Below are 57,671 nucleotides of genomic sequence, written 5' to 3'. Positions count from 1 at the left end.
CGCGCGCGGGGTGGTTCTCGTCGAGCAGCTTTGGCTCACGGAAGAGGGGCCGAGCGCATCGGCGGACCAAAGAAGGCTCTGGAGCCAGTTCGACGGCAGCGAAACGATTGTCGCAGGACGAGGCGCTGACCTGTTCCGTTTTTCAGGACGACATGGTCGAGGCAAGCTCCGCGAAATTGAAGTCGCCGTCGCAAAAGGCGACGACTTGCGAGATCCGTTGCGGCGGTTGCTGGCCGATCGCGACGATGCGCTCATTCCGCTCGGACAAGACATCGCGTTCGCGGCGTCGCTCGGACGTCGCTACGGCACGACGGGCCGAGTGATCACGGCGCTGCGCGATGGCGTCGAACCCGCCCTGAGCGAAGCCCGCGCGCAAAATCTACTCCGGCCGGACTCGGCGCTCGCAAAGCTGCATGGCGCGCGTTTTCCGATTGCGCAGGGTCCGATGACGCGGGTCAGCGACGTCGCGCCCTTCGCCGATGCGGTTGCACGCGCGGGAGGCCTGCCGTTCCTGGCGCTTGCGGTCATGCGCGGCCCAGAAGTGCGTTCGCTGCTCGCGAAGACCAAAGAGCTGATGGGCGCGCGACCCTGGGGCGTCGGCATCCTGGGCTTCATGCCGCTTGATTTGCGGCAGGAGCAGATGGAGGCCATTCGCGAGGTCAAGCCGCCATTCGCGATCGTCGCCGGGGGCAGGCCAAGCCAGGCCAAGGAACTTGAGGCGCTCGGCGTTTCCACCTATCTGCATGTGCCATCGCCCGGTCTCCTGCAGGGTTTCATCAAGGAGGGCGCGCGCAAATTCATCTTCGAGGGAAGCGAATGCGGCGGCCATACCGGTCCGCGCACCAGCTTCGTGCTCTGGGAGTCGGCCATCGACACGCTGCTTGGCGCGAAGATCGATGATCCCGAGACGATGCAGATCCTCTTCGCCGGCGGCGTTCATGACGGCCTTTCGGCCGCGATCGTGTCGGTGCTGGCGGCGCCGCTCGCCGCGAAGGGAATGAAAGTCGGCGTGCTGATGGGCACCGCCTATCTCTTCACCGAAGAGGCGGTGCGGACCGGCGCCATCGTCAAGGAATTCCAGGATCAAGCAATCGATTGCCGCGAGACCGCCCTGCTGCAATCGGGAGTCGGCTCGTTCACGCGTTGCGCCAACACCAGTTTCTGCACGGAGTTCGACAAGGCCCGAAGCGATCTGATCTTGCAGGGCAAGTCGGAAGAAGAAATTCTCATGGCGCTCGAGCTGCTCAATATCGGGCGGCTGCGCATCGCGTCAAAGGGCATGACGCGCAACGAGAATCCGGCGGCGAAGGAAAACAACGAGAAATACATCAGTCTCGACGCCGACGCTCAGCGCCGTGAAGGCATGTATATGATGGGCGAAGTCGCGCGCTTGCGCGACTCGCGGCTGAGCATGGCGGAACTGCATCAGGCCGTCTCCTCCGGCGCTCAAGCGGCGTTCGCCCGGGCGGACAAACGCTCCAGCCCCGAAAGGCGAGAACCGCGCGAGGAAATCGCCGTGGTCGGCATGGCGTGTCTATTGCCGGGCGCGAAGGATGTGCGCAGCTACTGGCGCAACATCATGCTGGCGGTCGATTCAGTTCGCGAAGTGACCGAGGATCGCTGGCGCGCGTCCGACTTCTACGACCCAAAGCGCGGCGTGAAGGACAAGGTCTATTCGAAGTGGGGCGGCTTCCTCGATGATGTCGTCTTTGAGCCGACGCGCTACGGGATTCCGCCCGCCAGTCTACGCTCGATCGAGCCTGTGCAGCTTCTCGCGCTGCTCGTGTCGAGCATGGCGCTGGAAGACGCCGGCCTGGATCGGCGGCCGTTCTCGCGGGAGCGCACGGCGACGATTTTCGCCTCGGGCGGCATGAATGATCTCGGAACGATCTACATCTTCCGAACGCTGCTCGCGCACTATCTTCCCAAAGCGGAAGGCGTCTCCGACGAGACGCGCAAGCGCATCCTGGACTCGCTTTATCAGGACGAGTTGCCGAAGTGGACGGAAGATTCGTTTCCAGGCTTCCTCGGCAATGTCGTCGCCGGGCGCGTCGCCAATCGGCTCGATCTGCGCGGCGCCAACTTCACCGTCGACGCGGCCTGCGCCTCCTCTCTCGCCGCGCTCGACGTCGGCATCAAGCAATTGCGCAGCGGCGACGCCGACATCGCGCTTGTCGGCGCGGTGGACGGCACCAACGGTCCCGTCAGCTTCATGTCGTTCGCGCAAACGCACGCGCTGTCGCCGCGCGGCCGTTGCCGCCCCTTTGATGACGGCGCTGACGGGATCGCCATCGGCGAAGGCGTCTGCGCCGTAGTGTTGAAGAGGCTCGCCGACGCCGAACGCGACGGCGACAGAATCTACTCGGTCATCAAGGGCATCGGCAGTTCAAGCGACGGCCACAATCGCAGCCTGACGGCGCCGCACCCCGAAGGCCAGGTCCTGGCGCTGGAGCGCGCCTATGCCGACGCGGGCGTCGATCCATCGAGCGTGACGATGATCGAGGCGCACGGCACCGGCACGGCGGTCGGCGACAAATCCGAGATCGGCGCGCTGAACATGGTCTTCGGTCCCGCGTCGGGAACGCCGCAGCGATGCGCCGTCGGCTCGGTGAAGTCGATGATCGGCCACACAAAAGTGGCGGCGGGACTCGCGGCGCTCATCAAGGCGAGCCTCGCGCTCAAGCACCGCGTGCTGCCGCCGACCATCGGCGTCGAAAAACCGGTGTCAGGCGTCGATTTCGCCAAATCGCCTTTCTACATCAACACCGAAATTCGCCCCTGGCTCGGCGCTGGCGACAGCGCGCCGCGCCGTTGCGGCGTCAGCGCCTTCGGGTTTGGCGGCACTAACTTTCATACCGTGCTCGAAGAATATCGCGGCGACTTCCGGGCGTCCGACGCGCAGGATCTGAACCCGCGCGCGGCCGAGATCTTCGCCTTCAGCCGTTCGAGCGTCGAGGCGGTTGAAGACGCGGCGCGGACTCTGCTGCAAGGCGTCGAGCAGACTCAGGAGCTCGATCTCGCACAGCTCGCTTACTCGACGTCCCTTGACGACGCCAGGCTGCGGCCGAAGAACGGCGGTCAGATCGTGCAGCTCGCCATCGTGGCGAACTCGGTCGCCGACCTGAAGGGCAAGCTGGAATTCTTCCTGCGCAGCCATCAAGGGAAGGCGACGCTCAGCGCGCCGAGCGGGATCTACTATCGGAACCTGCAACATCGCGCCGACAGCGGCGCCGTCTGCTTCCTATTCCCGGGCCAGGGATCGCAGCAGATCAACATGCTTCGCGATCTTGTCCTCGCGCGTCCGTCCGCTTACGCCTTGTTCGAAAAAGCCGACGCGATGCTCAAGGGCGCGCTGCCGAAGCCGCTGTCGCAATATGTCTATCCCGTGCCTGTCTTCGGCAAGGAGGAGCGGGAGCGCCAGCAAGCGGCATTGAACGACACGCGCATCGCGCAGCCGGCGCTCGGATTGGCGGGCCTCGCGGCCTATGACGCGCTGTCGGCCTTCGGCGTGAAGCCCAACTTCGTCGCCGGCCACAGCTACGGCGAATATGTCGCGCTCTGCGTCGCCGGGGTTCTGTCGCGCGACGATCTTATCCGTATCTCCGATGCGCGCGGCCGTATCTCCAAGGAGATATCCGTCGCGCAGCCGGCGACGATGGCTGCGGTCAACGCCAACGAGGCATGGACGCTAGAGGCGATCGCGCGTCTCGAACTGGCGGTGAGCGTCGCGAATTTGAACGCGCCTGACCAGACGATCATCGCAGGGCCAATCGCCGCGATCGATGCTGCGGTGAAGGCCCTCAGCGGGGAGGACGTGCGCGTCAAGCGGCTGCCAGTGACGGCGGCGTTCCACTGCAACGCGATGGCGGGCGCGCAAGCGGCGCTCGCCGCGGAGTTCGGCTCGGTGACGTTCCGACCGCCGAAGATCAAAGTGTTCAGCAACACGACGAGCGACCGCTATCCCGAGGAGCCTTCTGAAATCCGCGCGCTGTTGGCGCGCCACATCGTTGAGCCCTTGCGCTTCGTCGATGAGATCGAACGCCTCTACGCGGCCGGGGCAAGAGTCTTCATCGAGGCGGGTCCGGGGCAGGTGCTGAGCGGGCTCGTCGGCCGCATTCTCGGCGACCGGCCGCACACGACGCTGTCAATCGACGCGCCGGAGCGTTCGGGCTGGCTGCAACTCGCGCAGCTGCTCGCGCGGGCGTTTGCGCTCGGCCTTCCGGTCGATCTCGCGCCATGGTTTGCGCGCCGCGGACTTGCGGAAATGGGCCTCGCGCAAGTCTTCGAACAGGCTCGCGCCAAGGCCAATCCAGGGCCAATGGCTTGGCGGGTGAATGGCGGGCGCGCCGAGCCCTGGCGCGCCGAAGCAAAGCCGCCAAAGCGCGCCGCCGGCGGCGCCGCGCAACCGGCGCCTGTGAAAGCGCCCGCGGCGCCCCTCCAAACCAGACCCAATGGGAACGTAGCAGCCCATCCACCATCGGCGCCATTATTCGGCGTCGAACGCGAGAGGAGCAAAGCCTTGTCTACTCACGTACCATCGCCAGCGCTTGGCGCGGTCAGCGCGTTAGGCGCTGAATCGCGGTTCGCCCAAGTGCAGAACAGTTTGGCGCAACTCATCGATCTACAGCGCGAACAGCAGGACGTGTTGCGTCGTTTCTTCGAGTTCCAGGGACAGCTGCTCGGCGCCAACGGCAATGGCGCCGCTGAACGAACCGGGTTTGGCGCAGAGCCGATCCCGTTTCTGCTCGCCGAACAGCCGACGGCGGCTCCGACGACGGCCGGCGTCTTCGTTCCGCCGGCCCCTGTGCTGCCGAAGCTTGCGGTCACGCAGAACGGCAAGGCTCCGCAGCCGGCGCCGCGCCCCGCGAGCGCGCCTCCGGTCGTCGCCACGAAACCGGCGGCGAATGGCGTTGGCGCTGCAAAGACGACGGACCAGAAGGGCCCAAAGCAGCTTGCATCGACCGAGGCATTCAAGGCCGATCTGTTGCAGGCGGTCGTCGAGCGCACGGGCTACACCGAAGACATGCTCGATCTCGACGCGCATATGGAGGCGGATCTCGGCATCGACTCCATCAAGCGGATCGAGATCTTGAGCAAGCTCAAGGACAATCACTCCTTCATGGAGGACCAGGACGAAGAAAAGGTCTTCGAGGAGCTGTCGGGCCTCAAGACGTTAAATGGGATCGTCGATTGGTACGATCAATTGCGGAAGTCTCAGGCCGAGCCGGGAGGCTCCGATCCAAGAAAAAAATCTCAGACTCCGCTGTCGCTCTCCTTGCCTGAGACAGCGGAGTCTGACGCCCCGAAGGCAAGTTCCGCGGATGTGCAGCGTTTTGCGGTCACCCCTGTGGCCGCGCCGCGGGATGCTTCAAGGCAAGTTAAGGATTTTCCCGCAGACCGCCTGATCCTCGTGGTCGGCGGCGCGGGGGAGTTGAGCGTCGCTTTCAGCGACGCTCTGAGGGCTAACGGCCATAAGGTCTGGCGGGTCACGCCCGGCGGCGAAACTCGCCTCGTCGATAGTGAGCGCATCGAAGCCAATTTGTCTTCGCTTGACGCGGTGACCGCACTTCGCGAGATGCTCGCCGACGAGGGCGCCAAGGTAGGCGCGATTTTCAATTTGTCCGGCTTGCAGTCGATCGCCGGCGTCGCGCATGACGCCCGTCTGGACCACGCGCGGCAATTGTTTCTGCTCCTCAAGGCCTTCGAAAAGGATTTGAGGGAAAGCGGCAAGTGCGGCGGCGGCGTCCTTTTCAATCTGACCGATTTCGATGGACAATTTGGTCTTCGCCGGGCGCGCCCGTTCGCCGCGGCTCCCGCCGGCACGCTCGGCGTCGCCAAGTCAGCGGCGCGGGAATGGCCGGAGTTGCGAGTCAAATGCATCGACGCCGATCCCGATATCGACGTGAAGCGGCTGGTCGACGAATCTTTGATGGAATTTTACGACGACGATCCGACGGTGGAAGTGGGTTTCACCCAGAGCGGACGCTTTCAGCTCGAACTCGCGGAGGAGCGCGTTCCGACAGCCGATTTGTCGGGCCTGAGCTTGGAGCACGACGGCGTGCTGCTCGTCACCGGCGGCGCTTACGGGATCACCGCGGACGTCACGCGCGCGATGGCTGAAAAATTCCGCTCCCGGCTCATCCTCGTCGGACGCAGCCCAATGCCTGGCGAAGAGCCCGACGCGACACGAGGACTGAACGATCGCGCCGAGTTGCGGCAGTTCCTCATCGGCGAAGCGCGGGCGCGCGGCGAAAAGATCAAACCCGCGGAAATCGAAAGTGCGATCAAACGTATCCTCAAAGACCGTCAGATCCGCGACAACATCGCGGCGATGCGTTCGGCGGGGGCGCAGGTCGAATACCACGCACTCGACATACGCGACGGCGACGCCTTCGGGCGTCTGATCGATTCAATCTACGATCGCTATGGCCGCATTGACGGCGTGCTGCATGGCGCCGGCGTCATCGACGACAGGATGATGAGAGAGAAGTCGCCCGACTCCTTCGACACGGTGTTCGAGACGAAGGTCGTCCCGGCCATCGTGCTATCGGAAAAATTACGGCCCGAGACTCTCAAATTTCTGGTGTTCTTCTCGTCGATCGCGGGTCGGTTCGGCAACGCCGGCCAGAGCGACTACAGCGCGGCGAACGAGGTCGTCAACAAGCTAGCCGATGGCCTCAGCCACAAATGGCCGCATGTTCACGCCGTCGCAATCAATTGGGGACCGTGGGACGGCGGCATGGTGAACGACGATCTGCGCAAGCTCTACGCCTCCAAGCAGATCTATCCGATCGCCGTCGATCAAGGAATGCGGCGCTGCCTTGAAGAGCTTGAGCGCGGGAACACCGGCGCGCCAGAAATCGTCGTCGCCGCCAGTCTCGAACAGATCGCCCGACAGGGCATGCGGCAGCATCAATAGCGGGCGTTCGCTCAATTCGAGCGAACGACCTTGAGTCGAAAATATTAAGGAGTGGGCGATGTCATTCTGCCTGACCGACTTTGTTCCCGTCCGCATGATCGAGCCTGTGCCGCAGGCTTTAACTCTCGAACTTTCAGCCTATGGATTCGCCAAGTCCTATTGCCGCAGTCACGGAATCACCGATGCGGAGAGCTTTGGAACGATCATTCACGAAACGCGGCAAAAGTTTGAAAAGTTCGCTCTGTCTCCCTCAGTGATCAAGCGGCGCCAATTGGTGTTCTTTCCGCGTCTCAGCGACATCAGCTTCAGCAATGGCGAGTTCACGGTCGCCGAGCCCGAGCATGACTATCTGCAGCTGTTCGACAACTATGAGAACCTGCAGGCGAAGGACATCAAGACGCGCCATTCGAGCTACGCGAAAGTCGCCGACGGCTGCCTCAAGGAGATGTACGGCGACGCCGAAGAGGCGCCGGACGATCTCATCCATGTGACCTGCTCCGGCTATCTGGCGCCCAGTCCCGTGGAGCGGATGGTGGCCGGCAAGGAATGGTTCAACACGACTGTCACGCACAGTTACCACATGGGCTGCTACGGCGCGTTTCCGGCGATCAAGATGGCGCACGGCTTTCTCTCGTCGTCGCAATTCGCCATGACCAAGCCCAAGGATCGCGTCGACATCGTGCACACCGAGGTGCTCTCCGTTCACCGCGGCATCGAAGAGCTCAAGGCCGAGAACATCATCACGATGACGCTGTTTGCCGACGGCTTCATAAAATATTCGATGGTGACGGAAGATTACCTGCGGGAACGAGGGCTTCGCGGCTTGAGGATCCTCGCCTTCAACGAGCATCTGCTGCCGAACTCGGCCGACGACATGACCTGGGTCCCTGGCTCAACGCGCTTCCACATGACGCTCTCCGTCATGGTGCCCGTCGTCATCAAGCAATCGGTTCGCCCATTCGTCGAGCAGTTGCTGCAACGCGTCGGCGTCGATTTCGAGCATGACAAGCACAGGCTGATTTTCGCCATTCATCCTGGCGGCCCGAAGATCGTCGAACATATTCAGGAGGCGCTTGGGCTTCAGCCGGATCAGGTGGCGATCAGCAATTCGGTGTTTACCGAGAACGGCAACATGTCCTCGGCGACAGTCCCCCACATCTTGAAGGAAATTTTGGAGGAGCCCTCGATTCCTGCGGGGGTCCGCATCGTCTCTCTCGCCTTTGGACCGGGTTTGACGATCACCGGCTTGGTGGCAGAAAAGATATGAGCTTCGAGCGCGCTAAGAGAGTCAACGGCGGCGACGCTCCATCCTGGCCAGCGACGGGCGAGGGCGGAGCGCCTCTCATCGCGCGCATGTTCGAAGTTCAGGACGCGAAGGAGCTGGCGCTCGCCGTCGAGCAGCCGGAAGAAGAAGCTCATCCTTCCGAGCGGCCCAGCCCGATGGCAACAGCGGTCGCGGGAAGCTCTGATCAGATCCAAGAGGCGGATACAAGCGAACCGCGCATGCCGTTCATCGGTTCCGTGCTCGATTACGTTCCCGGCGAGCGCATCACGATCGAGCGCAAACTCAACGTTGACGAAGATCTCTACCTCGCCGATCACGCCTTCGTTCATGCGCCTGGCATAAAGCCGACGTCGGCCTGTTTGCCGGTCGTGCCGATGACGATGAGCCTCGAAATCATGGCCGAAGCGGCGGCGTGTCTCGCGCCGGGCTGCGGTCTGCTCGGATTTGAAGACGTACGCTCGGTGACTTGGATCGATCTCGCGGACGTTGACGAAGTCGCGCTAAACATCGTGACGCAGATCGTTCGTCACGATGCGGAGCGCGGGGCCTTCAGCATTTCCGCCGCCATTTACGTCGAAGGTAAAAGCTCTCCCGCGATCACTGCGACTGTTCTTTTCGGAGATCGCTACTTGGTCGAGTTGTCGCCCACCTTTAGCGATTTGAGCAACGCGCGCGCTCACTCGCTCACAGCCGATGAAATCTATACAGAACGGCATATGTTTCACGGACCGAGCTTTCAATGTCTCGTTGGAGAGTTCGTTCTCGGAGACGAAGGAATCATCGGCGAGCTTTGTGTGCGGTCTTCCGAAGAGCTTTTTGGATCGACGCGTTCTCCGCAACTTCTGACGGACCCCTGCTTACTCGACGCGGTGGGTCAGGTCGTCGGCCTCTGGGCGATGGAGCAAGAGCGCTACGTCTTTCCGATCGGTCTCTCGAAGCTTGAAATTTATCGTCCGACCCCGCCCGTCGGAACGCGCGCGCCTGTGCGCGTTGAGGTCTTGCAGTCGGAAGGCAAGACGCTCGTCGCCGACGTCGAGGTGCAGGATGGCGAAGGCGGCGTTTGGATGCGAATTTCCGGCTGGCGGACATGGAAGTTTCGCTGGGAAAAGCGCCTGGTGGATTTCCGTCGTCAGCCCGACAGACACTTGTTAACGACGCCAGCGCCCGCGCCGCATTTCGAGGGCTCTATTTCATTGATGCTTTCCAGCGCCGAGCTGAAGCAATTCGATCCTGCCTTGCTCGCGCGCTATTGTCTGAGCGCCGACGAAATGCCGACCTACAAAGAACTGGAGCGTTTTCCCCAGCGCCAGCGGCAGTGGCTCTATGGCCGCGTCGCGGCCAAGGACGCGGTCCGCCTGTGGGTGGCGAAGCGACAGCAAGGGGAGATGTCGCATCCGGCGGCGTTCGCCATCTCTTCGGATGAACGCGGACGACCGTTCGTCAAGCCCGCGCCGAGCTTGGGATCCGCGCCGTCGGTGAGCATTTCTCATTGCGAAGAACGAGCGATAGCGGTCGCTCACGAGCATGACATCGGCGTCGATATAGAGCGTATCGCCACGCGCGACGTCGGCGTTGTCGAAGCCTTCGCCTCAGCGAAGGAACGCGAGATGATCGGTAGTTTTCCCGTCCAAGCACGCGACGCTTGGTTGACCCGGCTGTGGTGCGCGAAGGAGGCGGTCGGCAAGCTCTTGGGCGTTGGTCTTGAGGGGAAACCGCTTGCGATGGAGGCTGCCGAAATGACCGGTGACGGACAGATCGTGCTTTTGCACAAGGACAGGAACGCGCGCGCGCGCGTTTCGACGATCGAAGGTGACGGATACATTATCGCCTACGCAGGCTTGGAGCAGTCCGTCGCGTAATCGGAAACCATTTGGCGGCATTCGCCGAGGAGGGGATCATGCTGCAGACGATGCTTCCCAATGAACAGCGGGTGTTCTGTGTGAATCCTTTGGAGGCGCCGATCATTTTTGGACAGATCGCGCCCTACTTCAAACATGGGATCGAGATCAAGGAGGGAGACACCATCGTCGACGTCGGCGCGAACATCGGACTCTTTACCTTGACCGCGTGCGATTGGGGCAAACGCGCCGTAAAAATTCTCGCCTTTGAGCCGATTCCAGACCTGTTCAAGTGCCTAACGGCCAACGCCAAGAAGTACAAGCTCGATAGCCTCGTCACCTTGCCCTACGCCCTCTCACGAGAGAGCGGCGCGATCGAATTCACCCACTATCCGCTGCTGACCTCCATGTCGACAGCCTATCCCTATGATTCGAACGCAGCGTCGGTTCGACTTGGCTTTCGAGACATACTGCCTCAGTTCCCGCCATTTCTGCGATGGATACAGCGACTGCCGCCCAAGCCCCAGGAAATTGTTCTGCGCATTCTTCTTAATGTCCTGCTACGCGGCCGACGCGTTCCGTGTCAGGCCTTGTCGCTCTCAGACGCAATTCGCGACCATGAACTCACACGCATCGATCTCGTGAAGATCGATGCTGAAATGGCTGAACTCGACATCCTGCAAGGCGTCAGAGTCGACGACTGGGTAAAGATCAAGAAGATCGTCGTCGAAGTGCACGACGTTGAAGGCCGATTGAACAAGGTGCGGAGCCTGCTTCAGGCCGCCGGCTTCCGGCGCATCGACGATGAGCAGGATCCGCAGATGAGGGAGTTTCGCGTGCACACCGTTTACGCGACCAAGTGAGGAGAGTGGTGGCGTCGATTTTCGCTCAGGCCTGGTTGGCTGATGCTAATCCGAGGAGCAGAATATGCTTTACGCGCTGATTATCTCTTTCGTAGGGCTGCAGCTGCTCGTGGTGCTCGCGCCGATGCTACGCTTCGCAAAGTGTTTCCGCCGCGCGCCGTCCTTGCGAACTGAGCAGCCTAAAGCAGCTGTCATCTTGCCGTGTAAGGGGATAGATGGCGCTCTGGTCGAAACCGTTCGGCGGTTGTTGCGCCAAGACTACAATAATTACGGGCTGCTGTTTGTGACCGAGAGCGAGGAAGATCCGGCGCATAAGTTGATCAAAGGCCTGATCGAGGGCGCTTCGCCTCCGGCGCGACTGATCACTGCTGGACCCGCCGCGGCCTGCGGACAAAAGGTTCATAATCTCACCACCGCGGTCGACGCTCTTGATGAGTTCTTTCCCGACATTGAGATCATCGCCTTTTGTGATTCTGACGCACAACCGCAAACGGATTGGCTGACCAATCTGGTCGCGGGACTCGCGGACCCTGAAGTGGGCGTCGCCACCGGCTATCGCTGGTATCTTCCGGCCGGCAGCGGCCTCGGGTCTCTGCTGTTGAGCGCCTGGAACGCGCAATCGCTGTTCTTGTTTGGCGATGAGTCGAGCTTCGCCTGGGGAGGGACTATGGCGATGCGCCGCATTGATTTCGAAAACTTGGAAATCCGGCAACGCTGGCGGGGAGGGGTGAGCGACGACGGCAGCGTGACGACCGCGGTCCGTTCGCATGGGCGGCGCATTCAATTCGTGCCCCGCTGTCTCGTCGCCTCGCGCGGCGACGCGAGCTTGAGCGACGTTCTGGAATTCACGAACCGCCAGATCATCCTGACGCGAGTTTATATGCCGCGCGCGTGGCGGGAGATCGTGGCGCTGACGCTGTACTTCTGCGCGCTCTTCGCGCTCGTCGCTGCGCTTCTCTACAGAGCCTTCGCCCAACAAGCTCTTCCCGATGGCGTCGTCAGTCTGCTGCTGCCCGGCATGGCGTTTGCGATGGTCTTGCAGTGCTGGCTGCAGACCGCCTTTGCAATGCGCATTCTGCCGCAACATCGCGACGAGTTGAGACGGCTTAGATGGGCCTACCTAGGAGTAATGCCTCTGGTAGCGCCTTTGGCGCTCTGGAACGTGATCGTATCGTGCTTCTCTCGACGCATCATCTGGCGCGGGATTGGCTATGAGCTGCTCGGTCCCAATCAGACCGTCATCTGGAAACGCGATCTTCCCGATCCGCGCGCGATTTAGGGCGGCTGCGTTGTGTTAAAGGAGCCATGATGTGCGGCTGCAGAGCAAGCGTACTGATGTTTTCGTTCTCCGGGAGCGATTGTCTGATGGCGTCATCCAATGAGACGATGCGCTTGGAGCGGAAATTGCAGAAATCGAGGGAACGGTTTCGCACGAATTTTGTTACTCCTCTAGCGGAGGGACTGCGATGTATTTCCTTCCTGATCAAGATCTAAAAATCGAATGGGTCCGCAAGAACGAAAGTTGTCCGCGCGAGGGCCATTCCTGGTACGAAAGTCGATATTGCTACTTCGAGATCGATCGTAGCGAGTGCGACTCGGCGATAGACGATTGCCCTGTCTACGTTCTCTATTCAATGACCGGCGAGACGCTGATCAACGAGCTTGCACGGCGCAAGGCGTCTGAACTGAGTGTGGCGCCGACATCCAACTTCGTCAGTGAAATCGAGCGCTTGACGAGCGGCGAGGTCAGACACCGCGCCGACGAGATGCAGTTCATTGGACGCTTTATCATGCGCTCCGCCGAGGACGCCTGGTACGAGCGCGATAGCGGCGCAGGTAAGTCGACGTGGATGAGATTGGCGTCGATCGCGCCCTCTTGGAGATTTGGCTTCGGGCGTAGAAGGATTGATGTCAGTCGCGACCCCATACGGCTGGCGACGGACGTCGCTGAAGTCCAGGAGACAAGAGACGCGACGGACCGAGTGCGAAGGGTTCAATAGTGAGTGGCTGCTCGATGTCATCGAAGCGTCGAATCGCCGAGTGGGGCGAAACCTGCATGATCCAGGTAATTTTTGTTTTACCTGCGAAAGAGGCCGCGCCGACGTCGCCGTCCGATTTTTTGAGGAGAGAATGGCGGCGCCCGGGCGCTGACGTTAGCAGTCAACGGCTAGGCAAGCTTGAAGAGCTAGAAAGCTGCGGGAGCCATTCGATATGTCATTAGGAAAAGAGATTGGCCGCGCCACGAGACAATTCGCCGGCTATAGCGGCGTTGCATGGAGGGGTCCGAGTCTCACGCTTCTCATCGCCTGGCGGAATCTTGTTCATGATAGAATCCGCTTCGGCGTAACGCTCGTTGGCATAGCGTTCTCGACGATACTGGTCGGCATCCAGCTTGGCATGCTCCTGAACTTTCTGCAGACGACCTCGACGGTCGTCGATCGGGCGGGTGCGAATATTTGGGTCGCGGCGCATGGCGTTCCGAGCGTCGATCTTGCGACGCCGATCGATGGCAGACGGCGATTTCAGTCGGTCGCCGTTGAAGGCGTCGCCGCCGCCGAGCCCTATCTGCTGCATTTCGGCTTTTGGAAGCGCGCCGACGGGATACGGCAGATTGTCATCCTCATTGGCGTTGAACCGGGCGCCGAGATGGGGTTGCCGCTGACTTTGCCCGCCGGGCAAAGCTTCCGAGAGGCGCTATCCAGCCCCGACGGGATTATCATCGATCGACTCTACGCCGAAAAGCTTGGCGTCACCGGCCTCAATCAACTCGTTGAAATTAATGATCGCCGGGCGCGGGTCGTCGGCTTTACGGACGGGATAAGAACATTCACGCAATCGCCCTATGTCTTCACCTCGCTACGTAACGCGCGATGGCTGCTGGGTCGATCAGACGATGTCATCACTTACGTGTTGATCCGCGTTGTGGCCGGTCAGGATCCGGCCGCGGTGATCGAGAGACTGTCCGCCCGCATGCCAGACGTCGACGTTATGACCTCCCGCGAATTTGCCTCTAGTAGCCAGAAATACTGGCTTCTGACCACGGGCGCGGGCATTTCGATCATCTGCTCTTCGCTGCTCGCGCTTTTTGTTGGCGTCGTGATCGTCGCACAGACGCTCTATGCCAGCACCATGGATCGTCTTCCCGAATACGCAGTCATTCGAGCTATGGGCGGGCCGCGGTGGTATCTCTACAAGATCGTCATTGAACAGGCGGTGATCGGCGGCGTGATCGGAAGCGCGGTCGGGATCGCCGCCGTGCTGGTGCTTGTGTATCTCGGCCGGAACATGAGTTCGCCGCCGCTTGTCCCAGCCTGGCTTGCTCTAGGCATCGGGGCCGTCACCGTGGTGATGTGCGTCGGCGCCTCGCTGGTGTCGATCAGCAAGATCACATCAATTGATCCAGTGAAGGTGTTCAGATGAAACGCGCCGTCATCAGCGCCTCTGGCGTCAGTCATTCCTTCGACACCGGACCGACGCCGGTCACCGTGCTGCGGGACATCGACGTTGAGGTTTACGCTGGCGAGTTGCTGATGCTTGTGGGACCGTCGGGCAGCGGCAAGACGACGCTGCTCCATATTCTGGGTCGGCTGCTCAGCCCTTCGAGCGGAGTCGTGACGCTTTATGGAAAGAACACGCAGGCGCTCGGCGAAGAGGAGCTCGCAGCGCTGCGGCTGAAATACTTTGGCTTCATTTTTCAGGCCTACAATCTGTTCCCCGTGCTGACCGCCACGGAAAACGTGATGGTGATGCTCGATCTTCTCGGAGTGTCCCGGCAGATCGCTCGGAATCGCGCGCGCGAACTCCTGAAATCGGTGGGCTTAGGTCACCGACTCGATGCCTTTCCATCTCAATTGAGTAGCGGCCAGAGACAGCGCGTTGCGATCGCGCGCGCTCTGGCCGGCGATCCCAAGATCCTCATGGCCGACGAACCGACGGCCGCGCTGGACGCAGAAAGCGGGCTTCGCGCCATTGAGCTTTTGCAGATTCTTGCGCATCAGCAGGAGCGAGCGGTGGTCATCGTCACCCATGATCCGCGCATCCTTCATTTCGGGGATCGGGTGATACATCTGGAAGATGGACAAATCGCCGAGCGTCTGGCCGCGCCGCGCGATTTATCTCCCCAACATGCAATGGGAGCCTTGTGATGAAGATGTCGTCACGCGTCGTCGCAATTCTGACTTTTCTCTGCCTGGCCGCGCTGAGCCTCTTTCTCTTTCAGTCGGTCGAGAGCACGCAGTCAACCGCTCGCGCCACAACTTCGCTCACCGGTCTTGCGCAGCATGTCGCCGCAGCGCCGGGAATGGTGGAGCCTGAAGGCGAGGAGCGAGAAATCGCCGCGCAAGCGACAGGCGTCATCCGCGAGATGCGTGTCGAGGAGAACGATGAGGTGGCCGCCGGCCAGATCATCGCGGCGCTCGATAATACCGAGCAGGTTGCTCGACTGGAGTCCGCGCGCGCCGCCCTTGCGCTGCGGCAGGCCGAACTTGAGCGCCTCACCAATGGCGCGCGCGCAGAGGAGCGCCGAGAGGCAAGGGACGCTCTTATGGAGGCGGATGCGGCGCTCGATTTGGCGCGACGCGAACATGAGCGACGGCTGCCGCTCACCAAGAGCGGCGTTTCGCCCCAAGCGGCGCTTGATCAGGCCACATCCCACTGGAACGTCAACAAGGCGCGGCGCGCGGCGATCGCGGAAAGGCTCGCGATGCTCGAGGCTCCGCCGCGCGCCGAAGATCTCGCGGCGGCGCGCGCGCGGGTGCGGCTCGCGGAGGCGGATGTGGCGCTGTCGGAAGCGCTTTTGGAAAAGACGCTGGTGCGGTCGCCGATCGCGGGCACGATCCTGCGTCGCTCTCGCGTCGCCGGCGAAGCTGTGACGCACGTGCCGCCGACGCCGATAGCCATCGTCGGCAATGTTCGCGATCTGCGCGTGCGTGCGGACGTCGATGAGACGGACGTCGGGAAAATCGTCGCCGGGCAGCGCGTCGAGGTCACTGCGGACGCGTTCCCAAATCAGAAGTTCGGCGGAAGAGTTTTTCGCGTATCGTCGCGGATGGGCTCCAAGGTGGTTCAGACAGGTCGCCCGACCGATCGCGTCGACGCCAAGGCGCTGCAGGTGCTCATCGATCTCGACACCGGCGTGAAATTGCCCGTGGGGTTGCGCGTTGACGCCTATTTTTTGAGCCCCCCGGTCTCGGCTCAGACAGGCTGGCTGCAACCAATGAAGGCGGAAAAATACGCAGGGCGATTAACCATAGCGCGCGACTGACGGAGCGCGAGGGAAATCGCGCGAATTGACTGGTTAGTTCGAGGTGACGCCCCAGGCCGAAGCGCATGTGCCGCCACGTCTGTGTTAGCGCAGGCGGAGATCACGAATTGCGATGACTGCGGCTAAGGCTGCCGTTCGTTTTCAAACTCGCTCATCTAGAGGTAGGCGCCGGAATTATCATAGGGGCTATCAGAAGGAGAGCGCCAAAATGGCTAAGCTCGCTCGCGCAGTATATCCCGAACTCTTGGATTCTCTTCCATGCGACGATCCCCGTGCCATGCAATCGCGCCGCGACCTGCGGCGCGTTAACAGCTGGATGCAGCAGACCAAGATTATGGCGACGCTGCTGTCCCAGCATTTCGACGGGACGCCGAAAACCATTCTCGATCTCGGCTCCGGCGACGGGGCATTGATGCTCGGCGTCGCAAACCGCCTGGCGCCGAAGTGGCAAGGCGTTACGGCGCGCCTGCTCGACCAGCAGGACATTCTATCGGACGAGACGCGCCAAGGCTTTGAAGCGATCGGATGGCAGGTGGAGAGCGTCGTCGCAGACGTCTTCGATTACCTCTCGCATGACGCCGCGACGACGGACATCATCTCGGCCAATCTGTTTCTGCATCATTTTGAAAACCCGGACCTCGCTCGCTTGCTCGAATTGGCGGCGGCGCGCACGACGCTGTTCGCGGCGTGCGAACCTCGTCGCGATCGCTTTTCGCTCATGGCGAGCAGCCTGGTCTGGGTCATCGGCTGCAACGACATCACGCAATGGGATGCGAAGACGAGCGTGCGCGCCGGCTTCAACAACCGTGATCTATCGAAGCTGTGGCCAAATCAGAACGATTGGGTTCTCGACGAGAGCCCCGCAAGGCCATTCACGCACTGCTTCGCGGCGCGGCAGTCGAATTCCGCTCGCGGCGACACGCCTCCGGTCCACTCTCCGTAAGCCGTCCGTGCGCTGTCGCTCTCGCGAGCGGCTGGCCTGGGCCAATCGACGCAACAATCGCTTCAACAGACGGGAGGAGCCCCCAAAGGACAAACCAGTCGCTCCGGAAGTGCTTCGCGAAGAGGTGGATGAGGAGTCGTATCGTGACGGAAGCAAGCGTGATCATCGGCGGCGGCGTCGCGGGAGCTACGGCGGCCCTTGCTTTATCCCGCGCGGGTCGGCGCGTCGACCTATATGAGCGCTCGTCGTCGGCGAATCATAAGATTTGCGGCGAGTTCATGAGTCGTGAAGTCAGCGCAAATTTGCGATCTCTTGGCGTAGACCCGGTGGATCTGGGCGCTCGACCGATCAACCGTGTCCGATTGGTTCGAGGGAATCGCAGCGTGGACCAGCCGCTGCCTTTTCCGGCTCTGGCGCTATCAAGAAAAGTCCTCGACGAGGCTCTGCTCGAGCATGCAACGTCTTGCGGCGTGAACGTCATTCGCGGCAAAGCGGCGCGGTTCATCGAGCAATCGGATGACGGCGGGTTCGAGGTGAGTTTCGGCCCTGGAGACAGTACGCCGGCTCGCTCGATTTTTCTTGCGAGTGGCAAGCACGATTTGCGTGGCGTCAAGCGCGCTGCGCCTGGGCGCCAAAGCGACTATCTCGCGTTGAAAATGTATTACCGATTCAACAGGAAAAAAACCGAGCATCTGCGATCGGTGGTCGAGCTCATTCTCCTGAAGGAATGCTATCTCGGGCTAATGCTCGTCGAAGACGATTGCGTCAATTTCTGTCCTGTGCTCAGCCAAGACCGCTTCATGAAGGCGGGAGGAACCTGGCAAGGCGTTCTGCAGCAATTCAGCAGCGAGTCGGACTACGTAGCGGCTTACTTGGAGGGCGCCGAGCCTTTGCTGGATCGCCCGCTTGCGATCAGCCGTGTGCCTTATGGCTTTGTGCATAATTCCTCCCCCGAGGACCCGCCGGGACTATGGCGGCTTGGCGATCAGATTGCGGTGATCCCTTCTTTCACCGGCGACGGCATGGGCATGGCGAGCTGCAGCGCAGTTCTGGCGGCCAACATGTTTCTCGAAGGCGGGACCTCGCATGAGTTTCATCGCCGCTTCAGTAGTATCGTCAGAAAACAAATGCGCGTTTCAAAGCCCTTAAACAGCATGTTCTTCAGACATTCGGTTGGCCAGAACGCTCTTATATGGCTCGCCTCGCAGTTTCCGAGCGGCGTGCGCGCGATCGCGCGCGCGACGCGCGTTCCCGAAGAGGCGATGCCGCGTATCGACTGAGTCCTGACCGGGCAGCCGCTAAAGACATAAGCCCTATCTCCAAATCAGCCGATCAGACTCGCCGCGCATCATGCGTTTGAAGGTGGGCCATTAACGGCGTTTACAGATCAAGTATCAACTTGTACAAATAAACGTATGAGCCAAGACGCGCCAGATGCGATGATCTCGGGCTAGGCGCGTCATTGCAACAACGGAACTCTCGAACGCTACGGCGGTCTGCCCCAGCGAGATGAATGTGAGATGGCCCAGCGATTACGTTTTCGGTGCGGCGCTTGACTGACCCAACTTTTTCCTGGTCTCCCTTGAATCGACAGCTTCTTTCAGCAAGGAGATCGATAATGATACTCTCGAGCCGGATTATCGATCAGGGTACCCATCTGAACTCGAGCCGCTCCATACGACAGACGCAACTCATGTTTCTTCTGCTGTCTGTTTTGACCTTCTCTGGCGTGCAGGACGCCCAGGCTCAATCCCTCAAACGCGATCTGCGGGGCTTTTCGCTCGGCATGTCCAAGGATGAAGCGGCAAGACTCGCGCGGTCGCAGTGCAACAACTTTGGAAAGGTCTCGTTTCATGGCGGCATGCGCGCCGAGGAGTTCTTCGCATCGTCATCTGAATACGGGAAACAGTTCTCCTGCAGATTTGAAGATGGCTCCATCGTCAACTATGCGCTCACCCCGCGGACCGGCAAGGTCTACAAGCTGAACGGCGTGTTCCTTTCACAGATGACCTGTCCGGAGCTTCTCGATTTCATCATCGAAGAATTCAAAGTGGGCGAGAAATATTCGAAATATCATCCAAAGCCCAAAGCTGAGCGCGACTGCCAGGGATGGTCCTGGCAATCCGGTCCGAGCTACGATTTGAAAGTCTGGATCAACGAGCCCGACGCCACGCGATTCAACGTGAGCTTGATGGACAGCGAAGTTGTCCGGCAGAACGAGGCCTCGGCCGAAGACTCTGAAAAACAGTCGGGCGTCAAACCTCGCTTATAGGTTCAGGGATTTGCCTTGGCCGCGGCGCCGGGCCGCGCACGTTCATCGATCAGGCGTATCGGTCCCGTACCACTTGTATTTAACCTGCTCGAAATGAACGACAGGGTCGTAACGCACGACATTGAGATTGAGCGTCTCGGCCGTCAGTCTGCCGATCGCGGCCAAAACCGCGTATGAGGCGACGACACGGTCCCTTTGGGAAATGACCAGATTGGCGCGCGCGTTGAGCAAAGTCTGCTGAGCGTTCAACACGTCGAGCGTCGTGCGCTGCCCCACCTGCGCCTCGTCACGAACGCCTTTCAGAGCGAGTTCGGCCGCCTTCACCGTCGCCTGATCCGATCTGATCTGCGATCTGGCCGTGTCCAGCAGACCATAGCTCGAGACCACGTTAGCACGAACGCGGTCGCGCTGTGCGTCGGCGTTGAGGCGCGCCTTGCCGAGCACCTCTTTCGCCTTACGGATCGAAGAATACTCCCCTCCTCCCTGGTAGAGGGGGACATTGAGCGCGCCGTTGACGCCCGCCGAAAATTGCCGCGAGCCGGGCAGTCCAAGGAAAGAGTCATACTGCTGGGATACTTGCGCATTGACCGACAGCGTGGGCAAAAGCGCACCCTCGGCGACATTCACCGCCGACGCCGCGGCGTCCACCCGATGCAAGGCGGCGACGACGGCGGGATGTTCGACAAGCGCGACGTCAATCGCGTCCTTCACTGACTTGGGCAACATCCGCTCAACCGATGAGGCCGGCTCGAGACGTTTGGGCTCTACACCGATGATCTGCCGGTAAACGGCGGCGCTGCTCTTCAATTGCGCCTCGGCGGCAAAATATTCTGAGCGCGCATGGGAGACGGAGGCTTCGCTCTGCGACACGTCGGTATTCGTCACGTCACCGGATTGATAGCGCTTCTGCGTATCGTGCAACTGAAGATCGAGCACGGCGATGTTGCTCTTGCGCAGCGATAGGATCGCCGCGTCGCGCATCACGTCCATGAAAGCGGTTGCGCCGCTACGCAATATTTCCTGCTCAGAAAGCCGCATCAGGGCGCGCGACTCGAACACGCTCGACTCGGCGCGACGCACCGAATTCTCGGTGCGCCCGCCATCAAAGACATTCTGCGAGACGTTTAGCGTGGCCCCACGCGGAAATCCCGTATATTCATCAGTAAGCGGGATGCGCTGATTGATCACCGGCAGTCGCACAGGAATCCTGAGGTTCGAGCGCTGGGCGCCGACGCTCGCCTGAATATTGGCGTTGGGACGCAGTCCGGACCAGGCGCTCGAGACGTCTTCGTCACGCGTGCGCACGTCGGCGCGTTGCTCGTTCAGGTCCGGGTTACCCGCATAAGCCCGAGCGAGCGCAGACGAAATTGTCTCGGCTGAGACATCGTTTGCGCTTGCCAACGCGAGGCCTGCCCCTGCCGCTATGACTGTAAGCGCGCCGAACGATTTCATGGAACCCCACTCTCTCGCTCCGGCGCGAAGCGCACCGCTCAACGCCGGAATGAGCCTTTCGGGCTCTTACGCCGCTTTTGAAAATTGGGAGCGAACGCGGGGGCGCAGCAGACCTGATCCCGTTTCATTCGTCCAGTCAGATGCTTTGCGTATAGCCATAATAGTACCAGCAGCAACGCATCACAGGAAGATGAGCAGCGCTGATCAGCCGACATTTATTGGTGACGTGGCAAAAATGACACAGCGCTCGCTCCGGACTCGAGCTCCTTTTCATATGGCCTAAATTTCGATTTGGTTAACGCAAAAGAGGCGCCATGCGCGTCGAGCACGTCGACGATTTTGGCGAAGCCTGCAAGTGACCGGGTGAGGCGATCGACTTTGTAGACGACGATGATTGAACCTTGCTGGCCCTGATGTCTGCCAGTAACCGCTGCAGGGCAGGGCGCTCCATCGTGCCGCCGGATAGTCCACCGTCGTCATATATGTCGGGAAGCGCGATCCAGCCGGTATGGCGCTGGCTTACGATATAGGCCTCGCAGGCATTGTCACATTGTCAGCTTGCCGGGCCTGACCTCTGGCTCTTATCCTGCACGATGACGAAAATCAGCTACGCCGGTTACCGCTTTCCGCCCGAGATCATTCAACAGGCAATCTGGCTCTAGGTCAGATTCACTTTAAGCTTCCGCGACGTCGAGGATTTGCTAGCGGAACGCGGGATCGCGGTCTCTTATGAAACCGTGAGACGATGGGTCAATTATTTTGGGCACAAGATCGCAGCCGATCTGCGCAAACGCCGGCCGAAGCCGCACACCACATGGCATCTCGACGAAGTCTATCTCAAGATCGATGGACGCTTGGTTTATCTGTGGCGCGCCGTCGATAGTGAAGGGGAGAGGTTCTGGATGTCTTGGTCCAGACCAGGCGGAATAAGACCGCAGCGCTGAAATTAATGCGCAAGCTTCTGAAGAAATATGGCTTCGCGCCGGAGAATTTGGTGACCGACGATCTGCGATCTTACCATGCCGCCGCGCGTGATCTTGGGATCGAACATCGGCATCGCACCGGCCGATGGCGAAACAACAGAGCGGAGAATTCTCACCAAACAACCCGACGACGAGAACGCAAGATGCAAGGTTTCAAGGGCGTTGGTTCAGCACAAAGATTTCTCTCCTTTCACGCAGCAGCCCACAACATCTTCATCGTTCAACGCCATCTCATTTCAGCAAGGACGCACCGAGCTTTTCGAGGCTCGGCCATGGACACATGGCGTTCGGCCACTGCTGCAGCATAAACAAGATCGTCAACGAGATCATTCGCGTCTTTCGTTCGACAACGTGACAAAGCAATTGCGAGAGCTTCAACTCGAAGCTTCGTGACGAACTGCTAAACGGCGAGATCTTCTACTCGCTCAAGGAAGCGCAGATCATCATCGAAAGCTGGCGGCGTCATTACAATGAAGTGCGGCCACATTCGTCGTTGGGGTATCGGCCGCCAGCCCCGGCGGTTCTGTTCCCCGAGCGCCCGGCTGCGCAACCCCAGCCAGCTCCGCCGGGCGCTCAGCCGCTGGTCCAAATGCCGCTCTTGAACTAACATCCGAACTGGATCACCCGATGGGGGCCGACCGCCTGGATATCGGAAGTGGCGAGCGTATCGGAGCTTGCCGGCCTCAGTCCGGTCGCGCCGGATGTCGGGAACCGTGCCGCCTTCGCTTATCGAGACAGTTTGATCGGGCCCCGCTTCAGTGGACATTTCCCCATCCTCGGACGGCAAAAAGGCCCATTTGCGTTCTGAAGTTGGGGTGGATGGCTGGGGTAGCGGGACAGCTGCGACGATGCGGTGAATTGATAATCCAGAGCCTGGGAAATATAATAATCTTTGTGGCCTGAGCGCCAGACAAGTAGATGCGAGCAACATAGCGTTCCTGTTATCGATGTCGAAACAGAAACTCCCTCTTCTAGCGTTCGGTGAAGCCGGCGCGGCTCGTTCCGTCAGCCCGAAAGACGCCGCGGAACAGTCGTCGGCTACGCTTTCGTCATTAAGAAAGTATGAAGCGAAAGCGACTGATTTCAAAAGCAAAATTTCGAATTTGTCTTTGAACGGTCTTGCCCTGCACGCGAATTCTTCAGGTCCGGTCAGATGTGAGATGATTCCGACCGATGGCTTATTCTTCATCATGACGCTTTACGGGGTCTGTCATACAGAGATCGAGGGACAGAAATATCAGGTCGTCCCCAATCAAAGGGCTTTACTGCTGTCCGAACGCGAGGTGCGCTACGGAGAATCAGAGACGCGGTCGGTCTTTGTCGCCCGACTCGACGCGGCTCGGCTGCAGGCGACAGCCGGCGCAATGCGGGGCGGGCAAGAGCAGCGGACGCCGGAGTTGGACGGGTCTCCCGCTCGCTCGATTGAACTCAAAATGGGGTCCACCAATCTTGCAACTTCGATGCGCTCGGTTTTTGGCTTGATCGACTCGCATCTTGGCGACCCGGTGGTTCTCTCAAATCTAGGCGTTGACGATCTATTTTATCGGCAGATCGCTTTGATGATTTGGCCCGAAGAGTTTCTAAGCCAGGAGATCGCGCCGAGCGGCAGGTCGCTATCGTCCGTCGAAGTGCTGTGCGAAGCGGTGAGAACGCGTCTCGAGCGCCCGCTCACAATGACGGAGATGGAAAAGATTTCGGGATTATCGGGCAGAACGCTTCAGTACGCGTTCAATCGGCGCTTTGGCTGCACGCCCATGGAGTGGCAAAGACGCGAACGATTGCACATCGCGCAGAAATTGCTTTCGAGGAATGACGGGCCGGTCAACATCGCAGACTTGGCGGCCCAGCTAGGATTTTCGTCTCCTTCCCGATTTGCCCGATACTATCAACAGATGTTCGGCGTACGGCCCTCGGGGCGCCAGCGCTGACGCGCATCTCGAAAGCACCGCGAGCTCGAGATCCCTTGGACAAATGTGGCATTCATACAACATGCTTTAATTTTCATACCGAATTTCGTAATTCGTATGTGGGCTTTCGCAAGGCGTGTTGACCCCTTGGCCATCGGCTATTTACCTACTCCGGTATGGCGGCTGATCTACGAAAACGAGCTTGGCGAGGAATGCGCGCGATTGTCGTCGCGATTGTCGCCTGCTTGCTTGCGCTCCAAGGCGTCTCGAGCGCCGGCGGCCATCAAGGCGCCTTAGAGGCGGGAGTCGCCATCTCGTCGGAAGACTGCAATGCAAAGCCCGGAGAGTATCCGCTAGATCGGGAAGCTCATACGATGGATTGCTGCCTCGCGTGCAGTCACGGGACGTCCAACAAGTCTGTTTTTCCATTTCTCGTTGCGCTCATGCGCGTCGTCGCGAATCTTTCTACTAGAGACAAACAGCCCATCGTTTTTTGTCAACCGGACGACAAGACGCCGCCACCCTGCGGGTGGGTGACCAGTTGGGCGTCACGCGCGCCGCCAGCCATCTCCTGAATGACCTACGCGCGTTCGAAGGCGCGCGAATGCCGTCACGATGCGCCGCTCATAGCCGCGTCAGGAGAAAAAATTCATGTCCCGTTTAACTCTGATGCGCGGCGTTTGCCTCGCGACAATAGCTCTCAATTCTTCGCAGGCTCTCGCTCAGCAATCGCTGCCGACGATCGATGTCGGCGGCGCGAGGGCTAGGTCCGTGGCGCCCCGCGACGACTCACGAACCGGCGCCGGCAATGCAAGCCGGTCAGCCCCTGGTCCAGTCGTAGCGGCGCAAGGGCCGGTCGCCCCTCGCCAGTCGGTATTCGATCGGCCGCCTGGCCAAGCCGTGACCGACTTCGACAGGAAGTTCATCACATACATCCAGCAATCGCCACAAGCGAACTTGGGGGATCTTCTTCGTTACTCGCCCGGCGTAACGGTGACCCCATTGGGGCAAGGCGGCGAATCGATCATCTCGATACGCGGCTCAGGAAATAATCCCAACGCCCGCGCCGTCGGCCGCAACTTCCAGCTGCGCGACATCGTAGTACTGTCGGATGGATTTCCTGTCACATTTGCGGACGGCTTCAGTCGTACCGCCATTCTCGATCCGCACGCTTTCTCCGGCGTTGAGGTCTATCGTGGCGCGTCCTCGGCTCTTCTCGGCAATTATGCGCTGTTCGGCGGTATAGATTTCAAATCCTATACCGGGCAGCAGCTCGACGGCCTCGAGATCGGCTCGGAGGGCGGCAGCTTCGGCTACGTGAACAATTTCGTCCGCGGCGGAAAGCGCATCGTTGATGCGGCGCTGGGGGAATTTGATGTATCGATCTTCGGCTCTGACAATCGCAACAACGGCTACGTCCAGCATCAGAACAGTGAGACGCAGACGGTCAACCTGCTTGCCAGATGGGCGCCGACTGGAGCTCAGCGCTTCACCCTGAAATACATGTTCAACAACAATTTCGGGGATCAGAACGGCCCATTCTCGCTTCTGCAATTTTACACGAACCCATATCAGTACGGTTATGGCTGTCCCACAGGAGCCCTGATCAACAGTCCCTACTGCGTTGCGCGCACAGCGCCGCGAAACGGGATCTGGGGCATCCCTAACCAGCCTCTCTCCAACCCGAACGCAGTGCGGCCGCAGAGCTACGAGTCGCTCGGCATTCACGGCCATACGCAGCAGCACCTCGCCGGCGGCAGGTACGAGCATGATTTCGGCCAGGGAACGACGGTTCGGGTGCAAGGAACCTTCAATCTTCGCGAAATTCTCGCAGGGGGGCAGCCTCCGCCGGTCGGCAATTTTGGCGCCCCAGTCGATCTCCTGGGTTCTACCGGCAGCTGGGACGCGCGCGTCGATCTCACGCATGCAGGCATGATCTATGGAATGCCGACGCTCAGCTATGTCGGCTTCATTTATAACGAGAGCAAGCAGTCCGACAAACAGTCGGCGCGCATCCCCTACTATTACAATGACGGCGCGCGCGGTGCTTGGGCGGGCCAAGTGGCGGCGCACAGTCGCAATCTGACTTTGCGCGCGCGCCAGGAGATCAATTTCACCGATAGTCTAATCGGCGTCGTCGGCTTCAGCACGAACTGGAACAATGTTTGGGGCGATTACCGCATCAACCGCTACACAGTCGCGGGCGCTTGGCAGCCGCCGACAATTTTTTCGGTGTCCAACGCCTATTGGAACACCGCGCCTGAAGCCTCGCTCACTTGGCGTTACAGTCCGGAGTGGCAATTCCGGACTCGCTACGCCGTTGGCTACAGCACGCCGCCCTTCGACAGTCTGACTAACACGCCCTCGGGCGCAGGGCCCAACAATAATCTCAAGGCGCAAACTGACATGAGCGCGGAGGTGGGCGCACAATGGACCCCGAACGAAACCTTTACGGCTAATGTCGCCGTCTACAATGATTGGTATCGCAACGAAAACTATGCGCAGACTGGCCCTGCGCCACTGCTCCAGACCTATGTCACGAACATTCCAGCTTCGATCCATCGTGGCGTCGAGACTCAGCTTGACTGGCGGCCCTTTGACGGGTGGCGCCTCTATGCCGCGCACACCTACGCCAGCAACTTCTTCACTAACTTCCAGGATTCTCTCACAGGCGGATACGTCTACGATCGCTCCGGAAAACGCATCCCTAATGTCCCGGCGCATACGCTGACGTTGCGCGGCGGCTACGACTTCCCTTACGGCCAGTTCAAGGGACTGGGCGCCTATGTCGATTATGTCTTCAGATCGGCCAGCGCTTTGGATGCATATAACATCATATGGGCGCCGGGATATGGCGTCGTGAACTTCAACCTGCACTACAACAGCGACTGGGGTTACGGCTGGGCAAAAAACTTCAGCGCCTATGTGGAAGTGCGAAACATCTTCGACCGTACTTATATGGCGGCGTCCTACCCGATCCCCGACACAGTGACGAGGGGCATCATAACACCCGCGCCCTTGCAGTGGGCCGCCGGCAACGTGTTTCCGGGTCAACCTCGCGCAATCGTCGCGGGAATGAAATTAAAATTCTGACAAGCACCAGTGGAGGACATGCGAATGAACAAACTGACTTCCGGCCTTGCCGCCGCCCTGCTCCTGGGCGTCGCACCAGTCTTCGCGCAAGCGCCCGCCGAGGCTCCCGCACAGAAGATGGACCATGGCGGCATGGATCACGGCAAGATGGATCATGGCGATATGCATGGCGCCAAAGGCGACCATCAGATGGGCGACCACAAGATGGGCGATGGCGGCTACCATCACCGGTTTGAAGACGCCGAGAAGTGGGCGAAGCAGTTCGACAAACCCGAACGCGACGCTTGGCAGAAGCCCGAGCAGGCTATCGATGCGATGAAGCTCACGCCAAACGCGACGATCGCCGACGTCGGGGCCGGCACGGGCTATTTCAGCGCGCGCATTGCCAAGCGCGTGCCGCAGGGCAAAGTCTACGCAGCTGACATTGAACAGGACATGGTGCGCTATCTCGGCGAGCGCGCCAAGCGCGAGGGGATGACGAACATCGTCCCCGTTCAGGCGGCGCCCGACAGCGCCAATCTGCCGGAGCCCGTCGATGTGATCCTGCTCGTCGACGCCTATCACCACATCGGCAATCGCGTCGACTATTTCAAAAAGCTGCAGAACTCGCTGAAGCCCGGCGGGAAGCTGGTGATCATCGACTTCCGCATGGAGAACGCCGATGGCCCGCCCAAGGAACATCGCGTCTCGATCGAAAAGGCGACAGACGAACTGAAGTCCGCTGGCTATTCGCTGGTCGAGACGCAGGATTTTCTGCCGCGGCAATATTTTGCCGTGTTCAAGAAAAGCGGCGCATGACGAAGTCTAACGCGCTTCGCGCTTGATGTTGTCAACGACTCGGCACTGGGAGCGTTCGCGGCGCCCGCGAAGCGGACGCTCTTGCCGAAAGCGTCCTTCTCGACCCGACAAGCGCGCTGACGCCAAGGCGCGCAGCTGCGGAGTATGCTGGTATGAAAATCCAAATGATAATTCTTGCACTCGGCCTGGGCATGCTGGCGACGTCCTCGCAGGCTCAGAATAGCCCGCCGCCCTGGGCGCCCGCGCGCGACTTCAAAGAGCCTGAAAAGTGGTCCGCCGTGCTCGATAAGGAAGATCGCGCTGTTTGGCAAAAGCCCGACGAGGTCATCGACGCTCTGAAGCTGTCCAAAGACGCGCGCGTCGCCGACATCGGCGCCGGCACCGGCTATTTCAGCGTGCGTCTCGCTCGCCGTCTGCCGGAAGCGAAGATATTCGCGGCCGACGCCGAACCAAAAATGGTCGATTTTCTCAGCGAACGCGCGCAGCGTGAAAACCTGCCGAATATGATCGCGACGCCGGTGACGATCGCGGATCCGAAATTTCCGGAGCCGCTCGATCTTGCGCTGTTCGTCAACGCCTATGGCCAGAACGCCGACGCCGTAGCCTATTACACGAAGCTCAGAAGTCAGCTGAAGCCGGATGGCCGCGTCGCGTTAATCCTCGCTCGGCCCGACGTGTCGATGGGCCCTCCAAAGGACCGCCGCCCCACTTTCGAAAAGTGCGTCGAGGACATGCAAAAGGCCGGCTTTACGCTCGCCGAGGCCCCCGACTTCCTCCCGCGCCAGTTTTTTGCGATCTTCAAGAAGAGCGCGCAATGACGCATCGGGCGGGGCCGCGCAGGCGGCTTCTCGACTATCGCGGCGCGATCGCGCTCGTCGTCGCCAACACGATCGGCACGGGAGTGTTCACCACCTCCGGCTTCGCACTCTCCGACCTGGGGTCGCCAGGCTTCGTGCTGCTCGCCTGGCTGGTTGGCGGAATCTACGCGCTCTCGGGCGTGGCGATCTACGCGGATCTCGCCACGCGATTTCCGCAGTCGGGCGGCGAGTACGCTTTTCTCAGAGAAACGCTGCATCCCGCGCTTGGCACGGCCGCCGGCTGGGTTTCGCTTGTCGCCGGCTTCACCTCTCCGATCGCCGCTGCGGCGCTTGGCGCGGAACTCTATGCCGCGCGCGTGGGCGGTTTCGAAACTGGCGCGCCCTGGTTCGCGAGCGCGCTGATCGTCATGCTCGCCGCGCTGCACGCCGGCGCGCCGGAGACGGGCGTGCGTTTTCTGAACGGCGCGGTCGCGATAAAAGTCGTCGCCATTCTCGCCTTTATCTTTCTCGGCGCGCCGCATGTCGCCAACGCGATCGGCGTCTCTCCGGCCGTCGACGGATCGCCGTTTTCGCTACTCGCCTTCGGCGGCTCGCTCGTATGGATCTCCTACGCCTATTCCGGCTGGAACGCCGCCGTTTACGTCACCGGCGACGTCGAGGGCGGCGGCGAGGCGGTGCGTCGCGCGCTCTATTCCGGAACGGCGCTCGTCATCGTGCTTTATCTCGGCGTCAGCGCCGTCATTCTCTATAGCGCGCCGCGAGAAGCGTTGGCTGGCGTCGCCGACTCGGGCGCGGTCGCCGCGCGTGCGCTTGGCGGGGTTCGCGCCGAGGAAGGTCTCAGCGCCCTCATCGCGCTTGCGCTGGCGACCTCCGCCTCCTCCATGTTGCTCAGTGGTCCGCGCGTCTATGCCCAAATGGCGCGAGACGGCGCGCTGCCGGCGATTCTCGGCCGCCTGCACGGCGAGCACCCACGCATCGCCATCATCGCGCAAGCGGCGCTCTGCATCATCGTCGTCTGGAGCGCCAGCCTACGTGAGCTCCTGGAGTTTGTCGGCGTGACGCTCAGCGTTTCAGCAGGCGCGGTGATCGTGGGCTGGCTGCGGCAAGAATTCCTTGGCTCCACGCAACGCGTACGTGTTTTCCTGCTCGGCGCAGCGACCGTGTTTTTGGCGGCGACGACCGGCATCGCCGTCGCCGCCATCATCATGCGTCCGGGATCCGCGATCGCCGCGACCATCCTGATCTGCGTCGGTCTTGGCGCCCACTACGTGAGCGCGCGCCTGCGCACGAACGTCACATCCACTTCTGGCGCCACCAGCGAATGAGGCCGGTCGCGATCAGGAAGAGTGCGAGCGTCGCGAAAATATCGTTCACCCAGCGCCATTCGCTCCAGAACAGCGCGCCGGTGTGAAGGCTGCGCAGCCACATGAACATCGGGACGCCGGGCGCCTCGGGCTGCGTCGGTTCGAGCATTTTGATGCGTGCGCCGTCGAGGCTCGTCACGACGAACTTCGCGCCCGTGCGCCATAAAAGATCGCCGTTAAAGGCGGTGACGTCGGTGGGCGCAAAGCCGCGGCTCATCGCGCCCATCATCATGGGCCGCGCGGGACGGCCCGCTGACTCGCCGGCCCCGTGCGGAGGCTGATTTCCAGATGCGGCGGCATCGCCGCGGCGCTCGCTCATTTCCTTCGTCCTGCCCATGCCGCGGCCGGGTCCTATGCCCATGCCTTCCGGCGGGGCAAGCGCCGCTTGACGAAAGACGAAGTCGTCGCCGCGGATCGTCGCATTCGAGCCCATGCCCGACATCATGACGATGCGGTCGCCAATGCGACGCATGCGATTGGCGCCGCCAATCGGCTTGCCCTCGGCGTCGTCCTCGCGCGCCCAGGTCTTGCCGCCGTCGGCCGTGGTGAACAGACCGAGGAAATTGCCGACCGAGAAGACTCCCGGCGCGCCGGGATAGCCGACGATCGCGTCGATGCGCTCGTCCCAAAGGCTCGGCCTGAAGGCCGGCGTGTAGAGCGCCTTCGGCGTCATTGTGCTGCGCAGCAGGTCGCCGAGTTCCCTGTCATGGTCGATGACAATGCCGGTGAGCGCCAGATAAAGCAGGATGGGCGCGCACAGCAAGCCGATGGTCGCGCCGTGAATCCGATAGAGCCAGCTCGTCGTCGTGCGCTTGGCTTCCGGCGACATGCCGCGCACGCCCGCCTTGGCCTGCATGCGCCACCACTTGCCGAATCCCCAATACAGTAGCCCGGTTATCGCGAGGAAGAACATCGCGAGCCCGCCGAAATCGTTGATCAGCCGCGAAATCGCCGGCTCGAACAGTCCCCGCCCGAAATGAATCGAGCGGATTAATCGGTGCAAGCGAACCGACTCTGGGCGCGCTTCTTTGGGCAGCGGCCCAAGATCGAGCATTTCGATCTTTGACGGCGTATTGGGATCGAAACGAAACACGCGCGACTTGTCGACGACGCCGAGCATTTCGGAAGAAGACGCGCCTTGCGCCAGCGCCGTGACAGACTCGCCCGAAAGCGCCACCGGCCGCGCCGTCTCGCCCTTGTCGGTCGTCACGAACAGACCGTCGTCGGTCCCGATCCACAGCCTTTCCCAGCCGCGCACGGGGTCCGCTTCGACGGCGAAAATCTGCGGATGCGCGTAGCCCTCGAAACGAGTCGGCGACCAGCTGGCGCCGCCATCGGCGCTGCGCCACAATCCACGCGGGCCGCCAGCGACGCGAACGGACGTATTGGCCGGATCGATCTGCAGATAGCGGAAAACATTGCGCGCGGCGTTCTGCGCCACATTCTCGCTGGCGAGCCAGGTTGGCGCCGTGACCTGTTGAAGCCAGCGCCATTCGCCATTGTTCATGAAAAAGCCTGTCAATCCCAGCACGCCGAGCCACACGGCGGCGATGAGCCCGGCCCATTTGTGGATGGTGAACGACCATCGGTACAGCGGCGTGTTGCGATTGCGTTTTTTCTTAGCGGCCTTTGCGCCACGGGAATCCGAACTCTCTCCGGTCCGTCCTTCTGTAAGCGCGGCCCGGTCACGGGAAACGCCGCCCTGAATGATTTGCTCGCTCATGTGGCCTCCAAAAATCGCCCCGACGAATCGGTGGTCCGCCCCGCGAATTTCGTCTCGCTTTCAGTTTGTCATACGACAAACTCTTGTCACAACCGGTGGTCGGCGCGTCGGCGCCAAGACCTCCTATATCACGCCCGGCGTTCTTGAGAGAACGGTATCGCGAAAGCTCTAACGTTTACCGCGAGGCGAACTTCTCGACGGCGAGGTTTCTTTGTTCTTGTAACGAGGCAAGGGTCGCAATCAAAGGTTGGCGGCGGCGTTACAATACCGAGCGCCCGCAATGAATCATTGAGCTGCAAGCCGCGCCAGCGCCAGAGGTCTTCATCCCGGCGTTCGCCGTGCGGACGCCGTCGCGACTTTAGCAGCGCCCGATGGCACGTGACGCTAGGCTGCGAGGGCATCCTCTAACAGATGGACTACGCCCGTGAACCGCGCAAACTGGCAAGCGGGTCAAGTGCCGCGGAAGTGGCCCGTTTCCTCGAAGCGGTTTCGCGCCTCAAAGTTCGAGTCGCATTGACCGCCGCTTATGCCGAGGAACAGAATAACTTTCCTTGCAGCAAAATTGGCAAAGGGTCTGACGCGCGGTGAGTTGACAACCCCGACTAGAGCTCGATGTTAGTCGTGATCGTTGTGCGCTGCCGACCATTGCGCTTTTCGCAAGTGACTCCGGAAATAAAAAAGCGGCGGCCTGGAAAAGGCCGTCGCGTAACCAAACACAAACGCTTATTGTGGCGCGCGTTCCAGTCGTTGCAGCGCGCGGTAAGCGATCGTTGTCGCAGCGCGGCGTTTTCTTCTTACCAAATAATCGCTTCCTTCAGGCGAGCGATCGCCTCCTTCACCTGCGCATTCGGCCGTTCGGCTTGTGCCGCCGAGGCATGATGGAGGGCTTCAGTGGCGTGCAGGACCAGCGAGCTTGGCTTACCCTCCCGGCCGGCCGAGACGGCTTCGCGAGTATGGGAGATCGCCTGGGCCAAATGACTCTCATGCGCGAGCGCGAGGCGCGGCGCAAAGGAGCAAACCAGCCCGAGGGTCAACAAGGCGATCATTCCGCCTTTGCGCGCGGTTTCGGTCGCTGCCCGCACGTTGTCGGCGGAAGTCTTCAGCTGTTCGGAAAGCGCGCCGACTCGCCTTTCGGCGTCGGCCTGCGAGAGGCCAGCGCGCGCTGCAATAGCGCGCGCCACATAGATGCGATCGTCGCCGCGGAAATGGCGCGGCCAACGATGTCGCCATCGATGCGCCCAATCCCGATTTGCTGCTTGAGCCGGGCATGACGGCGACGGTGACCATCGAGGTCGACAGGCACGACGATTTTCTTCGCGCGCCCAATTAGAAGCTGCGCTGTTCCCCGATCGACCGCACGACCCGCGCCGATGCCGACGCACAAACCCGTTTGATGGCTTTCTTAACGCGAAGTTCCATATTCTCAAGCCAAGATGGCTCCCGACATCGGCTTCTGACGAACGGGCTTCGATCGGCGGAAGCGAGCATTTCTCGCTCCCGTCGCCCAACTCCATCGGCCTCGGCGGCCGGTTCGAATTAGCGAGAGTCGCTACGATGACAATCAAATTCGGTGATCTGAAAGTTGGAGAACGGGGCCGCGTGACAGGCTTTGAGCGCGGCGACACAGCCCATCGACAGAAATTACTGTCCATGGGCCTCACGCCGGGCGTCGAATTCACCGTCATGCGGGTCGCTCCGCTCGGCGATCCGGTCGAGGTGCGGGTGCGCGATACATCCATCACTCTGCGTAGGGACGAAGCGTCGGCCTTGTCGATTGAGCTCATCGCCGGCGAAGCGAAGATTGATCGAAAAGATTCGATTACGATCGCCATCGTCGGCAACCCCAACTGTGGCAAGACCACGCTGTTCAACGGCTTGACGGGGACCCATCAGCGCGTTGGAAACTGGGGAGGCGTCACGGTAGAGAAGAAGGAGGGCGAGTTTGAATTTGCAGATCAGCGCTTCCGTGTCGTGGATATGCCGGGGATCCATTCCCTGGACACGTATGATGAAGCCACGTCGGTCGATGAGCGGATCGCACGAGATTACGTTCTCTCCGGGGAAGCCGACCTGATCATCAATATCATCGACGCCTCCCATCTCGAGCACAGTCTCTATCTGACGACGCAATTGCTGGAAATGTCGGCTCCGGTGGCGGTCGTGCTCAACATTATGGACGACGTCGATGGCCGCGAGGCGCAGCTTGATGTCGACGCTGTCCAACGCCGATTGGGTTGCCCGGTCGCAGCGATCGTCGCTTCAAGGCGCAAACAAATAGAAAGCCTCAAAGCTGACGTTCAGCAATGGGTCCCCGAGCGAAAGTTCTCAAGCCTCTCCATCGATTATCCACCATTGATTGAACAAGCGATCTCGGAGCTGTCCTTAATGATCCGCAAAACGTCGACGACAAGCCGCCTGGACGATCGTTGGTTAGCTTTGCGCCTGTTGGAGGGCGACGGTTTCGCAACGCGTCTGGTCACGCCGGCGGTGAATCAGGCGTATGTGCGGCTGGCCAGCGGAATTCTGCATGAGATGGGCGATGAGGCCGACACGGTCATCGCCAATAGCCGCTATCGGTTTGCTCATATGATTGCCGAGGAGGCGCTGCCCAAACGCGCCGTAACTGGCTCCAGCGCGTCGGACCGGATTGATCGCGTGGTGCTGAACCGCTTTCTCGGCATTCCCATTTTCGTCGGCGTCATGTACTGCCTGTTCTGGTTCACTATTGAGCTCAGTCGCGCCTTCAGGCCATTCTTCTGGTTGCTTTCCGAGACGCTGTTCATCGACGGGCCTCGATATCTGCTCGGGACGATCAATACGCCCGCGTGGCTCAACGCCCTAATCGCTGACGGTCTCGGCAACGGGCTGCTGCAGGTGGTGACCTTCATTCCCATCATTGGCTTTCTCTATCTTTTCGTTTCAGCTCTCGAAGAGTCAGGCTACATGGCGCGCGCCAATTTCGTCATGGACCGGGTCATGAAGTCGTTGGGCCTTCCAGGAAACGCCTTCATACCGATGGTGGTGGGCTTCGGGTGTAATGTGCCCGCCATCATGGCAACGCGCACGATGGAGCGTCCGCGGGATCGGATCGTGGCGGTGCTGATGAGCCCGTTCATGAGCTGCGGCGGGCGCTTGGCGGTGTATACGGTCTTCGCTGCCGCCTTTTTTCCAGAGCACGGCCAGTTCGTGATCTTCGGCTTTTATCTTCTTGGCATCGTCTTCGCGATGCTCACATCCCTCCTCATGAAGTTCAGTTTGCTGCCGGAAGAGCGCTCGCTGCACGTGGAGACGTTGCCGTCCTATCACTGGCCCAAGTTAAGAAACGTGCTGATCAATGCGTGGATACGCCTGAAGATGTTCATCTTTCGGGTCGGCAAATTCATCATCCCACTCGTGTTTCTCGTGAAGATTCTTGGCGCATGGGGGACTGACGGTTCCTTCAATCAGAAGCCCGTCGACCAATCAATGCTGGCTGCGGGAGGACGCGCGATTACGCCCGTCCTGACTCCAATGGGCGTCCAGCAAGACAATTGGCCGGCCACCGTGGCGCTCATCACCGGGGCTTTGCACAAGGTGGTGATCGTGACCACGCTCAGCTCGATCTATATGGAGCAGGCCCAGCAAATGGCGCCGGCAGCGGCGGAGCCGCCGAAGGAGCCGCCGGTCCCTACTGAAGCTCAGCACAATGGGCCCGCGGCAAGTCTGAGTCCGTCGGAAACGAAACCGATCGAAGGACCGCCTTCCAGCGCAGTCTCCAGTCCCAGCCATGAGATCCAGCAGAGCGGCGGCGGCGCCGGCTCCGAGGACGGAAAGACGGTGAGCGCCGATCGCTCAGGCCAAACGCTAGGCGGTCATGTTCAACGCAGCGACCGGGCCGACGCCAGTCCTGCGGAGGCCGCTGCGCCGGACGTCACGGAACAAGCAGGCCAGAAGCCGGCGCGAGAGATCGAGACGAGCGCCAGCGGCGGTGTGACTCAGGAGGACGCGAAAGCGAAGATTACTGCATTATGGCGAAGCACGGCCACGGCGCAGGCGTTTGCCGCGGCCATCACCGAGGCCGGATGGAATCTCGCCCGAGGTGAACGCCGCGACCTCGTTTTGATCGACCCTAAAGGCGGAGCGCATCCGATTAGCCGCAGCATCGAGGGCGTCAGCGCAAAGGTTATCCGCAAGCGCATGGCCCGGCTCGATCCCATGAGCTTGCCGAACGTCAGTGAGGCGCAGGCGCATGTCCGCGCCGCCGTCGCCGCTGAACAGGCGCGCACAGCTTCCCAACGTGTTCCGCCGGCTGCGGCGGACCGGGCGCCCGGCGCGGTGCAGCCTGAAGTGCAAAAGCCGACGACGATGGAGCAGAAGCCGCCGCCTGCAACCGAGCAGGCGCCGCCAATGGTCTCCGAGCATGCCGGCCAAGCGCCGCAGCGCGACGATCAGCTGGGCGGCCGCCCAAAGCCAGGCCTGCAGCACGCCCCGCCCAAGGAGGAGCAAGGCTTCGATCTGCTGGGAAGGCTGAATCGGGCGGCTTTGACTGTTCCACAAAATCTCAAAGCGATGGTGGGAATGGGCAAGCCGGTGCGTTTGCATAAAGCGGCCGCCGGTCTCGCTCCGGCCCTGGCGACCAAGTTCGATGGCCAAGTCGGCGCGCTCGCCTATCTCATCTTGATTCTCTGCTACCCTTGCATAGCGACAACCGCTGCGACCGTGCGCGAGACCAACCAGCGATGGACAGCCTTCATGGTGCTTTGGACAATCAGCATCGGCTACGGCGCGGCAGTGCTGTTCTATCAGATTGGAACTTTCGCCTTGCATCCTTACTCATCGGCCGCATGGATCTTGGGCGTCGTGACTTACTTTGTCGTACTAGGCGCGGTAAGTTTGTACGTTGGCGCAAGGCCGACGACTGTCGCTGCGAGCGACCTGGGGGCTAAAGCCTGATGCTCTCGGAGCTCAAAGATTATTTAGCGTCACATAGCTGGGTGTGCGTCCGCGATGTCGCCGCCCACTTCGATATTTCTCCGCAAACAGCGCACGCAATGCTTGAACATTGGGTGCGCAAGGGCAAGGCTTCGCGATTCGAAAGACAGTGCCATAGCTGCACCCTTCCTTGTGCTAAATCGCTGGTAGTCTATCAATGGATTGACCAGAAGTCGGAACGCGCCTGATGACAGTTGATCAGTCGGAGTCGCAGCCGCCCGGTTGGTCCCGTCGCGGGAACAGTTGGCAATTGGTTGGGCGTCGTCGCCGGGGTGCCTGTGTCGGGAGCCATCTTGGCGTGAGAATTCGTTTTCAATAAAATCAATTATTTAGCCTGAGCCATGATGCTTGGGAATATCCATTTAATTGGGTCTGCCTCACTTTTCGTGCGCCGTGAATGCCGATAACGGGATCATACGCGCTCGTAGCAGTTCGGCGCTTGCGGCCATACATGCCCCGCTTGAGCGTTTTTTAATCGATTGATCTGTCCCTCGGTTTGACCATTGCTCCAAGGTTCCGCCACCGCATTGCGGACCGCATGAATGTCGTTGCGTAACTTACAAGCGAAGCGTCGCATCGCGTAAATTCCTGATCGCTGAGCGTCGTCAAGCCATTTGTCGAGTCGTTTACATCTTTGCTGTTAAGAACGCCTCAAGGCGTTCTTCAGAGCTGCGTCTTTGGCTGCTTGCCGCGACGTCAGCATTCCGCGCGGCTTTATGCAAAGCGCTGCGCCAACGATCGGCGAAATGGCCCCGTCGCGGGATCGATCGCGCGAAGCGGAAGCGCCGGAGTTCGCTCTGGACTGCGTGCACAGCCAAATTTCACTTGTCGCGACTTGCCCTCGCGCTCCTCCCCGAACCGGCGGCGACGTCGGGGTTTCTCAGGACTCAAAGTGCTGGCGGAAGCGTGCGACAGCGGCGTGGATAGCGCCGGGAAGGGAACCCTCGCTTAGCCCAGGGGTTGGTTCTGTTAGGGGCGCCGCGGTCCTCGTGGAGCGAACAGGAGCAGGCAAGATGTCGTCAGGACAAAGCAGTGGAACCGGGGCGAGGACGGAACTGAACGATGAAAAGGTGAGGAAGAACGACATCCTCAGTAATCGCGACAAGGCCCAAAGACGACCTGGACAGAGCTTGGACAGTAAAGGCGTTCAGGTCGATGAATACAAGGACAACCCGGCCAATCGCCGCCCATCGAGCGACGATAGAATTCAACCTGACGCCACGTCAGCCGCCGAGAAGCCGAAGGAGTCGTCACCCGAGACTGACAGGGCAGAGCCGGCGGATGATTCCGAGCAAGTTGACCGGCCCGGTTTCGACTTGGGGGGATCGACCGGCGAGACGCAGGCAGGCCGAGGTCTGGGGCTTGGCCCCGATGCGCTGAAAACCCGAAAGGGACGCTTGCCAAGATAGCGTCCCAAGATAGCGTCGTCTTCAGGCCGCGAGCCGAAGTTGGCGAACGTCCTGAAGAACGCGCCGGAAATCGGGCCTCGGCGCGAGACGCATTGGCAAATCATTTCGAGCAATTCGGACAGAAGCTGATTTCCAGTAGGTTGGCTCGGCGGTCATTGAACTCTGCGCAACATCTGCGCTGACCTAAAAGGGCGTCAGGCGTCGGGGCGAAGGCGCCGCATGCGCTCCTCGGAGCGCCGATGAGTGCTGTTCACTCGATGGCCCCTAGAACGCCGCCACTAGCTCCTCACGCGCAGCATTATCAGTATTGCGTTGGCGCGGGATCTTCCGCCGCTTGCAATCGCTGCACAGAAATTTGCGAATCACCAATGAAATCGTTAGCAATCGCATTTGTGCGGGCGAGCAATAATGCAGGCGCTTAACTCGTAAAGGACATCTTATGGCTAGAGGAAAACCGGTGAAGGCGGCGAGCAGGAAGGTCAACAAGGCTGAACCTGCCGCGATTCGGCCGATCAAAGAGACATTTACAAAATCGGCTCTCATCAACCGGATTGCCGAGGAGAATGACATTCCTCGCAAGACCGCGGTGGGCGTCTACGCGACGCTGGAGAATGTGTTTCTCGGGTCAGTCCACCCGCGCGGCGTCGGCGAGTTCACCCTGCCGGGCCTTCTGAAAGCGACCCTTCGCAAGGTGCCGGCGCGCAAGGCGGGAACTTTGGTTCGCAATCCTGCGACGGGCGAGATGGTCAAAGCCGCCGCCAAGCCCGCAAGCGTGCGCGTCAAAATCCGGCCCCTCGCCAAACTGAAGTCGGCGGCGACGAAGTAAGCGCCATCCATCGGGCCGTCGCGTTGCTTTTTAGCGCCGCGTCGGCGCGCTCATTGCCGCCAATTTGTTGCCGCGCCAGGCCGATTGGCGCTCAACCGCTCACGAAGGCCGGAGCGATGCGGTCGTCAGGAGCGCGCGCGTTACAGCGCCGCCCCTTCGGCCGTCCTTTGGGCCGCCCCTTGGATTGAGCCTGAGGTCGACGGCAGCGGTCTACATGGAACCGCCGCCGCCGAAAGGGCGAACCCCGCTCTTACCATCCGAAGCCGTCGGGATAGCCGTAAGCTGGGTAGCCATAGGCCGGATAGCCATAATAATACGGCTGTGCGTAAGCGCCGGCTGCGCCGGCTGCGGCGGCGGCGCCGAGCACGCCAACGGCCGCTGCGGCCGCGGCGGCGCCCGGATTATAGCCACGGCGGTAATAGCCGCCGCCTCGGTAGTAACGCCGGTAGTAGATCTGATCAGTTAATGATGGCGCATCAATGCCCGCCGACCGCGCCACATTAGGTCCCGCCCAAGCGTTACCTGTCAAAGCCGTCGCGGCCAACCCGCCAAACAGGGCGGCGGTGATGATAGATTTCGATGTCTTACGCATGTGTGCCTCGCTCGCCTTTGAAACATCTTAATTGCGACGCCCTCACGAGAAGCTGGATCGTCGCCTTATATCTGGGCGCTCACGACGCCATTGTCGAGGCCGAGCATCGAAGGCCGCGTTTCATCAATGAGGTGGGGCAGGACGTAAGTCGAAAAATTCCAGTTTCGTCCAAGGTTGGGTCTACCGCGAGGACAGTCTTGCAGCGCCCGGAACGAAGCGGCCGTTATTGGCCCGCAAGCCACGCCAGAGTTCTTCGGTGTAGGGCAGGACGGCGAACAGCAACGCTGCGGCGACAGCGCTGAAAATATAGGCGGGCGGCAGTGGAGGGACTTTCAGCGCGATGTCAAAGCGCGCCGCTTCATCGCCAAATCCAAAAAGCGCCAGAAATTGCGGCCAGTGGCGCGCCGCGACCAACAGCAGGCCCATCAGCGGCATCATTTCAAGGTAGCTGTGAACGTGTTGCTCGATCGGGGTTATCTCGCGCAAATTCACCGCATAGCTCAAATCCCAAAGCGTCGTCGCCTCGTGAACGAAGAACATCACGATCATGAAGGCGAGCACGAGCGCGTTGATGTCCAGCAGAAGCGCCGCGAGGAACGGCCCCGCGACTTCAGCGAAGAGCAGGAGGTGAAGAACGGATTCCTTTGCGCAGGAGGTTGTTTCGATGTTTGTGGCGCGATGACACAGCCAGTCGGCGAACCCCGCCATCAGCCAGACCGGCACGACAAAATACATCAGCACCAGTAATGTCGGATCCTGTTCCATCAGCATCCGCTCTCAAGGCTCATGTTTTTGCAAAGGTCCGTAAGCGGGGCCGTTGAGCGCTTCGCCGTTCGGCGCGAATTGAGATCCGTGACAGGGGCAATCCCAGCATCGCTCGAAGGCGTTCCAGTGCACGAGACAGCCAAGATGGGTACAAACGGCTGAACGCAGGAACAGCGTCCCGTCGTCGTCACGAAAGGCGGCGACCTTGCTCAAGCCGCTGCGCACAATCGCCCCTTCGCCCGGCTTAAGCTGATCCCAGGAGCTGATTTCTCCGGGCGTGACATATTCGGCGAAGTTCTTCGGCGCGGTGAGATTCTCGCTCACATATTCGCCCACGGCGTTGAGCGGCGAGCGCGCGGGATCATAGGCCTCGACCCAGCGGCTGGCGCCGGTCAGGATCATGTCCTTGATGATCAGGCCGGCGAGCGCGCCATGCGTGATCCCTTGCCCCGAATCGCCGGTCGCCACGAAAACGCGCTCGCTCCCAGGGTCGCGACCAATGAAAGCCATGCCGTCGATGGGTTCGAGAACCTGTCCGGACCAGCGGCGAAGCTCTTTGCCGAGCGAAGGCAAAAGCGCGCGCATCCAATGCTCCAGAGCCGCGAAGCGATCAGGCGCATCATTTGCTTCGCCCGAGCGATGATCCTCGCCGCCGACGATCAAAATGTCGACGCCATCATCGCCAGGCTGCAGCCGCACGTAATGATAGGGATCGAGCGTGTCCCAATACAATGCGTCCGGCAGCGTGCCGGAGCGCAGTTCGAACGCCATCGCGTAGGTGCGGTAAGGCGCTTGCTTGGTGTGAATGGCGAAGCGGTCGCTGATCGGCGCATTCGTGGCGACCACCGCGAAATCCGCGCGGACAGTACGGCCGTCGGCCGTCACGACTCTCACGCCGTCATGGTCCTCCGCCACCTCAACCACCGTGGCGTCGGCATAGAAGCGTCCGCCGGCGTCGACGATCGCGCGCGCAAGTCCGTGAAGATATTTCAGTGGATGCACGCGGGCCTGATCGGGATAGCGAAGCGCCGGCGTGACGTCATGGCCGGCAAGGGGAACGCCCGTCTGCTTAAAGACGGGAAGTCCAGCCTTCTGCGTCGCTTCGAACTCGCGCTCGAGCCATTCGGCGTCCTCTTTTCTTGCGGCAAAGAGATAACCGTCGACCCTTTGGAAGTCGCAGTCGATCCTTAGCTTTTGTTGCAAGGTCTCGATGCGATCGATCGCGGCCTGCTGACTTTCGCGCCAGGCGCTTGCATTGCCTATGCCGCGCAATCGGATGAGCTCATCAAAGCCGTCGTCGCTTGCTGACGCGAGATGCGCGGTCGTGCGCGCGGTCATTCCTTTGCCGATCGGACCGCGATCGAGAATGACGACCTTCTTGCCGCTGCTCGCAAGTTCATACGCCGCGGACATCCCCGCGATGCCCGAGCCGACAACGACGACATCAGCGCGTTCGTCGCTGAGAAGAGCGCCTGCGCCTTCGAGAACAGGCTGGTCCGTCCAAAAGGATCGACTTTTTTCAAATGAGACATTCATTGGGAGTTCCGTGTCTGCGATCGGGTTGCCGGGCGGCAAACGACGGCCCAGGCGAGAGTAGAACGAACGCGCCTGCTCCGTGTTCCACGCTCAGCTTGATGGAAGCTTTTAGTGTCATGCAGGACGGCGGCCGGTCCGCTCGAGCCCTCCATCCCCGAAGCGGTCCCGAGCAACTGCGAAAGCTGAAGCGTGCGGCGCGGAGCGACTGATGCCTACGATCGTTTGTAGTCTTCCCTAAAGAGACTGCGCCAGAACATCATTTCGAGTTTTCGGCCGGCGCGATGGCGTCTGCGGCTCCAGCGCAAAGCGGCGACGATGGCGCCACCCTGACGACGATCGCTGCTTCCGCGTCAGGCGTGCAAGCACTCTCAGTAAAAAAGCATGCGCTGCAATGAATGAGGAACGAAGTCTCTTCCCGCAAGTTCATGGATATCCAACTGCGGCCGGTGCGGCCGCCACGCTTCCCATGACCTTGAACCGTGAACCTAGGAGCAATCATGTTCACGCATAATAAGAAACTCCAATATACGGTTCGGGTATCCGAGCCCAACCCGGTCCTCGCGAGTCTGATGCTCGAACAGTTCGGCGGGCCGCAGGGAGAGCTTGCGGCTGCGATGCGATACTTCACGCAGGCGATCGCCGAAGACGATCCGGGCCGGCGCGACATGCTTTTCGACATCGCGACCGAGGAACTCAGCCATCTTGAGATCATCGGCAGCATCGTATCCATGCTGAACAAGGGCGCCAAAGGCCAGCTTGCGGAGGCGACGCAGTCCGAGGCGGAGCTGTATCGCTCAGTGACGCAAGGGGCCGACAGCCACACGCAGGCGATCCTGTATGGCGGCGGCGCGGGCCTGACCAATTCTTCGGGCGTTCCCTGGACCGCGGCTTACGTCGACACCATCGGCGAACCGACGGCGGACCTGCGATCCAACATCGCCGCCGAAGCGCGCGCCAAGATCGTCTACGAGCGACTGATCAACGTCACCGACGACGCTGGGATAAAGGAGGCGCTCGGCTTCCTCATGACGCGTGAGATCGCCCACCAGATTTCCTTCGAGAAGGCGCTCTACGCTATTCAACCCAACTTCCCCCCCGGCAAGATGCCGGGCATGCCGCAGTTCTCGCACCTCTATGTGAACACGTCGCAGGGACCGACCGATCACAAGGGTCCTTGGAACACGGGCGAGAATTGGCAGCGCATGGACGATGTGCTCGGAGGCATTCCACTTGACGGCGGAGACGGTGCGGCGAGCGTCAATCTCGGATCATCGCAAAGCGAGGATCTCGCCAACTACGCCGCGCGAACGCAATCGAATCCCGGTTCTGATCCGGTGACGGGGGCGGATCTGGGCAGCAGCGGCGGCGCCGAAGCACGACATTCGCCCGCGGAATGATCCCAGGATTGGACGCCGGCGGCGGTAGCCGGCGTCCAACGCTTCGACAGCAAACGGCTGAGGCATTGCAATGACTGCTCTGGTGACGAAGGAAACGCGCTCTTCGAAGCTAGCCAACTTTCTCGGCTGGTTTTCGATTGCGGTAGGACTCGCCGAACTCGTCGCGCCGCGCCGCGTTGGCCGAATGGTTGGCGTCGAAGGCGATGGAAGCCTTGTGCAGGCCTATGGTCTTCGCGAATTTCTTGCCGGCGTCGGCATTCTTGCCGCACGCCAGAAAGCGCCGTGGCTTTGGGCGCGCGTTGCGGGCGATGCGCTTGACCTGGCGACTCTCGCGCCAGGCCTCTACAGCATTCGTAGAAACCGCCAACTGGTGAGCGGGCTCGCGGTCGCCGCCGTCGCCGCGATCGGGCTCCTGGATATATACAGCGCAGCTCAGGCGCAGGGTCAGCGTTAAGCGGGCCAAACAGCGTCAAACGGGCGCAGTGCGGCATCGACGGAGCGCCAGCCACGCTCGCCGCATATAACGCTGCGCCTTGGCTGGCGGCTTCAACATTCAGCAGCCCGTCGAAGCCTCGATGAGCCAGTTAGCGGCTGTTGCGCGGCTCGCACCAAGCTCAGGCAAGATAACTACATCTATCTTCTGCTAGCTAAACTAGTCCTTTGGCTTTTTCGTAAGCACAAGGTTAATAAATACTGTCATTTTCAGCTCTGTCTACGGGAACCTTCTCTGTAGCCACTGGTTCAGCTGCAATAGCAGCAGCTGGTTCAGGCGCAATTTGAGGAGACCCGTTCATGGCCGAAGGAAAAACCACTGTTGACCACGACGCGATCCGGAAATGGGTGGAATCGCGCGGCGGTCATCCCTCACGCGTCAAGGGAACGGGAGGGAAGTCCGACGCGGGCCTGCTTCGTGTCGATTTCGGCCCGCAGGAGGAGAGCCTGGAAAAGATTTCCTGGACGGAATTCTTTGACACGTTCGAGCGGAACAAGCTCGCCTTTCTCTACCAGGACGAAGATGACAGCCGCTTCAATAAGCTCATTCGCCGCAACGGCAACTGACGGGGATCGAGCCTATGGCGAAAATCCTCATCACCGGCGGGGCCGGCTTCATCGGCAGCCATGTCGCCCGAATCTCATTATTTTCAGCGTGCAAAGATATGCCGTGATGTTGCGACTTTGCTCTTCGCTCAGATTCATATTGGGCATGGCGTTCCCCGGCACGAATTTCTGGGGGTCCTGCAGCCACGCCATCATATTCTGTGGCGTGTTGCACAGAACGCCGGCGAGATAGATCCGCCTGCTGATGAAGTCGAGCGGCGGACCCACGAGCCCGTCGGCCCCGGCGATTTTTTGTGGCAGGAGCCGCACCCCACTGGCCGATGTCTCATGGACGACCGCCGCTCGGCTTCTGGCCAAAGTTGAATGTCTGCGTGTAACTCCAAGGGTTGGCGGTTTCGATGAATTCGGCGGGAGTCTGCTCGATCTTCAGCGCGTCGCGCGAGATCGTTTGTCCCCAACCTTTGCTTGGCGCCTGGCTGATGCTCTCCACATAGGCGACGAGGTCCCAAACAATTTCGTCGGACAGCATCGCGCCCCAGGCAGGCATGCCATGGGGCCGGCCATGATAGATGCTGAGATAGATGTTCACCGGCTCGCCGCCGTAGATGAAGATGCGGTTGCTCAGCGCAGGCCCCATGCCGCCGCCGCCGTTCGCCGCGTGACAGCCGACGCAATTGAACGTGTTGAAATAGGACATGCCGCGCTGAAGAGCTTGCGGGTCCCCTTTGACGGGATTGATGATCGGGGGCGGGGGCGGCGGATTGCCCGGCAGGAGCATCGTGACAGGCGCACGAAGATATTTCTCGCTTGCCTGATAGAAGCCGATCGCGGGCCCTGTCTTCTTTTCGGTGGATTGTGTTGCGGATGGCTCGGGCGACTGCGGCGCTGGCGCTTGGGCCGCCTGATTGGTTGCCGAGGGTTCAGGCTCGGGCTGCATCCGGGGCGCCGCTGGGCGCCCGACGGGATGATGCGTGCGCGCGAATGTGGACTCGACCGATACGCAGCCCAACGTCAGAGTTAGCGCAACGGCGGCGTAGGATGGCAAGCGCATCGGCGTCGTCCTAGTCAGCGGGCTCTCGCACGGAAGGGACGCCGAAGCTCGCGAGCAGCGCCGCGATCTCATCGCCCTTGCGTTGGAGAACATCATCGAGTTGTCGTTTGAGCGCGTCGTCGCCTTTGCGCACGCCCATGGCGATGGCGAATGAGAATTTGAGCGGCGCGAACCGCCGCGTCTCGCTGATGGGCGTCACGCGCAGCGGCACGGGGGAGTGAAGGGCTGCGTAGCCGGCGAGCGGTCCCCATGCGGCGGCGACGTCGACATCGCCTTTTGCAACCGCCTCGATCAGACGGGCCGGCGGCGAATCTTGCCGATAATCGCCATAGAGCGTGAAGCCGACGACGTTCTCGACGATGCCGAGCTCGCCAAGTGCGTGCGCTGGCGGCGTGTTCATCCCGTCGTCGCCAATCAGATGCACGCCGATCTTCAACGTGCGCAGACTGGGATCTCCCAGCGACGAGACGGGGATGCTCCGATCGGCGCGCGACACGAAGACATAGCTCGACCGGTAATAAGGGCGTGTCGTTTCGACGAGGTCATAATGCGCAGGCACTCCCATGATCACGTCACAAACGCCCGCCTTAAGAGTGTTGCGGACGAAGCCGCGACGTTGCGCCCACCAGACATAGGAAACCGATTTTCCAAGCTCGCGCGCAACGAGCTGAGCAAGCTTGTTTTCAAATCCATGTTCCTGGGAATCCGAGAAGGGCAAATTGTTAGGATCGGCGCAGACTCGCAGACTATCTGCGCGCGCCCCCTCAAGTCCGGCAAAGACTGCAACAACGAGGCAAAGGAGTCCGGCGGCGCATTTCATGGATGGCCGCCCGGCATCGCCGGGGCCTCCGCAGGTCGCTGCGTCGCCTCCTTGCCGAGAGAAAAAACCAGCAACGTTCCGCCGCCGACAGTGTAGAGCGGCAGATCCTGTGACGCGCCGGTGAATCCCAAGGCGCCGTTGCGCACGTGGGGATCGACCTCGGCGTTGGCGACGACGCCAGGCCAGCCGCCGACGCCTGACAGAATGGCGACATATTGGACGCCGTCTTTGCCGACGAAGGTGACCGGCTGTCCTATCAGGCCCGAGGGCGCGCGAATCTGCCACAGCAATTTGCCTGTCCGCGCATCGACGGCTTTGAACATCCTGTCCATGGTGCCGTAGAAAGCGATGTCGCCCGCCGTGACCAGCGCGCCGCTCCAGACGAGCTGATTTTCCGTAATGGACCAGACCTTGGTGCGTTTCACCGGGTCCCAGGCCATGAACTCGCCGCGGTGTCCGCCCGGGCCCGCGTACATGTCGACGGTGGCGCCCACAAATGGCGTGCCGGCGATATAGCTCACTTCGCTTGTTTTGAAATTGGCGCAAAGATGCTGGTGCGGCACATAGAGAAGCTTGGTTCGCGGCGACCAGGCGGTGGGTTGCCAATCCTTGGCCCCGGGCGGCGCCGGACAGACGTTCTCAATCGTCTTGTTCAACACCGGCTCTAACGCGTGATTGGGTTCAATGCGGCCCGTCTTCAGATCGACGCCCTTGTAGACCGTCACCGTGTCGTAGGGATCGGCCGAGAGAACCTCGCCTGTCTCGCGATCCATCACATACATATAGCCGTTACGGCCGGGATGAATGAGCGCTTTGCGCTGCGCGCCGTTAATCTCAAGATCGACGAGCACGTTCTCGTTGATCTCGTCGTGATCCCAGAGATCATGCGGACTGACCTGATACGCCCATTTCGCTTTGCCGGTATCGGCGTCGCGCGCGAAGATCGTGCTCGTCCAAAGATTGTCGCCGGGCCGCTGATTGGAGTTCCAGGGGCCTGGATTCGCCGTGCCGTAGTAAATGAGATCGAGGTTCGGATCGTAGGAAAGCCAGCCCCAGACCGTGCCGCCGCCCGTCTTCCATCGATCGTGTGGCCATGTGTCGACGCCGCGATCCTTTCCTTTCATCCAATCGTAAAAAGGTTTGAACTCCGGGCCGATCAGCACCTCGGAATCAGGGCCGGTGGAATGGGCGCGCCACACGATCTTGCCGGTGTTCTGATCGACGGCGGTCAGCCATCCCCGAACGCCCATTTCGCCGCCGCTATTGCCGACGAGCACTTTTCCTTTGACCGCCAGCGGCGCCATGGTGATCGTCTCGCCGAGATTAATGTCGCCGAGCTTTGTCACCCACAATTCGACGCCCGTGCGCGCGTCAAGCGCGACCATGTGATTGTCGAGCGTGTTGAGAAAGATCTTGCCATTGTCATAGGCGAGGCCGCGCGTCACGACATCGCAACAGGCGACGCCCTTCGCTGCGATATCTGGCTTCGGCGCGTAGGACCATTTGAGCTCGCCCGTGGCGGCGTCGAGCGCAAAAACCTGATTGGGACGCGGCCCGTCATAGGGCGCCGCGACATACAGCACGCCATCGACGACGAGCGGCGCCGCTTCCTGTCCACGATCAACGCCAACCGAAAAGGACCACGCAAGCTTCAGCTGAGAGACATTCTCGGCGTTGATCTGATCGAGAGTGCTGTAACGTGTGTTGGCGTAATCGCGCGAAGCGATCGGCCAGTTCTTTTGATCGGCGACGAGATCGGAAAGGCTTGGCTGCGCCGCAGCCGCGAGGGGCGCGAAAAAAGAGAGACACAGACCAAAGCGCCAAGCGGCGGCGCGCTGTGACATTCCCCGGCAAAAGGTCGGACGAGGCAAAGACCTGAACTTTGATGAGCGCAAAGGCGACATGACTTTTTCCGGCGTTTGCAACGTCACGAATTTGCAACGCTATCGCACGTAGAGCGCGGCCCATTGCGGGCAAGCGTCGCCGACTACGCGCGGCGCATAGGCTCCGGCCGTCACGACGTTGAGATAGGATTGCGCTCGATATTCCGCGCCAGTGCAGCTATGTTTCTTGCGCAGGCGTGGGTTCGGCCCGCGACATTTCTGAAAAGGAACAGGCGCCAGTCACTGAAGGGCGATCCATTCCGCTCGAACCGCCTCGAGCTCATCGGACTGGCGTTCAGGGTCGGAGGCTTCGCGGACGATGCATTACGATGCGCTCTTGGCCGCCCTCGTCGCAGGAGTCGTCACTCTCCTCGCGTTTCTTTTTTGGCCAGCGGTGGCGGATCAGCTCCCGGAACTGGCTTGGTCGGCGATCGTCTATCTTTTAGTGCTGCTCGTCGGCGCCTGGATTTTCAACTCCTGGCGTCGGATACGGCGCAAATAGCGGGTTGACAGAGTGAATTATCGACGGGCGGGCGCCGAGCACCGCTTTCCCACTTGACAGCGGTCAATAAACCTACTCTTAACGGCTCGCTATTTAGATCGCGATCTTTCTCAGGCGAACAGGGTTCATGCGCTTTCTTAAAAAACTCCCAAGCTTTGCCGCGCCGCTTGTCGGCGTCACGGTTGCGCTTGCCCTGTGCATCGTCGTCTTCGCCTTGTCCTTGGCAGGGATGGATCCAACCCTCGATTAACGGGCCAGAACGTCCGCCGCTCATTCGATAGCGGTTTCGACGACGTCTGCTTCGTCCACTTCTTCCAGCACCTCGTCAATGCTGTCTTCTTCCTCATCGGCCGTTGACTCTTCTTCGTCATCAGCCGTTGACAAGAGAACATCATCGGCGACCGGTTCGATGACTGGCGCTACTGGCGTAGGCCTGGCGAAACTCGCCGAATACGGACGCCTTGCGGCCGAACGCAAGACCTCCACGACCTGAAAGGCCGCGGCGCACTTTGGACAAACGATCGGCGAGCGGTTGAGATCGTAAAACGCCGTTGCACAAGTCAGGCATCGGCGTTTCACGCCAAGTTCAGCTTTGGCCATTTGAGATATCCCTTCGAAGTGGACTGCGTGCGCTGGCGCGGCAGGATGTATCTTATCGCCCTTGGGGCGTCGCCATTGGGGCGACTTGGCGCCAAACGGCTCGATGCCAGTTCCGTGGCTACGCAGTATTAGCACGGCGGAGCGCATTGGCCGTAATATTTCGCGATGGCGCCGGGAATATCGCAGAAAATCGTCTTTAATATTTGGGGATTGAGTCACCTGAATACAAGGCGGAGCCGGGGCGTTACCAGGCGGCCGTCATCAGCAATTGGAAAATTGCGACTCCCTTTACAGCCCAGGAAGGGATTATAATACCCGCCGCTTCAACTGCGGCGGCCAAGGAGAAGACGATGCGAGTTGCGATCCTCGCATCGTCGCGCGACTGTTAGTGCGAGCGCATGAAGCTAAGCAACGTGGCGCTCAGGCTACCGCCTGTGAATACGATCGTCGCGCCAAGCGCAAGCAATGCGACAAGGTTGAGTGTCAGATCATTCGCCGCGCCCGCGATGGCGAGAATGCCGAGCACGATCACGGCCAAACCCGAGAGCGCCTGAATGCCTGCTGAGCCAAAGGCCATTTCGCTTGCGAGAATTTCGCTGCCGCCGGCGCCCATTTGATCTCTGCTCCTCAGCGACTCCTGGCTGAGCACATGCAGTTGCCACACGGCATTGCTGCTCAGAACCAGAGCCGATCCGAACGCGATCGCGGCGACGGGCGTCAGCGTTGCAGGCTCGATGCCGAGCAGCGAAAGCACGCCAAGAACGATGCCGGCCGCGCCGACGAGGAAGACGACCGACAGGCTGCTGCCGCCAAAACCTTCGACGTTTGTGGTTCTCGCGCCAGCTGGAAAGATGATCTGGGCGTATTCGGACAACATCGTTCCGCCTAGGATCAACAAGGCGACGCCAAAGACGATGGTGGCGATTGACGCCATCATCGGCGCATTCACGCCCGATAATCCAACGATGGCGATAATGACGGTGGCCAGACCGCCGATGGCGTCGATCAAGCCTCCATACGCCGCCGTTTCACGAAATGTCGACTCCCGAGAAGTAATGGACATGACAGTGCCTCCAGACTTGCGATATCGCCACACGAGCAAGAGCGCGCGTGATTCCACATAGCGTTGGATTCACCCAGTCAAGATCGACAGCGCGTTTACGCCGAAGCAGACGCAAGCCAAGCGGCAAGCGCGCACAAGTTCGGTTCAGTTTGCGTGTCACACGCAGGGAGTCGGCGAGCGTCGCGAAGTCGGGCGCATAAAGCTAAGAAGAATGGCGTTCAGGCTGCCCCCCTTGAGAACGAGCGCAGAGCCGAGAATGAGCAGCGCCACGAGGTTGAACGTAAGGTCATTCCTGGCGCCGGACACGGCAAGAACGCCGAGCACGACTGCGGCGAAGCCGCCAAAGGTCTGAATGCCGGCGGAATCAAAAACCATTTGGGTTGCGAGAATGTCTCTCAAAGACTCCTCGCTCCTGGCGGATGCGCGGCTGACGACATTAAAGGTCTGAATGCCGGCGGAATCAAAAACCATTTCGTTTGCGAGAATGTCTCTCGAAGACTCCTCGTCCCTGGCGCATGCGCGGCTGACGACATTAAGATGCCACGCAGAGACGCTGCTCAAGATCAGCGCGCCTCCGAATATAATCGACGCGATGGGCGTCAGCACTGCCGAATCGAAGTCCAGCAGCGAAAGCACGCCTAGAGCGATGCCGCCGGCGCCAAACAGAACAAGCGCCGAACGGCTGCTGACGTTGAACATTGGAGAGTTCGCGCCGAACAGCACCGAAAATCGGGCATGGTCAGACATCATGCCATTGCCCCGGATCAACAGCGCGACGCCGAATACAATTGTCGCGATCACCGCCATTATCGGCGCGTAGAAACCGATGAGTCCGAGAATGGCGAGGATGACGGTTGCAACACCGCCAACATCATCGACCAAGCCGCCCTGCCTAGCGCGCGCGGGGAAAGCCGATTCACCGACCGTTATCGACATGTTCGTCTCCCAACTTCAACGCCCCCAAAAGATAAGATTTAATTAGCGGCCATTTGGCGCCGGCAAGATCGATCAGCGGACGCGCACAACTTCGCCTTGAGCGTGACCGCGCGCGTCACGTGTTAAGTCTTGAACCGCAAGAACGCGTGAGACGGCTCGCAGTGCGCCTTCCGTCGCGCAACCGCGGGTTTTCGCGTGGGGTCTGAGTCTATGGGATGTGCGGTCGCGATCACGCTGAGTTGGATCGGGATCGTCTCGCTGGACTCGATGTTCGTCGCCTATCGCTCAGGCGGCGGCGCGGCGCTGCAAGGTGCGACCGGAGCACGCCAGCGGCACGCCAAACGGCGCCCGAGCAGAGTGGCGCGCAGCGCCGGCGTGCGCGCAACTTCGTCAAAGATTCACCCACTGCTGCGGAGGCGAGGTCGCGCTTCTCTCAGGAGGCGAGCGTCAGTCGAGAGCCTTACCGCCTGCCTCTTCGCAAGCGGCGGCGGACTCCTTGAAGACCCAGCCCTGGCCCTTGCAGGAATTCATACCCTTGCACGCATTTTTGGGTGAATGACAGTCGGCCTTGCCCTTACAGCTATTCGCGCCGAGGCAATGCACTTTGCCCGTCGACGCCGCCTTTGCGGGCGGCGCAGCGCCAGCGAGAACGATTGAGATCGCAGCAACCGCGAGCGTCGCTCCCTTGCATCTATCCGTTTTCATATTTTCGTCTCATCCCTGTCTGCATGGCACCAAAACGTTTGCCACCATGGTTTACCAATCTTGGATAGTAAAGCAAAAATGCGCACGCCTTGGCGACAGTATTGGACCTATGTGAAAGGCGCCCACACAGCCGCTCTACGTATACGCGTCAGGAATTCGTGAGAATGCTCGACGACTTGTAAATCAACCGAAACGCCGACGCATCTGGGCTGATGGCGCGCCGAAGGCTGTATTTTTGGTATGCAACTTAATATAAATCTCACACCGACCGGTACGCATTGACGCGGCGCAGCTGAATCTGGTCGTTCACCTTTGAAGGACGTGACGAGGGCGTTCGAGGCGGATCGCCCGCCGGGAAGTGGATCGTGCGCCTTGTCGCAGCGAGACGGGAGCCGGTTGCGTTGACAAAACTGCCCGAAATCGGTCCGATCAATCTGAGTGCGAATGAGCCATGGACCGAGTCTTTTGCCATGTCCGATAGGACGGTCGAAGCCGACCTTGGAAAAGAAGTCGCGTCGCCGTCGCGCGTCCTGCGTCGACGCGAATTCACTCGCCAAGTCTTTCTTCAGATTCATCGAACCATTGGGCTTTTCGCCGGGGCGGTGTTCGTTCTGGTCGGGCTCAGCGGCAGCATTCTCGCCTTTCGCGAGGACATCGACGAATGGCTGAACGCTTCAATCATGCGCGTTGAAATCCCGGCGCCGCCCGCTCGCCGCCCGCTTGATGAAATTCTCGCAGCCGCTATCACGGCGATGCCCGCCGACGGCAAGGCGGAGAGAGTCACAATGCCGCGCCATTCCGCATCGGCGGTGGCGATCACATACATGGTCGAGACCGACGACCTCGACACCGATGTCTACGAGATGTTCGTCGATCCTTACACCGCGAAAGTCAAAGGCCAGCGCCTTTATCTGCATGGAGACAAGACGCTGTCACAGCCCCTTGTCCCAATCATCATGGCCTTTCATTGGACCCTGCTGCTTGGGTTCAACAACGCTTATATACTCGGTTCAATAGCCATACTTATTCTTATCTCTATCCTTGTCGGTCTTTATCTGTGGTGGCCGCGCAATGGCGATTGGCGGCTGGGTTTTAAGATCAAGTGGGGCGCAAGCCCAGAGAGAGTCGTTTACGACGCGCATAGAAGCGTCGGCGCTTACTTCAGCGTTTTCTTGTTGGTTACGCTGTTCACCGGAGTCGCCATGATTTTTAAACCGGCGACGCGTTCCGTGGCGGGGCTTTTTTCCCAGGTGCGCGCAGATCCGGATTATGGAAAGTCGACTCCAATTCCAGTCCGACCGCCGGTCGGCGTCGACGAAGCCGTTGCAATCGCCGATAAAATCTTCTCCGATGGAAGACTTCACTGGGTTCTCCTGCCGAGCACGCCAAGCGGCGTCTACGTCGTCGGCAAGCAGTCGAGAGACGAGCCCAACAGAACCACAACGTTTCGGAATGTCGGCGTCGATCAGTACAGCGGACAAGTTCTGTATGTGCAAGATCGCAGTGCGTTCACCGCAGGGGAGAGGCTCCTCGAATGGCTCTTCCCGCTGCATACCGGCGAGGCTTTCGGCGCGATCGGCCGATCGATCGTTCTGGTGGTCGGGCTGACGCCCTTTGTCCTTTACGTCACGGGCTTTCTGCGATGGCGACAAAAGCGCCGTGCGCGAAGGCGCGCTGCAGACTGACAAATCCGTTCTGACCGTTCCATAAAACGCGGGTTATCGCCCAACGAAGATCGGCATTTCGATCGTGTCCTCTGCGTTTTTCGCCTCGCCGAAGGCAAGCTTGAGGAGATATTTTCCCTTGTGAGCGACCGATGCGTCCAAAGTTACAAAGCCGCTTGAATGCGGATGCGACGGCAACGCATTGATCTGCTTAAGGCCGCCATCAGCATCATATTGATAGAATGAAAGCGCGACGGACTCGTTTCTCGCTTCCTTTTCCATGAGCGTCACGGAAAAAATGACTTTGCCCGTTCCGGGCACGCGATCGCAAAACTCGTCATATTTGCTCAAATCGTCCGTCGGCCCTCCGGCGTTCTCTTCGGAGTCCGGCAGGAAGTATGTGGTGAGATGCACGGAATAGAAGTCGCTGACTCCAAGACATTCCGATATCGTGCGGTCGCCCGCCTTGACGGCGGGCTGGAGGACATGCGCCTTCCAAAAGTCATTCAAATGCTGGTTGAAAGCCGGACCCCAGAATGAATAGGAAAACATCGCGATATTGACGCCGGCGATCAGAACGATGCCCGCGAATAGCAACAAGTTCAGGCGAACAGTCGGACGCATCGTTGATCGCTCCTTGTCCTTTGCGTGTTGCGACGTCCTCTACGGACGCACCTCGAACTCCCAAGCGCCGCTGACGAGATGGCCGTCAGCTGAAAGCGCCCGGTAGCGCACGGTGTATTTGCCGGGATTCAACCGATTCACGCTCACTGACACATGGCTCGGATCGGCGCTATCAATCGCCGCGTCGCGCTTGTCGACCCTTTCGCCCGATGCGCTCACAACCGCCAATGCGGCAAAGGCGTCGCGAATGCCGGCGTCGTACCATACGTCCACTTTTCCGATGTCTTCAGCGCCGACGCCGCCTTGCGCGGGCGAGGTGCGAACAACGATCGCATGCGCCAGAATGATCGCCGGGCGCTGCGCCGCTTGCGGCGGACGTGACGGGCCGGTGAGCACCATCGCCGGAGCAGCGCTAAGCTGTTGATCGCGACCGGGGGAGTCAGAGACAGTTCTGTACGCCGCAGCGGGATCAGGCGTCGCGCCGACTGACAGGATCGCCGCGGCAAACGATAGCAGGCGCGCATGCCGGTTGACCGACGTCCAAGAAGCACTTTTTCGACGGAAAAATCTTGCCTGTCCGCTCTTCGTCATGGGGCGAAGTCCGATTCAATAGTCATTTCCTAGCTCGCTCGCGCGCAAAGACTGCGTCGGGCCGCAAGTCGCCGTTTGCTCATCTTGTCACAGACTTGATCAGCGACGCCATTCCGCCGCGTCGCCAAAATGGTATCGCGCCACGTTCAGCGCGCGAACGCGTCTTCTTTTTCCAAGAACGCCGCGCATCCTGCTCCACCGCCGCAGAGCTGGCAGCCTGTAGCGTCTCTCGCACAACGGCTGCCGCGCTGATGGACTTGAGCTTGCCCTTCTCCCTCGATATGCATCTTTTTAGAAAAGTGCATACGCCGCAGGCGCGCGGCGCGTCAAGGGAGTCCGCCCAATGATGTGGTTGCTGAACGGCGCGGTCGCAGTCGTTGTGGCGTTTTTCGCGAGTGCGCCGGCGGCGCACGCCCATACGGCGAATATTTCCAGCAGCCGAATCGTGCCGGAAGGGCAGGGTCTTTATCGCGTCGAGGTCGGCTTTCTGGGAACTGACATCGAGCGCATGTTCGCCGAAAACAAGCCGAAGAGCGACGAGGTCGATCTCACCGAGCCCGGCGTGATCGAGGGCATGATCGGCAAGTTCATTCAGAAGCGCGTCGATCTGCAGAATGCGGAAGGTCAGGCATGCGCGAGCACGGTCGTTTTGGTCGGCGATGATCCGACCAATCCTAGTGACTCAAAAGTCGTGCTGCGGATGGACTGCAGCGCGGTTCAAGGGCAGATTTTTTACAATCCGTTCAGACTTCTTGATGCGCAGGGGCCGCGTGCGAAACAACTCGTCAGCATCGGGGAGAAAGCCGATGAGGCCAATCTGACCGAGGCGCAACGCCTGGGCCGCGAGCCGGCGCCCGGGCAGGTGATGATCTATCCCGGCGATGCGATGGTTGATCTCTCCAAGCCGTTGCTGACGCCTTGGGAGCTCGCGCCGAAATTTTTCTCCGCCGGGGTCGAGCACATTGTGTCGGGCTATGATCATCTGTGCTTCCTGATCGCCGTGATGCTGTGGGCGACGCGTATCTGGCCCGCCGTCAAGATCGTAACGGCTTTCACCATCTCACATTCGATCACCCTGTCGCTTGCGGCGCTTGAACTCGTCAATTTGCCCAGCAGTTGGGTCGAGATCGCAATCGCGCTGTCGATCATCTACGTCGCAGTTGAAAACTTCTTTACGCGCAAGGTCGACGGGCGCTGGCGCGACACCTTCGCGTTTGGCTTCATCCATGGCTTTGGATTCGCGAGCGGTCTGATCGAACTCGGCGTTCCTCAGCGGGCCATTGTGCCGGCGCTGGCGAGCTTTAATATCGGCGTCGAAGTCGGGCAGATCGGCGTCGTGCTCGTCGTTCTCCCTTTACTTCTCCTGATCGATAAGAACTTCACTCACGGTCAGCGCAGCCCATTCCTCGTTCAGGTCTGCTCAGCGATCATCGCCTGTTTTGGCGCCTATTGGTTCTTTGTGCGTATTGCCGAGCTGGGCTAGAAATTATCGGCAGAGCGCCATCTTCAGTGCGGCCGGCGACGCGACTCATTCCTTCGCTCCGAAAGATGCTGGGAGCCGTCTTATGCTGGGCTTTCGTCCCTAGAACGCTGTTTTTAAAAGCGAACTGCCCCTAGGGCGAACAGCCTGATGCGGCCTGGAAAAGCTTGAATGGCGCGCACTGCAAAAATTTAAAGACTTGCGAGCGATCGCCGACGGTCAATTCACGCCGATGGACTTTCATTTCTTAAATGTTTAGTTCAAGCGCCGGACTGGGGACGTTAGGCGCGGGCGATAGGCAAGTCCAGCTGACCGCCAGCGTTGGCGAGCCCTTTCCGGCGAAAGCCGCAGGGTGAGGCGGCTCTTCGGAAATCTGGTTTTATCGGAGGAAATCTTATGAGGAAGCTGATATTTGCGCTTGCCGCGGCGGGAGCGCTCGCGCCTTCGCTGTCGAACGCGCAGGTCAAGATCGACATGACCCGCATCACTTGCGGTGAATTGTTGGCGATGCCGGCCGACGATCAAGCAGACTTCGGGGCGTTTATGGGCGGCTGGTTCGCGCAGAAAAGCGGCCGGACCTTCATCGACGTGAACTTGTTTCGGAAAAACTCCGCCAGCGTCAAGAGTTGGTGCGCTTCCAATCCGAATGAGTCGGTCATGGCGGGTCTGCAGCGCGCTTTTGAGCAGAAGTAACAGGAACGGGGAACCACATGAATCGCCAACTTATTTTCGCAGGCGCTCTCGCCGCGCTCGCCTTCGCCGTTCCGGCCAACGCGCAGGTCACGATCGAAATGTCGGAAATCACCTGCAAGCAGTTTGCCGGATACGACGCAGACACTCAGGACTTTGTCGCCAATTGGATGAGGGGCTATTTCAGCTCCAAGAACAACATCACCGTAATTGAATCGCGCTACGTGAAACGCAATACGGATAAGATCACGCGTTATTGCAAGAAGAAGCCCAATTCTTCCCTCATGGATGCGATCCAAAAGAACGCCCGCTGACCCGAATGGAGCGCACGGCCAGGAGGCGGCCGTGCGCTTTGCCATTTCTTTATGAATTTCATTGCTCGCAGCTCCAACGCGGCAGTTTGCCCTCGTCCGACTTTCTTGGCAGCGGGAACATGATGCGCCGGCGCGGCGGAACCGACGCCGATCTCTAGGGTTAAGGTAGGGGCCGGCGCGCCGCTGCAGCCTCGGGCGTGAGCGCGCATTCGCCGCGGTTTACGCGCGACGCGCGGCGAAGAGACGGAGGACGCCCTATTGAACGACGCTCCTGCGCCATCGGACCCGCGCCAGCGCTGTCCGTTGTCCGACAACGGCGGACCTCGGGCCGGCAAGCTCATCGCCGCCGCTGCGTCCCGCGTTCTCACGATCTGCGCCTGATGCTTCCCAGCGCGACGGAACTCGAGCGGCTCACTGCGCCCGGCGCCTTTCTGTGGGCGACGGGCATTGAAGACACGTTTATTACCGCTCCGGATCCGAGAACCGGACGCATGCTCGACGAATATGAGTTGACGGATCACTACCGGCGGTGGGGAGAGGACATCGCGCTGATGGCCCGGTTGGGCGTTCCCTGCGCGCGCTATGGCGTGCCCTGGCATCGGGTGCAACCGGCGCCGGCGACCTGGGATTTCAGCTTCGTCGACGCCGCGCTCGAGCGCATGCTGGAACTTA

At 60.5% G+C, this 57,671-nt stretch carries 46 protein-coding genes and 4 pseudogenes (2 of these 50 cut by a window edge); 32 read left to right on the top strand and 18 right to left on the bottom strand.

The window, feature by feature from the left end; genetic code table 11:
* The 12 genes from IYX23_RS19575 to IYX23_RS19520 all read left to right on the top strand — a co-directional run.
* Positions 1-6,919, top strand: partial view of a type I polyketide synthase gene (locus IYX23_RS19575; protein ID WP_196394613.1) — the 3' portion only. Its footprint begins 539 nt before the window's first position; the window shows 6,919 of its 7,458 coding nt (coding positions 540-7,458); its start codon lies off the left edge, out of view; the stop codon is at positions 6,917-6,919.
* A gap of 58 nt (positions 6,920-6,977) precedes the next feature.
* Entirely contained in the window at positions 6,978-8,186 is a 1,209-nt protein-coding gene (locus tag IYX23_RS19570; RefSeq protein ID WP_196394612.1) for a 3-oxoacyl-[acyl-carrier-protein] synthase III C-terminal domain-containing protein, read from the top strand.
* Positions 8,183-10,063, top strand: coding sequence for a 4'-phosphopantetheinyl transferase superfamily protein (locus tag IYX23_RS19565; protein WP_196394611.1), 1,881 nt, complete (start codon positions 8,183-8,185; stop codon positions 10,061-10,063). The genes IYX23_RS19570 and IYX23_RS19565 overlap by 4 nt, the downstream gene beginning before the upstream one ends.
* A 38-nt stretch (positions 10,064-10,101) precedes the next feature.
* A complete protein-coding gene (locus tag IYX23_RS19560) occupies positions 10,102-10,905 on the top strand; it encodes an FkbM family methyltransferase (protein WP_196394610.1) in 804 nt (267 codons plus the stop codon).
* Between the two features lie 64 nt (positions 10,906-10,969).
* Positions 10,970-12,184: a glycosyltransferase gene (locus IYX23_RS19555; RefSeq protein ID WP_196394609.1), complete on the top strand. Its 1,215-nt coding sequence runs from the start codon at positions 10,970-10,972 to the stop codon at positions 12,182-12,184.
* Positions 12,185-12,371: 187 nt separating this feature from the next.
* The gene (locus IYX23_RS19550) at positions 12,372-12,905 is read left to right on the top strand and encodes a hypothetical protein (protein WP_196394608.1); all 534 of its coding nucleotides are present in this window, start codon (positions 12,372-12,374) and stop codon (positions 12,903-12,905) included.
* A 211-nt stretch (positions 12,906-13,116) separates the two neighbouring features.
* Positions 13,117-14,325 (top strand): ABC transporter permease, encoded by a 1,209-nt coding sequence (locus IYX23_RS19545; protein ID WP_196394607.1) that lies wholly within the window; start codon positions 13,117-13,119, stop codon positions 14,323-14,325.
* A complete protein-coding gene (locus tag IYX23_RS19540) occupies positions 14,322-15,050 on the top strand; it encodes an ABC transporter ATP-binding protein (RefSeq protein ID WP_196394606.1) in 729 nt (242 codons plus the stop codon). The genes IYX23_RS19545 and IYX23_RS19540 overlap by 4 nt, the downstream gene beginning before the upstream one ends.
* Positions 15,050-16,168 (top strand): efflux RND transporter periplasmic adaptor subunit, encoded by a 1,119-nt coding sequence (locus IYX23_RS19535; RefSeq protein WP_196394605.1) that lies wholly within the window; start codon positions 15,050-15,052, stop codon positions 16,166-16,168. Before IYX23_RS19540 ends, IYX23_RS19535 begins: the two co-directional genes overlap by 1 nt.
* A gap of 277 nt (positions 16,169-16,445) precedes the next feature.
* Positions 16,446-17,111 (top strand): class I SAM-dependent methyltransferase, encoded by a 666-nt coding sequence (locus IYX23_RS19530; protein ID WP_246716970.1) that lies wholly within the window; start codon positions 16,446-16,448, stop codon positions 17,109-17,111.
* Positions 17,112-17,494: 383 nt separating this feature from the next.
* Positions 17,495-18,391, top strand: a complete 897-nt coding sequence (locus IYX23_RS19525; protein WP_246716968.1) for a hypothetical protein — start codon at positions 17,495-17,497, stop codon at positions 18,389-18,391.
* Positions 18,392-18,729: 338 nt separating this feature from the next.
* Positions 18,730-19,383, top strand: coding sequence for a hypothetical protein (locus IYX23_RS19520; RefSeq protein ID WP_196394602.1), 654 nt, complete (start codon positions 18,730-18,732; stop codon positions 19,381-19,383).
* Between the two features lie 42 nt (positions 19,384-19,425).
* Here IYX23_RS19520 and IYX23_RS19515 read toward each other — a convergent pair whose 3' ends face one another.
* Both IYX23_RS19515 and IYX23_RS19510 read right to left on the bottom strand, forming a co-directional pair.
* Positions 19,426-20,835 (bottom strand): TolC family outer membrane protein, encoded by a 1,410-nt coding sequence (locus IYX23_RS19515; protein ID WP_246716966.1) that lies wholly within the window; start codon positions 20,833-20,835, stop codon positions 19,426-19,428.
* A gap of 302 nt (positions 20,836-21,137) precedes the next feature.
* Positions 21,138-21,376: pseudogene (locus IYX23_RS19510) on the bottom strand (recombinase family protein); the annotation flags it as partial.
* A gap of 52 nt (positions 21,377-21,428) precedes the next feature.
* Here IYX23_RS19510 and IYX23_RS19505 point away from each other — a divergent pair.
* From IYX23_RS19505 to IYX23_RS19475, 7 genes and pseudogenes are all read left to right on the top strand, one after another.
* Positions 21,429-22,126 (top strand): annotated as a pseudogene (locus IYX23_RS19505) (IS6 family transposase).
* A gap of 56 nt (positions 22,127-22,182) precedes the next feature.
* A pseudogene (locus tag IYX23_RS20355) lies at positions 22,183-22,425 on the top strand (transposase); the annotation flags it as partial.
* 553 nt (positions 22,426-22,978) lie between these two features.
* Complete coding sequence (locus tag IYX23_RS19495) at positions 22,979-23,746, top strand: helix-turn-helix domain-containing protein (protein WP_196394601.1); 768 nt, start codon at positions 22,979-22,981, stop codon at positions 23,744-23,746.
* 630 nt (positions 23,747-24,376) lie between these two features.
* Positions 24,377-26,818 carry a TonB-dependent receptor gene (locus IYX23_RS19490; RefSeq protein ID WP_196394600.1) on the top strand — a complete coding sequence of 814 codons (2,442 nt, stop codon included), beginning with the start codon at positions 24,377-24,379 and terminating at the stop codon, positions 26,816-26,818.
* Between the two features lie 24 nt (positions 26,819-26,842).
* The gene (locus IYX23_RS19485) at positions 26,843-27,616 is read left to right on the top strand and encodes a class I SAM-dependent methyltransferase (RefSeq protein WP_246716965.1); all 774 of its coding nucleotides are present in this window, start codon (positions 26,843-26,845) and stop codon (positions 27,614-27,616) included.
* 164 nt (positions 27,617-27,780) lie between these two features.
* On the top strand, positions 27,781-28,434 hold the full coding sequence (locus tag IYX23_RS19480; RefSeq protein ID WP_196394599.1) for a class I SAM-dependent methyltransferase: 654 nt from the start codon (positions 27,781-27,783) through the stop codon (positions 28,432-28,434).
* Positions 28,431-29,759 carry an amino acid permease gene (locus IYX23_RS19475; RefSeq protein ID WP_196394598.1) on the top strand — a complete coding sequence of 443 codons (1,329 nt, stop codon included), beginning with the start codon at positions 28,431-28,433 and terminating at the stop codon, positions 29,757-29,759. Before IYX23_RS19480 ends, IYX23_RS19475 begins: the two co-directional genes overlap by 4 nt.
* On the opposite strand, the gene IYX23_RS19470 is transcribed toward IYX23_RS19475, so the two are convergent.
* Both IYX23_RS19470 and smbP read right to left on the bottom strand, forming a co-directional pair.
* Positions 29,728-31,521, bottom strand: coding sequence for a PepSY-associated TM helix domain-containing protein (locus tag IYX23_RS19470; protein WP_196394597.1), 1,794 nt, complete (start codon positions 31,519-31,521; stop codon positions 29,728-29,730). The genes IYX23_RS19475 and IYX23_RS19470 overlap by 32 nt on opposite strands.
* A 794-nt stretch (positions 31,522-32,315) precedes the next feature.
* Positions 32,316-32,567, bottom strand: coding sequence for a small metal-binding protein SmbP (smbP, locus tag IYX23_RS19465; RefSeq protein ID WP_196394596.1), 252 nt, complete (start codon positions 32,565-32,567; stop codon positions 32,316-32,318).
* A 508-nt stretch (positions 32,568-33,075) separates the two neighbouring features.
* On the opposite strand from smbP, the gene feoB reads away from it, so the two are divergent.
* A complete protein-coding gene (feoB, locus tag IYX23_RS19460) occupies positions 33,076-36,453 on the top strand; it encodes a ferrous iron transport protein B (RefSeq protein WP_196394595.1) in 3,378 nt (1,125 codons plus the stop codon).
* A gap of 416 nt (positions 36,454-36,869) precedes the next feature.
* On the opposite strand, the pseudogene IYX23_RS20350 reads toward feoB, so the two are convergent.
* A pseudogene (locus IYX23_RS20350) lies at positions 36,870-37,240 on the bottom strand (transposase); the annotation flags it as partial.
* Positions 37,241-37,505: 265 nt separating this feature from the next.
* On the opposite strand from IYX23_RS20350, the gene IYX23_RS19445 reads away from it, so the two are divergent.
* Together IYX23_RS19445 and IYX23_RS19440 are read left to right on the top strand one after the other, a co-directional pair.
* Positions 37,506-37,901, top strand: coding sequence for a hypothetical protein (locus tag IYX23_RS19445; RefSeq protein WP_196394593.1), 396 nt, complete (start codon positions 37,506-37,508; stop codon positions 37,899-37,901).
* A gap of 439 nt (positions 37,902-38,340) precedes the next feature.
* A complete protein-coding gene (locus tag IYX23_RS19440) occupies positions 38,341-38,727 on the top strand; it encodes an HU family DNA-binding protein (RefSeq protein ID WP_196394592.1) in 387 nt (128 codons plus the stop codon).
* Between the two features lie 250 nt (positions 38,728-38,977).
* Here the strand turns inward: IYX23_RS19440 and IYX23_RS19435 are convergent, their stop codons facing one another.
* The 3 genes from IYX23_RS19435 to IYX23_RS19425 form a co-directional block, all read right to left on the bottom strand.
* Entirely contained in the window at positions 38,978-39,319 is a 342-nt protein-coding gene (locus IYX23_RS19435) for a hypothetical protein (protein ID WP_196394591.1), read from the bottom strand.
* Positions 39,320-39,499: 180 nt separating this feature from the next.
* The gene (locus IYX23_RS19430) at positions 39,500-40,084 is read right to left on the bottom strand and encodes a diguanylate cyclase (protein ID WP_196394767.1); all 585 of its coding nucleotides are present in this window, start codon (positions 40,082-40,084) and stop codon (positions 39,500-39,502) included.
* A gap of 12 nt (positions 40,085-40,096) precedes the next feature.
* The gene (locus IYX23_RS19425; RefSeq protein WP_196394590.1) at positions 40,097-41,620 is read right to left on the bottom strand and encodes an FAD-dependent oxidoreductase; all 1,524 of its coding nucleotides are present in this window, start codon (positions 41,618-41,620) and stop codon (positions 40,097-40,099) included.
* Between the two features lie 497 nt (positions 41,621-42,117).
* Here IYX23_RS19425 and IYX23_RS19420 point away from each other — a divergent pair, with 497 nt between their 5' ends.
* The 3 genes from IYX23_RS19420 (at position 42,118) to IYX23_RS19410 (ending at position 44,076) form a co-directional block, all read left to right on the top strand.
* Positions 42,118-43,017 (top strand): manganese catalase family protein, encoded by a 900-nt coding sequence (locus IYX23_RS19420; protein ID WP_196394589.1) that lies wholly within the window; start codon positions 42,118-42,120, stop codon positions 43,015-43,017.
* A gap of 70 nt (positions 43,018-43,087) precedes the next feature.
* The gene (locus IYX23_RS19415) at positions 43,088-43,471 is read left to right on the top strand and encodes a hypothetical protein (RefSeq protein WP_246716963.1); all 384 of its coding nucleotides are present in this window, start codon (positions 43,088-43,090) and stop codon (positions 43,469-43,471) included.
* Between the two features lie 338 nt (positions 43,472-43,809).
* Entirely contained in the window at positions 43,810-44,076 is a 267-nt protein-coding gene (locus IYX23_RS19410; RefSeq protein WP_196394588.1) for a hypothetical protein, read from the top strand.
* Positions 44,077-44,124: 48 nt separating this feature from the next.
* Here the strand turns inward: IYX23_RS19410 and IYX23_RS19405 are convergent, their stop codons facing one another.
* The 4 genes from IYX23_RS19405 to IYX23_RS19390 are packed head-to-tail and all read right to left on the bottom strand — an operon-like array spanning position 44,125 to position 47,791.
* The gene (locus tag IYX23_RS19405) at positions 44,125-44,385 is read right to left on the bottom strand and encodes a hypothetical protein (protein ID WP_196394587.1); all 261 of its coding nucleotides are present in this window, start codon (positions 44,383-44,385) and stop codon (positions 44,125-44,127) included.
* Between the two features lie 16 nt (positions 44,386-44,401).
* Entirely contained in the window at positions 44,402-45,127 is a 726-nt protein-coding gene (locus tag IYX23_RS19400) for a c-type cytochrome (RefSeq protein WP_196394586.1), read from the bottom strand.
* 10 nt (positions 45,128-45,137) lie between these two features.
* The gene (locus IYX23_RS19395; protein WP_196394585.1) at positions 45,138-45,947 is read right to left on the bottom strand and encodes a substrate-binding domain-containing protein; all 810 of its coding nucleotides are present in this window, start codon (positions 45,945-45,947) and stop codon (positions 45,138-45,140) included.
* Complete coding sequence (locus tag IYX23_RS19390; protein WP_196394584.1) at positions 45,944-47,791, bottom strand: PQQ-dependent dehydrogenase, methanol/ethanol family; 1,848 nt, start codon at positions 47,789-47,791, stop codon at positions 45,944-45,946. Before IYX23_RS19390 ends, IYX23_RS19395 begins: the two co-directional genes overlap by 4 nt.
* Before the next feature lie 358 nt (positions 47,792-48,149).
* Here IYX23_RS19390 and IYX23_RS19385 point away from each other — a divergent pair, with 358 nt between their 5' ends.
* Positions 48,150-48,332 (top strand): hypothetical protein, encoded by a 183-nt coding sequence (locus IYX23_RS19385; RefSeq protein WP_196394583.1) that lies wholly within the window; start codon positions 48,150-48,152, stop codon positions 48,330-48,332.
* Positions 48,333-48,459: 127 nt separating this feature from the next.
* Positions 48,460-48,582, top strand: coding sequence for a hypothetical protein (locus IYX23_RS20560; protein WP_281431707.1), 123 nt, complete (start codon positions 48,460-48,462; stop codon positions 48,580-48,582).
* Between the two features lie 20 nt (positions 48,583-48,602).
* On the opposite strand, the gene IYX23_RS19380 is transcribed toward IYX23_RS20560, so the two are convergent.
* The 4 genes from IYX23_RS19380 to IYX23_RS20345 all read right to left on the bottom strand — a co-directional run bounded on the left by IYX23_RS19380 (position 48,603) and on the right by IYX23_RS20345 (position 51,636).
* On the bottom strand, positions 48,603-48,932 hold the full coding sequence (locus IYX23_RS19380) for a TIGR02300 family protein (RefSeq protein WP_196394582.1): 330 nt from the start codon (positions 48,930-48,932) through the stop codon (positions 48,603-48,605).
* Positions 48,933-49,317: 385 nt separating this feature from the next.
* Positions 49,318-49,995 carry a hypothetical protein gene (locus tag IYX23_RS19375; RefSeq protein ID WP_196394581.1) on the bottom strand — a complete coding sequence of 226 codons (678 nt, stop codon included), beginning with the start codon at positions 49,993-49,995 and terminating at the stop codon, positions 49,318-49,320.
* 156 nt (positions 49,996-50,151) lie between these two features.
* Positions 50,152-50,931 carry a hypothetical protein gene (locus IYX23_RS19370; RefSeq protein WP_196394580.1) on the bottom strand — a complete coding sequence of 260 codons (780 nt, stop codon included), beginning with the start codon at positions 50,929-50,931 and terminating at the stop codon, positions 50,152-50,154.
* Between the two features lie 447 nt (positions 50,932-51,378).
* Positions 51,379-51,636, bottom strand: a complete 258-nt coding sequence (locus IYX23_RS20345; protein ID WP_210330783.1) for a hypothetical protein — start codon at positions 51,634-51,636, stop codon at positions 51,379-51,381.
* A gap of 470 nt (positions 51,637-52,106) precedes the next feature.
* Here IYX23_RS20345 and IYX23_RS19365 point away from each other — a divergent pair, with 470 nt between their 5' ends.
* Positions 52,107-53,321, top strand: coding sequence for a PepSY-associated TM helix domain-containing protein (locus IYX23_RS19365; protein ID WP_246716961.1), 1,215 nt, complete (start codon positions 52,107-52,109; stop codon positions 53,319-53,321).
* A 33-nt stretch (positions 53,322-53,354) separates the two neighbouring features.
* On the opposite strand, the gene IYX23_RS19360 is transcribed toward IYX23_RS19365, so the two are convergent.
* On the bottom strand, positions 53,355-53,924 hold the full coding sequence (locus IYX23_RS19360; protein ID WP_196394578.1) for a hypothetical protein: 570 nt from the start codon (positions 53,922-53,924) through the stop codon (positions 53,355-53,357).
* A gap of 39 nt (positions 53,925-53,963) precedes the next feature.
* Positions 53,964-54,323 (bottom strand): copper resistance CopC family protein, encoded by a 360-nt coding sequence (locus IYX23_RS19355; protein WP_196394577.1) that lies wholly within the window; start codon positions 54,321-54,323, stop codon positions 53,964-53,966.
* 535 nt (positions 54,324-54,858) lie between these two features.
* Here IYX23_RS19355 and IYX23_RS19350 point away from each other — a divergent pair.
* The 4 genes from IYX23_RS19350 to IYX23_RS19335 all read left to right on the top strand — a co-directional run.
* Positions 54,859-55,998, top strand: coding sequence for a HupE/UreJ family protein (locus tag IYX23_RS19350; protein ID WP_196394576.1), 1,140 nt, complete (start codon positions 54,859-54,861; stop codon positions 55,996-55,998).
* Positions 55,999-56,391: 393 nt separating this feature from the next.
* A complete protein-coding gene (locus IYX23_RS19345) occupies positions 56,392-56,688 on the top strand; it encodes an HdeA/HdeB family chaperone (RefSeq protein ID WP_175093139.1) in 297 nt (98 codons plus the stop codon).
* Positions 56,689-56,705: 17 nt separating this feature from the next.
* Positions 56,706-56,999, top strand: coding sequence for an HdeA/HdeB family chaperone (locus IYX23_RS19340; protein ID WP_196394575.1), 294 nt, complete (start codon positions 56,706-56,708; stop codon positions 56,997-56,999).
* Between the two features lie 380 nt (positions 57,000-57,379).
* Positions 57,380-57,671, top strand: partial view of a family 1 glycosylhydrolase gene (locus tag IYX23_RS19335; protein ID WP_196394574.1) — the 5' portion only. Its footprint extends 1,001 nt past the window's final position; only the first 292 of its 1,293 coding nucleotides appear in the window; the start codon lies at positions 57,380-57,382; its stop codon lies beyond the right edge, outside the window.

The sequence above is a fragment of the Methylocystis sp. L43 genome, assembly GCF_015709525.1.
Classification (GTDB): Bacteria; Pseudomonadota; Alphaproteobacteria; order Rhizobiales; family Beijerinckiaceae; genus Methylocystis.
Note: the sequence above shows the minus strand (reverse complement) of the source record. Positions and strands in the feature narration are given on the sequence as shown.

Bases quoted from the DNA above. Each gene is read 5' to 3' on its own strand.
- IYX23_RS19570 (WP_196394612.1), top strand. From the start codon at position 6,978: ATGTCATTCTGCCTGACCGACTTTGTTCCCGTCCGCATGATCGAGCCT.
- IYX23_RS19565 (WP_196394611.1), top strand. From the start codon at position 8,183: ATGAGCTTCGAGCGCGCTAAGAGAGTCAACGGCGGCGACGCTCCATCC.
- IYX23_RS19560 (WP_196394610.1), top strand. From the start codon at position 10,102: ATGCTGCAGACGATGCTTCCCAATGAACAGCGGGTGTTCTGTGTGAAT.
- IYX23_RS19555 (WP_196394609.1), top strand. From the start codon at position 10,970: ATGCTTTACGCGCTGATTATCTCTTTCGTAGGGCTGCAGCTGCTCGTG.
- IYX23_RS19550 (WP_196394608.1), top strand. From the start codon at position 12,372: ATGTATTTCCTTCCTGATCAAGATCTAAAAATCGAATGGGTCCGCAAG.
- IYX23_RS19545 (WP_196394607.1), top strand. From the start codon at position 13,117: ATGTCATTAGGAAAAGAGATTGGCCGCGCCACGAGACAATTCGCCGGC.
- IYX23_RS19540 (WP_196394606.1), top strand. From the start codon at position 14,322: ATGAAACGCGCCGTCATCAGCGCCTCTGGCGTCAGTCATTCCTTCGAC.
- IYX23_RS19535 (WP_196394605.1), top strand. From the start codon at position 15,050: ATGAAGATGTCGTCACGCGTCGTCGCAATTCTGACTTTTCTCTGCCTG.
- IYX23_RS19530 (WP_246716970.1), top strand. From the start codon at position 16,446: ATGCAATCGCGCCGCGACCTGCGGCGCGTTAACAGCTGGATGCAGCAG.
- IYX23_RS19520 (WP_196394602.1), top strand. From the start codon at position 18,730: ATGATACTCTCGAGCCGGATTATCGATCAGGGTACCCATCTGAACTCG.
- IYX23_RS19515 (WP_246716966.1), bottom strand. From the start codon at position 20,835: ATGAAATCGTTCGGCGCGCTTACAGTCATAGCGGCAGGGGCAGGCCTC.
- IYX23_RS19495 (WP_196394601.1), top strand. From the start codon at position 22,979: ATGATTCCGACCGATGGCTTATTCTTCATCATGACGCTTTACGGGGTC.
- IYX23_RS19490 (WP_196394600.1), top strand. From the start codon at position 24,377: ATGTCCCGTTTAACTCTGATGCGCGGCGTTTGCCTCGCGACAATAGCT.
- IYX23_RS19485 (WP_246716965.1), top strand. From the start codon at position 26,843: ATGAACAAACTGACTTCCGGCCTTGCCGCCGCCCTGCTCCTGGGCGTC.
- IYX23_RS19480 (WP_196394599.1), top strand. From the start codon at position 27,781: ATGATAATTCTTGCACTCGGCCTGGGCATGCTGGCGACGTCCTCGCAG.
- IYX23_RS19475 (WP_196394598.1), top strand. From the start codon at position 28,431: ATGACGCATCGGGCGGGGCCGCGCAGGCGGCTTCTCGACTATCGCGGC.
- IYX23_RS19470 (WP_196394597.1), bottom strand. From the start codon at position 31,521: ATGAGCGAGCAAATCATTCAGGGCGGCGTTTCCCGTGACCGGGCCGCG.
- smbP (WP_196394596.1), bottom strand. From the start codon at position 32,567: ATGATCGCCTTGTTGACCCTCGGGCTGGTTTGCTCCTTTGCGCCGCGC.
- feoB (WP_196394595.1), top strand. From the start codon at position 33,076: ATGACAATCAAATTCGGTGATCTGAAAGTTGGAGAACGGGGCCGCGTG.
- IYX23_RS19445 (WP_196394593.1), top strand. From the start codon at position 37,506: ATGTCGTCAGGACAAAGCAGTGGAACCGGGGCGAGGACGGAACTGAAC.
- IYX23_RS19440 (WP_196394592.1), top strand. From the start codon at position 38,341: ATGGCTAGAGGAAAACCGGTGAAGGCGGCGAGCAGGAAGGTCAACAAG.
- IYX23_RS19435 (WP_196394591.1), bottom strand. From the start codon at position 39,319: ATGCGTAAGACATCGAAATCTATCATCACCGCCGCCCTGTTTGGCGGG.
- IYX23_RS19430 (WP_196394767.1), bottom strand. From the start codon at position 40,084: ATGGAACAGGATCCGACATTACTGGTGCTGATGTATTTTGTCGTGCCG.
- IYX23_RS19425 (WP_196394590.1), bottom strand. From the start codon at position 41,620: ATGAATGTCTCATTTGAAAAAAGTCGATCCTTTTGGACGGACCAGCCT.
- IYX23_RS19420 (WP_196394589.1), top strand. From the start codon at position 42,118: ATGTTCACGCATAATAAGAAACTCCAATATACGGTTCGGGTATCCGAG.
- IYX23_RS19415 (WP_246716963.1), top strand. From the start codon at position 43,088: ATGACTGCTCTGGTGACGAAGGAAACGCGCTCTTCGAAGCTAGCCAAC.
- IYX23_RS19410 (WP_196394588.1), top strand. From the start codon at position 43,810: ATGGCCGAAGGAAAAACCACTGTTGACCACGACGCGATCCGGAAATGG.
- IYX23_RS19400 (WP_196394586.1), bottom strand. From the start codon at position 45,127: ATGCGCTTGCCATCCTACGCCGCCGTTGCGCTAACTCTGACGTTGGGC.
- IYX23_RS19395 (WP_196394585.1), bottom strand. From the start codon at position 45,947: ATGAAATGCGCCGCCGGACTCCTTTGCCTCGTTGTTGCAGTCTTTGCC.
- IYX23_RS19390 (WP_196394584.1), bottom strand. From the start codon at position 47,791: ATGTCACAGCGCGCCGCCGCTTGGCGCTTTGGTCTGTGTCTCTCTTTT.
- IYX23_RS19385 (WP_196394583.1), top strand. From the start codon at position 48,150: ATGCATTACGATGCGCTCTTGGCCGCCCTCGTCGCAGGAGTCGTCACT.
- IYX23_RS20560 (WP_281431707.1), top strand. From the start codon at position 48,460: ATGCGCTTTCTTAAAAAACTCCCAAGCTTTGCCGCGCCGCTTGTCGGC.
- IYX23_RS19380 (WP_196394582.1), bottom strand. From the start codon at position 48,932: ATGGCCAAAGCTGAACTTGGCGTGAAACGCCGATGCCTGACTTGTGCA.
- IYX23_RS19375 (WP_196394581.1), bottom strand. From the start codon at position 49,995: ATGTCCATTACTTCTCGGGAGTCGACATTTCGTGAAACGGCGGCGTAT.
- IYX23_RS19370 (WP_196394580.1), bottom strand. From the start codon at position 50,931: ATGTCGATAACGGTCGGTGAATCGGCTTTCCCCGCGCGCGCTAGGCAG.
- IYX23_RS20345 (WP_210330783.1), bottom strand. From the start codon at position 51,636: ATGAAAACGGATAGATGCAAGGGAGCGACGCTCGCGGTTGCTGCGATC.
- IYX23_RS19365 (WP_246716961.1), top strand. From the start codon at position 52,107: ATGTCCGATAGGACGGTCGAAGCCGACCTTGGAAAAGAAGTCGCGTCG.
- IYX23_RS19360 (WP_196394578.1), bottom strand. From the start codon at position 53,924: ATGCGTCCGACTGTTCGCCTGAACTTGTTGCTATTCGCGGGCATCGTT.
- IYX23_RS19355 (WP_196394577.1), bottom strand. From the start codon at position 54,323: ATGGTGCTCACCGGCCCGTCACGTCCGCCGCAAGCGGCGCAGCGCCCG.
- IYX23_RS19350 (WP_196394576.1), top strand. From the start codon at position 54,859: ATGATGTGGTTGCTGAACGGCGCGGTCGCAGTCGTTGTGGCGTTTTTC.
- IYX23_RS19345 (WP_175093139.1), top strand. From the start codon at position 56,392: ATGAGGAAGCTGATATTTGCGCTTGCCGCGGCGGGAGCGCTCGCGCCT.
- IYX23_RS19340 (WP_196394575.1), top strand. From the start codon at position 56,706: ATGAATCGCCAACTTATTTTCGCAGGCGCTCTCGCCGCGCTCGCCTTC.